The following is a 55,666-nucleotide window of genomic DNA, read 5'->3' on the forward strand; positions in this document are numbered from 1 at the left end:
GCCTCACGTGCGGACCGCAACTCGGCGGCCGAGTAGTCGACCACGCGAGCGGCGACGCCGGACGGGGCGAGTTCGGCCGCGGTGGCCTCGTCGAGGACGTTGACGACGGGCTTTCCCGAGTCGTCGAGGTAGCCTCCCGCCTGCCGGTCGCCTAGCTGGTCGAGGGCGCCGTTCAGCGTCTCGACACTGTCGGACTGGACGCGCAGGACCTCCTCGGCCGCGGCAGGCGTGATGCCCTCCGTCGAGGCGATCTCGGCGACCGCGGCCTGCTGCACGTCACTGGAGTAGCCCTCAATACTCGTGGCGGAGGCGACGGTTGGGGTGAGCAGACCGAGCGCGAGCGCACTGGCCGCAAGGGTTATCGCGGATCTCGACACTGTTCTCATACGGCAACTCACTTTCGCAGGGGAAACCGGTTGGTCTCACCCGACAGAGTGATCTCCGTTACTCAGTGCCGGTAGCTACGATCGTTGGGATTTTTCCAACAGCATGGCCAGACACAACGAAGCCGCCCCCGATCATGGGGGCGGCTTCGTCGAACTCGTGGCGTCAGCGCGTCTCTTTGTGCACCCTGTGGGTTCCGCAGTTCGGGCAGAACTTCTTCATCTCCAGGCGATCCGGGTCGTTACGCTTGTTCTTCCTGGTGATGTAGTTGCGGTGCTTGCACTCCTCGCACGCCAGCGTGATCTTCGGTCGCACGTCGGTGGCAGCCACAACGGCTCCTTACTCTCTCATCGAAACAGCGTAGCGGTGGCCGGACTCGAACCGGCGACACAGCGATTATGAGCCGCTTGCTCTACCGACTGAGCTACACCGCCTCATACAGACACCGAGCCCCTTTACGGAATCGAACCGTAGACCTTCTCCTTACCATGGAGATGCTCTGCCGACTGAGCTAAAGGGGCCTGCTCAACGAGCCTGGAAAAAGAGTACATGAGCCGCCTTCGTGCCCGACAGCCGGGGGTCGTGGCCGGGCGAACGTCAGGTGAGCAGTGTCAGCACCGTTTCCGACTGCCGGTCGAAAGACCGCGCCGTCCGCGCCTGCAACCACGCCTCCAGCCGCTCCTCCGACAACGGTCGCGAGATCAGGTACCCCTGTGCCACGTCGCAACCCATCGCCTCGAGCTGGTCTCGCGCGACGTCCTCCTCCACGCCCTCTGCCACCACTGTGAGGCCGAGGGAGTGGCCGAGTTCGACGATCGAACGCACCACCGCCAGGTCGGAGAGGTCGGTGCCCATGCCGAGCACGAAGCTTTTGTCGATCTTGACCTGGTCCACCGGAAGCTGCCGTAGGTAGGCGAGCGACGAGTAGCCCGTCCCGAAGTCGTCCACGGCGAGCTCGATGCCGAGTCCGTGCAACTCGCGCAGGATGGGTAGCGCGCGCTGCGGGTCGGCCATCACGCCGGACTCGGTCAGCTCGAAGGTCAGCAACTCGGCGGGCACGCCGAACCGCGCAAGCGCGTCGGCGACCTTGCCAGGGAACTCCGCGTCGGCGAGGTTTCGCACCGACAGGTTCACCGCGACCGAGATGCGTAGCCCCTCTTCCATCCAGCGACGCACCCTGTCCAGCGCCTTGTCCAGTACAAAGGAGGTCAGGGCACCGACGAGACCCGCAGCCTCCACAGCGGGAACGAACTCGTCGGGGTCCACCCTGCCGAACTCCGGGTGTTGCCAGCGCACCAGCGCCTCGACCCCGAGCACATGCTTGCCAGGCAGCGACACCTTCGGCTGGTAGTGAACGCTGACCTGGCCGTCTTCGAGCGCCTGCCGGAACTGGGTGACCATCTGGAACCGTCGCAGGAAGATCTGGCCCATGCTCGGAACGTAGGCCTTGACCTCCTCGCCACCCCGTGTCGCGCGCACGGCGACGTCGGCACGCTGCAGCAGCGCGTCCACGTCCACCGGCTGGCAGTTCTCCTCCACGGTGCTAGCCGCGTACCCGACCATCGCGTTGGCCTCGACCGTCAACCTGTCGACGGGGTACGGCATGGAGAGTTGCTCGCGCAGCCGCTGCGCGAAGTCGTGTGCCTCCTGCGGCCCGCACCCGACGAGCAGCGCGGCGAACGAGGCGCCCTCCAGCCTGGCAAGCGGCACGTCGGCTCCGAGCGCCTCGCGCATGCGCCTGCCCGCCGCTATGACCATCCGGTCGCCCCACGCGTAGCCGAGCGCGTCGCTGACCGTGGAGAACACGTCCAGGTCCACGCGCAGCATCACGGACTGGGTGTGTTCGCGCAGCGGTTCGCCCGCGACCTGCCGGAAGCCGGGCCGGTTGAGCAGCCCGGTCAGCGGGTCGTGGTAAGCGTCGTGCCGCAGGGTCGCCAGCAACCGGCGGTTGTCCAGCGCGGTGGCGAGGTGACTCGCCATGGTGCCGAGCAGTTGCACGTCGTACTTGCCGAAGCCCCGCCAGCGCGAAAGCCTGTCGTGCGCTTCGACGACCCCGAGCAACTGGTTGGCGCTGCGCAGCGGCACGACCAGCGCTTCCTGCGCACTGCGGTCGAGCAACGCGGACCGCACCTCGGTGTTGGCCTCCGTGATACGGAAATGGCGCACGTGCGCGCCGGGGAGCCGCAGCAGCGGATCGTCGCCGCGCACCGGCGTGGCGGGCAGTTCCTCTCCCGCCACCACCGTGTTCATCGGCTCGTCGGTCTCCAGCCGCAGCCGCAGGACGACCCTGGCCGCGGCGAGCTGGTCCTTGATCCGCTCCGCGATCGTCGACCAGTCACCGACGTCGACCTCGAGGCCGATCTCGTCAGCGCGGCCGGCAGGCCGGGAAGCCGCGAGCCTGCCGGACCTGGCCACCATGAGACTGACGTCGGAGAGCGCCTCCATGTCGCGCTGTTCACGAAGCAGATCCGAGTACGCCCAGTACAGCGCGGCGAGACCAACACTGACCGCCAGCACGATGGGCCACGCGCCAGGGGTCTTGGAGATCACCAGGTAGCCGGTGAGGCCGACCGAGGCGTTGACGAACCCGACCACCAGAATCCGGCCGGCGAGCCGGAGCACGGTGCCCACCCGCATCCGGCGGCGCAGCACCCGCACCGCGGCCATGGCGAGCAGCGTGCTCGCCAGCGGTGCGGCGAGGGTGCCTGCCAATGCTGCGATCCACGGCATCTGCTCCGGGTTGCCGAGGGCCTGCCTAACCAGCCCGGCGACCGCGAACGCGCTGGTGACCTCCAGCAGAAACGCGCCCGCGTTGTAGAGGACGCGGCCGGTGACCTTTCTGGCGACCAGCGTCGTGACGCCCGCGACGACGTGTGCGGCGAGCACCACTTCGAACGGCGCCACGAAGAAGCCGATGACGAGTGGTATCTCGGTGAAGGAGATGGTCCAGGAAATGCCGCTGCGGACGTCGACGTTGACGCCGAGTTGCTCGGCGCCGAGGAACGCGATCGCCAGCAGTGGTCCGATCCACCACAAATGGACCGAACCCTCGAAGGGCAGCCATGCGGAGACGGCAGCGGCAGCGGCGAGGCCGACCGTCAGCACCGCCGTCGTGTAGAGGCGGAACCTGCGCTCGTCCCTGCGGGCTTCGGCGGATGCGGGTGCGACACTGGGCTGGTTAGGGGTTTCGGCTGCAGCCGTACTGGGTCCGACGGGTTCGTCGTGTGCGCCCGCCATGCACCCTCCTTCCGTGACACGCACCCTTTCGGGATCGGCCCGCGAACGAGAGGATCACTGTACCCCGTAGGGCGTATCAAGGCCTCTTTTCGCGCCAATCACATCACCACAGGGTTAACGAGACAACACATAGCGATGCCCTAGCGGTGGCGGGGGTGGCACCATCGCCAACTCCTGTCGCGTTTCGTAATCGATCCTGAGTGACCTACCTCATACCATGTCCGGTTGGATGACGCCATGGACATCGAAGCCATCGTCACCGAGCACACGAAGCGGCTCAGCGCGGCCGACCCGCTGCTTCCTGTGCCGAGGCCGTGGGACGACTCGGAGGGGACGCGGTTGACCGTGGCCGAGGCAACCGCGCTGGCGACCTGCTCCCGTGTCGAACTCGCTTCCAGCGCGGCCCTGTGGCGGCCGCTGGCCGAGTACCGGCTCGACGTGCGCCTGGCGGGCCACTTCCCCGGGCAGGCGCTGGACTCACTGCTGGCCGCCTGGCAACGCCTGCTCGAGGAGGACACGGCCGCGAGCGATCCCGACACCGCCGCGGTCGTGACCCGGCCCAGCAGGGACAGCACGGGCTCGGCCGAACTGCTGCGGCACCGGTTCGCACCCGCACGGGTGCTGGCGGTACGGCCCGCCGACCGGCTCGGCGGCGGGCCGCCCGCCGTACCCGGCGTGCGCATCCGCGCGGCTGAACCAGGTGACCTGGAAACCGCGCTACGCCTGCAACTGGAGCTGCGTCGCTACGACGCCCAGTTCGGCCTCGTGCCACGGCGGCCAGGCGAGGAGGAAGCGCTGCGCGCACAGACCCGCGACCTGCTCGCCCGCGACGCCGCACAACCGACACTGTGGATCGCGGAGGTGTACGGCAAGCCGCTCGGCCTGTTGCACATCCAGCTGCCACCGGATTCCGACTGGATCAGCGGGCACGTCGCCGCCGAACGGGTGGGGTACCTGGCGTCACTCAACGTGGCGGAGGAAGCGCGCAGCACGGGCGTCGGTTCGGCGCTCACCGCCCACGCACACCAGGTGTTCGACGAGTCGGGCGTCGAGGTGGTGCTGCTGCATCACGCGCTGGCCAACCCCCGTTCAACGCCGTTCTGGTACGCCCACGGCTACCGGCCGCTGTGGACGTCGTGGTACCGGCTACCGGCTCGGTGATCGCTGCCGGCGAACGACTCGGGGAAACAAACCAGGGCTCCAGAAAGTTGAGTGAGAGGTACTCAACAAGACGGGAGCGAACTGATGACACGGACACAACTGCTGCCCGTTGTTCCCCTCGATGACGATGTGTTGTTGCCGGGCATGATCGTGCCGCTCGATCTCGCGAGCGAGCAGACGCGTGCCGCCGTGGAAGCCGCCAACGGGAGGAGCTCCGGCGCCGCGCTACCGGGTGTGAGGTCTACCCGGCCCGCGAAGGCCGAGGTCTTCGTGGTGCCGCGGGTGGAAGGCGAGCTGGCCGAGATCGGGACGGTCGCCACGGTGGAACGCCTCGGCAGGCTTCCCGGCGGCGGGTCGGCGGCGCTGCTGCGCGGAACGCACCGGGCCTACCACCGCGAGGTCTCGGCCGACGAGGTACCGGCGTCCTCCGGCGCGGCGGTGAGCTGGGCCCGAGCCGAGCCTGCCGTAGAGCCCGCCGCCGACGAGCGCGCCCGTGAGCTGGCCGCGGAGTTCAAGTCGATCGTGGTGTCGATGCTGCAGCAGCGGGGAGTCTGGCAGATGCTGGACGCCGTCCAGCAGGTCGACGACCCCTCGGCTGTCGCGGACCTCGCTGGCAACGCGCCCTACCTCAACACCGCCCAGAAACTGGACCTGCTGCGCACCCTCGACGTCTCGGCGCGGCTGGAGCTGGCGCTGGAAGGCGGCCGGACCTATCTGGCCGAGCTGAAGGTCAGCGACACCATCCGCAAGGACGTCGAGGCCGACATGGAGAAGCAGCAGAAGGAGTTCCTGCTCAGGCGGCAACTGGAGGCCATCCGCAAGGAACTCGGCGAGCTCGGCAACCCCAACGACTCCGACGACTACCGCACCAAGGTGGAATCCGCTGACCTACCCGAGCACGTCCGCGAGGCGGCACTGGCCGAGGTGGAGAAGCTGGAGCGCACCTCCGAGCAGTCACCGGAGAGCGGCTGGATCCGCACCTGGCTCGACACGGTGCTCGACCTGCCGTGGAACACACGGACCACCGACGTGCACGACATCGCGAGCGCTCGCCGGGTGCTCGACGCCGACCACGCCGGACTCGACGACGTGAAGGAACGCATCATCGAGTACCTGGCCGTCCGGCAGCGCCGTGCCGAATCGACCGTGGCAGGCAGGCACTCGGGTGCCGTGCTCGCGCTGGCAGGCCCTCCAGGAGTCGGCAAGACCTCACTCGGCGAGTCGATCGCCAGGGCGATGGGCCGACAGTTCGTTCGCGTGGCGCTCGGTGGCGTCCGTGACGAGGCGGAGATCCGCGGGCACCGGCGCACGTATGTGGGCGCACTCCCCGGCCGCATCGTGCGGGCGATCCGGGACGCGGGCTCGATGAACCCGGTGGTGTTGCTGGACGAGGTGGACAAGGTGGGAGCCGACTACCGAGGCGACCCCACGGCCGCGCTGCTCGAGGTGTTGGACCCCGAGCAGAACCACACCTTCCGCGACCACTACCTGGAGGTCGAGCTCGACCTGTCCGATGTGGTGTTCCTCGCGACGGCCAACGCGCTGGAGACCATCCCAGGGCCACTGCTTGACCGCATGGAACTGGTGACCCTTGACGGCTACACCGAGCGCGAGAAGGTGACGATCGCAAGGGATCACCTGCTGCCGACGGAGTCGCGGCGCGCGGGTATGCGCGCGGGCGATGTCGTACTCACCGACGCAGCGCTGAGCCGCATGGCGGGCGAGTACACCCGGGAGGCGGGCGTTCGTGAGCTGAACCGCGCGATCGCGAAGGTACTGCGCAAGGTGGCCACGCGGGTGGCGCTGCAGCAGGCCCGGCTGCCGGTGACCATCGACGAGCAGGACCTGTCCGAGTACCTCGGTAGGCCGAGGCACCTGCCAGAGTCGTCGCTGCCCCCTGGCGAGCAGCGCACCTCGATGCCAGGGGTGGCCACCGGGCTTGCCGTCACCGGCGCGGGAGGCGACGTGCTCTACGTGGAAGCCTCGCTGGCGGACCCCGAGTCCGGCGGCACGGGGCTGACCCTGACCGGGCAGCTCGGCGACGTAATGAAGGAGTCGGCACAGATCGCGCTGTCCTACCTGCGTTCGCGTGGTGCCGAACTCGAGCTGGCGGTGGCCGACCTCAAGGAGCGTGGTGTGCACATCCACGTGCCAGCGGGTGCCGTACCCAAGGACGGACCGTCGGCGGGCGTCACCATGACGACGGCGCTGGCTTCGCTGCTGACCGGCAGGCTGGTGCGTGCCGACGTCGCGATGACCGGCGAGGTCTCGTTGACTGGCAGAGTGCTACCGATCGGCGGGGTCAAGCAGAAGCTGCTCGCGGCGCATCGGGCCGGGATCACCACGGTGATCATCCCGCAGCGCAACGAGCCTGACCTCGACGACGTGCCCGCCGACATCCTCGAGCAACTCGAGGTGCACCCGGTGAGCAGCGTTCGGGAAGTGCTCTCACTGGCCCTCGAACCTGCGACGGCACCGTTGACGCGGGCGGCCTGAACGCCGCCCGCGTCCGCGGGCGGAATCCCGCGGATTCTTTCGGCCAAATTCTTTCAGCCAATGAAAACAGGCGTGGTCAGCTCGTTGGCGTCGCTTCACAGTCGAGGCAACCGCACATCGCGTCCTACAAGCACGCGTCCCCACAAGAATCTGCCAAGGAGCGACGTCAATGACGACCTTTGCCCGCAACCAGTGGTACGTAGCGGCCTACAGCCGCGAGATCGGCCGCGAACTGTTCCCCCGCACCATCCTCGGAGAGCCGATCGTGTTCTACCGCACCGAGGCCGGTGAGGCCGTCGCGCTGGCTGACCGTTGCGTGCACCGCCGCTACCCGCTGTCGGAGAGCACGCTCGACGGCGACAAGATCGTGTGCGGCTACCACGGGTTCACCTACGACAAGGCGGGAAGCTGTGTGTTCGTTCCCGGCCAGACTCGGATTCCCCGCACCGCGCGTATTCCCAGTTACCCGCTGGTGGAGCAGGACTCCTTCGTTTGGGTGTGGATCGGCGACCACGACAAGGCCGACCCGGCACTGATCCCCAGGGCCCCGTGGCTGACCGACCCCGCCTACACGACGGTGTCGGGCATGGAGCCGCTCGCGGCGCGCTACGACCTGCTCGTGGACAACCTGATGGATCTGTCCCACGAGACGTACCTGCACGGCGGCTACATCGGTACGCCGGAGGTAGCCAACACCCCGATCACCACCGAGGTGGACGAGGAGAGGGAGGTCATCTACGTCAGCAGGCACATGGCTGACGCCGAGTGCCCCTCCTTCTACGCCAAGTCCACCGGTATCGAGGGCAGGATCACGCGCTGGCAGGACATCGAGTTCCACCCGCCGTGCCTTTACCTACTGCACAGCAGGGTCGCACCGGTCGGGGTGCTTCCCGCCGACGACGGCACCGACCCCGACGCCTTCCACGTCGAGGTGGTGTACGCGATCACCCCGGAAACCGAGCACAGCACGCACGACTTCTGGGCGGTGGCGAGGGACTTCGCGCTCGATGACGAGGAGGTGTCGAGGTTCCTCGCGGAGAGCAACCGCACCGTGGTGCTGCAGGACGTGCGGGCGCTGGACATCCTGGAGCAGGTCATCCAGACCGAGCCCGAGGGCTACCAGGAGCTCAGCATCAACATCGACACCGGTGGACTGGCCGCTCGGCGCTTCCTCAAGCGGATGATCGAGCGGGGTCAGCAGTCCGAGCAGCGGCAGGCCGCGGTGCGCTCATGAGTGCACGGGTGGCGATGTTGCACGGTGACACCGTGTTTCGCATTCACTGGGTGCTCAACACCGACCTGCTGCTCGGGGTGTGCCACTGCGGTGCCGAGCACACCAGCGAGGACCCTGTGGAGCTGTGGGACTGGCTGCTCGGCCATCCTCGGGGCCACCAGCCGCCCGAGCGGCAATCGGTGCCACCTTCGGTGCGGGAACTCGCGAGTGTGTGAGTGGAGGAACCGGTGACCGAGTTGGACCTCGTGCTGGCGCGCAAGGAGGCGGTAGCCGATGGCGTGGTGCGCCTGACGCTGCGTGATCCCCAGGATGGCGCGCTGCCGGAGTGGGAGCCGGGCGCCCACGTCGACCTGCTGCTGGACGAGGGTCTGGAACGGCAGTACTCGCTGTGCGGGGACCCGGCGGAACGCCGCGAGCTGGCCGTGGCCGTGCTGCGGGAGCCGAACGGCAGAGGTGGGTCCGTCTACGTGCACGATCGCCTCGCCGAGGGCGACCCCGTGCGGGTACGCGGGCCGCGAAACAACTTCGCGCTGGTGGACTCACCCAGGTACCTGTTCGTGGCAGGCGGCGTCGGGATCACTCCCATCCTGCCGATGGTGGCCGCCGCGAACGCCCGCGGGGCCGACTGGCGGCTCGTCTACGGCGGCAGGACTCGCGCTTCCATGGCCTTCGCCGATGCGCTCGTGGACGCCTACGGCGAGCGGGTGGAACTGCGCCCGCAGGACGAGACCGGGTTGTTGCCCCTGAACAGCCTGCTTGCGACCCCGGAACCGGACACGGCGGTGTACTGCTGTGGACCCGAACCGTTGCTCGCCGAGGTGGAGCGGCTCTGCGCGGCGTGGCCACCGGGGGCTCTGCACGTCGAGCGATTCTCACCGAAGGAGGGTGCGGACGCCGGGCCGAGGGAGGCCTTCGAGGTCGAACTCGCCCGCTCCGGCGTGACGTTGCTCGTGCCGCCGGAAAAGTCGATCCTTGAAGTGGTCGAGGACGCCGGCATCCCGGTGCTTTCCTCATGCCAGGAGGGCACGTGCGGAACGTGTGAGACCGAGGTACGCGAAGGTGTCGCCGACCACCGCGACTCGTTGCTGACCGACGAGGAACGCGAGGCTGGAGAGACGATGATGATCTGCGTGTCGCGCTCGTGCGGGCCGCGGCTGGTACTGGAGCTGTAGGAGCAGGGGTGGGCAACGCGGCTGGGCCGGACACCCGGTCGGTGACGGCGAAGGTACTCGCGATGCTCGAGGCTTTTACCCCGGCCACGCCCGACCTGTCGTTGAGCGAGTTGGCGAGGCGGGCCGGTGTGTCGTTGCCGACGGCACACCGGCGCGCTGCCGAACTGGTCAGGTGGGGCGCCCTGGAACGAGGCGCCGACGGGCGCTACCGCATCGGACTGCGGCTGTGGGAGGTCGCCTCGCTGGCGCCGCGTGGTCTGGCGTTGCGCGACGTGGCGATGCCGTTTCTGGAGGACCTTTACGAGGTCACCCACGAGAACGTCCAGCTCGCGGTCCGCGAGGGGCTGGAGCTGGTGTTCGTGGAGCGCATCGCGGGCAGGTACGCGGTGCCTGTGCTGACCCGGGTGGGTGGGCGGTTCGCGCTGCATGCCACGGGCGTGGGGCTTGTACTGCTCGCGCACGCCCCCGCCGAGCTCCAACAGCAGGCGTTGAGCTCGCCATTGCACGCCTACACCCCAAAGACGATCACCGATCCGGACCGCCTTCGCGAGGTGCTCGCGGCCGTGAGGCGGGGCGGTTACGCCGTCAGTGACGGCCAGGTGACGCTCGACGCGCTCTCCGTCGCCGCTCCGATCCGCGGCAGGAACGACGAGGTGGTGGCCGCCGTGTCCCTGGTCGTGCGGGCCGACACCGCCGAACCGATGAACCTCGTCCCCCTCGTGCAGGCCGCGGGCAGAGGAATCTCCCGCATGCTCCAACCACGTTTCGCGGGCTAACCGCGGTCAAGGCACCACTCCACACCACGTTTAGCGGGCTAACCGCGGTCGGTAGAGCACCCCGCCGCGCGTTTAGCGGGCTAACCGCGGGGGCAAGCGGCGGGGTGGAAGGGAGTGACCCATGGCTGAGCAAGACATCATCGCCCACATCGACGAGTTGATCGCAGAGGAGCACCAACTGCGGTCTCGCGCGACGGGTACCGGATTGGGTGACCACGACCGCAAGCGGTTGCGTGAGGTGGAGCAGCGGCTCGACCAGTGTTGGGATCTGTTGCGACAGCGGCGCGCACGGGCCGAGTTCGGTGATAACCCCGACCAGGCACACGAGCGCCCTGTCAGCGAGGTCGAGTCCTACCAGCAATAGCCGCGAGGTGGGACGCCCATTCGACAGGATGCGACCACCAAGCAGCGGGTCTAACGTTATTGCCGACCCCCTCGAGCGGCCCGTTCAAGCCGCTCGAGGACGCACCCTGCGCAGGCGAAAGGTGCATCCGTGGATACTCAGATCGGTCTTCGTCCGACCAGAATCCAGCAACCGGCACCCACGCCGGGTAAGCGCGGCCAAGGCCTTCTGAACCTGCTGCGCACCACCGATCACAAATTGATCGGAAAGCTCTATCTCGTCACGTCGATCGTCTTCTTCATGATCGGCGGCGTGATGGCGCTGCTCATCCGTGCCGAACTCGGCCAGCCCGGGCTGCACTTCCTGTCGCAGGAGCAGTACAACCAACTGTTCACCATTCACGGCACGATCATGCTGCTGCTGTACGCGACACCGGTCCTGTTCGCCTTCGCCAATCTGGTGTTGCCGATCCAGATCGGCTCGCCCGACGTCGCGTTCCCCCGGCTGAACGCCTTCTCGTACTGGTTGTTCCTGTTCGGCGGGCTGATGGTGCTCAGTTCGCTGCTCACGCCCGGCGGAGCCGCCGACTTCGGCTGGACGGCATACGCACCGCTGTCGACGACGACGTTCTCGCCAGGCATCGGCGGCAACATGTGGATCATGGGTCTGGCCGTCGGCGGTCTCGGCACGATCCTCGGCGCGGTCAACATGGTCACGACGGTTGTCTGCCTGCGCTGTCCCGGCATGACAATGTGGCGGATGCCGATCTTCACCTGGAACATCCTGTTCACCAGCGTGCTGATCCTGGCGGTGTTCCCCGTCCTCACCGCCGCGTTGCTCGGCCTCGCCGCCGACCGGATCATCGGCGCGCACGTGTTCGATCCGGCCAACGGTGGGGCCATTTTGTGGCAGCACCTGTTCTGGTTCTTCGGTCACCCAGAGGTCTATGTCGTCGCGTTGCCGTTCTTCGGGATCATCACCGAGATCGTCCCGGTGTTCGCCCGCAAACCGTTGTTCGGCTACCGGCTCATGGTGTTCGCGACCATGGGGATCACGGCGCTGTCGCTGGCGGTGTGGGCGCACCACATGTACGCCACCGGCGCGGTGTTGCTGCCGTTCTTCGCGTTCCTGACCTTCATGATCGCCGTGCCCACCGGCATCAAGTTCTTCAACTGGATCGGCACGATGTGGAAGGGTCAGCTGACCTTCGAAACACCGATGCTGTGGGCCATCGGGTTCATGGTGACGTTCCTGCTCGGCGGCCTCACCGGAGTCATCCTCGCGGCTCCCCCACTGGACTGGCACATCACCGACACCTATTTCGTGGTGGCGCACTTCCACTACGTGCTGTTCGGGACCATCGTGTTCGCCACGTTCGCGGGAATCTACTTCTGGTTCCCGAAGTTCACCGGCCGGATGCTCGACGAGTCGCTCGGCAAGCTGCACTTCTGGCTCACCTTCATCGGATTTCACACCACGTTCCTCGTGCAGCACTGGCTGGGCAACGAAGGGATGCCGCGGCGCTACGCCGACTACCTGCCCTCCGACGGGTTCACGACCCTGAACATGATTTCGACGGTCGGGGCTTTCATACTCGGTCTTTCGATGTTGCCGTTCCTGTGGAACGTGGTGCGCAGCTACCGCTTCGGCGACCCGGTCGAGGTGGACGACCCATGGGGCTACGGCAACTCGCTGGAGTGGGCCACCAGCTCCCCTCCGCCGAGGCACAACTTCACCGAACTGCCGAAGATCCGCTCCGAGCGGCCCGCGTTCGAGTTGCACTACCCGCACATGGTCGAGCGCATGTACCGGGAAGGCCACATCACCTTCACCGGCAAGACCATGCCGATCGACGAGGAACCGCAGCCGCCGGAGGTCAAGGCTTCGGACGCCACCAAGGGCGGACGGGGTTAGGTGATCCCTGCTCTACCTGATCACGTCGCCACAAGGGCGATCAGGTAGAGCAGGCCCAGCCCGGCGAAGAAGCTCACGGTGTGGCTCACCTTCTCGACGGGGCTCTCCTGGACCGTGACCCTCGGCAGCAGGTCCGCGGCGGCGATGTAGATGAAGTTGCCCGCCGCGAACGGCACCAGGAACGACACGTCGATGCTGCCCGCGAGGCCGTAGGCGATCACTCCACCCACGAGGAACGTCAACGCCGACAACCCGTTGTAACTCAGTGCCTGCCGCTTGCTCCATCCGCTGTGCACGAGGATGCCGAAGTCACCGAGTTCCTGCGGCACCTCGTGTGCCGCCGCCACCAGCCAGGTGACGATACCCAGTTCGATGTCGAGGATGAACGCGCTGCCGACCGCGAGGCCGCCGATGAGGTTGTGCAGACCGTCCGCGAGCAGGATCAGGTAGCCAACGTGCCCGTGCTCGCTCACCGGCCGGTGACAGTGATGCCAGTGCAGGTACTGCTCAAGCACGAAGAAGGTCACGATGCCCAGTGCCAGCCACCCGTAGACGGTCAGCTCGTTGCCGAGGGCGGCCACCGACTCCCGCAGCATGTGGAACAGCGCCCCACCCAGCAACGAGCCCGCCGCGAGCGCGACCAGCGGTAGCACCAGCCGGTTGAACGTTTTCGGGGGAAGCAGGAGGGTCAGGCTTCCGGTGAGCGCGATGGCACTCATCAGCAAGCCGGAGACGATGATCCAGGCGAGTGTCGACACGGTGTCGCTTTCACCTGCCGCGGGTCGCCACAGCGCGATCCATTCCGGGCCCCCTCCTACGGCCGAAGATCACTCCAAGTGCAGCAGGGCCGGAGGAGATGGGCAATCCGAGCCGTTGCCCGACCCGGTGGTGTGCGTGCCAGACTCGCTTCATGGGTGAGCGCGATCGCGACGAAGCAGGCCGTGCCCGCAACGCGCGACCACGGGACGGCCTTGGCAGGCCGTTGCCCTACGGCGCCGAGGGCGTCGAGCGGCAGCCGGAGGGCGTGGCACGTTTAGCGGGCGAAACGTTGCGGGAGGGGCAGCGGTTGCTGGATGCGGGGATGCCGTTTCACGCACACGAGGTGTTCGAAGACGCATGGAAGTCCGGCCCGGAATCCGAGCGTGACCTGTGGCGGGGGCTTGCCCAACTCGCGGTAGGAGTCACCCACGCCGCGCGGGGAAATCCGGCGGGCGCGGCCTCGCTGTTGCGGCGAGGCGCGGACGGCATCGCACACTACGCCGAGTCGCCTCCGCACGGCATCGACATCGCCGGGTTGTGCGACTGGGCCCGCGCCACGGCCGACAGCATGCCGACCCGTACCCAACCGCCGGAAGCCGCCTCGATCGCACCTCGCCTGCTGGGTGCCCGGTCGGAGACCGACGCGGGGTCGCGGCGGCCCTAACCGAAGCGGCGTTCGAGGTCGTGCACCTCGGGCAGCCCGATGAGGTCGGTGAACTCCTCGAACGACGGCAGCCCCGGTAGCGCGGAGGCGGGCGTTCCGTCAGTCCGCAACACCTCCAGCAGGGCACGCATCCCCGCCGTCGCCGCGAGCAGTGTGCCGATGGGGAACAGCACCAGCGAGAACCCCAGTTCGGTGATGCGCCCGGCCGGGATGGCTGGCGTGCGGCCACCCTCGGCCCAGTTGAACACCAGCGGCGCCACCCCGGACAACTCGGAAGCGATCCGCTCGATCGCTTCCTCGCTGGTGGGTGCCTCCACGAACAGCACGTCGGCACCCGCGTCGGCATAGGCTCGCCCACGGTCGACGGCGTCGTCGAGTCCGTGCACCGCGGCGGCGTCGGTTCTGGCGATGATCACGAAATCGGGGTCGTGCCGGGCGGCGACCGCCGCCCGCAGCTTGCCGACCATCTCCTCCTTCGAGATCACCGCCTTGCCGCTCATGTGCCCACACTTCTTGGGCATCACCTGGTCCTCCAGGTGGATAGCCGAAACTCCGGCCTGCTCGTAGGACCGCACCGTGCGCACCACGTTGATCGCGTTGCCGAACCCGGTATCGGCATCGGCGATCACCGGAACGTCCACGGCGGACACGATGCGCGCGGCGTTGTCGATCATCTCGGCCGAGGAGAGCAGCCCGACGTCCGGCCGACCGATCAGCGACGCCGTGGTGCCGAACCCGGTCATGTAGACGGCGTCGAAGCCCGCCTGCTCCACCAACCGCGCGGAGAGCGCGTCGTAGGCCCCGGGCGCGACAAGCGGTCGCTTCGCCGCCAGCAACTCGCGCAGGCGCGCCCTCGGCTGGTTCCGGTCACCGAGCAGATTTCCCACCGCACAACCTCCATGCATACAGACATCAGGAATTTACGCCGTATCGATTGCGTATGGAACGCCTTCGGGCATATGTTGCACACAATCCACACGAGAGGTGATGTGTGACACAAGCAGCGACCACCTCGGGACGGGCCGTGGACGCCCTGCGGGAACTCATCCTCAAAGGCGAGTTCCGCGCCGGTTCCCGACTTGGCGAGGTAGAACTGGCGGCCCGGCTCGGCGTAAGCCGCACCCCGGTGCGCGAGGCGCTGAGCAGGCTGGCCGCCGAAGGACTCGTGGAACTGGTGCCCAACAGGGGCGCACGCGTCAGCAGTTGGACCGTCGCGGAGCTGGAGGGCGTCTTCGACCTCCGCACCTCGCTCGAGCCCCGGCTCACCGCGTTGGCCGCCAAGAAGGCCAGCGACACCGACGTCGACGACCTCGCGGAACTCGCAACGGCGATGGTCGAGATCGGCAGCCCGGGACCGCGACAGGACCTGGACACCCTGGTACCGCTCAACCGGGAGTTTCACCAACGGCTGGCGACTCTGGCCAACCATCCCGCGTTGGCGAGCGCACTCGCCAACGCGGTGCACGTGCCGATCGTGTTGCGCAACTTCCACACCTACGACGACGCGTCGCTACGCCGCAGCCTCGCCCACCACGTCGAGATAGTCGACGCCGTCAGGGCGGGCGACCCGGAGTGGGCACAGGCCGTCATGACAGCCCATATCCGCAACGCCCGGGCCGTGATGGTCCGTGCCGCCATGGAGCAGGAGAGGACATGAGTTATCGCCTCGGTGTCGACGTCGGCGGCACCTTCACCGACGTTTTGCTCGTCGACGAGACCAGCGGCGCCACCTGGCGCGCGAAAACCCCTTCGACGCCGTCCGACCAGTCCGTCGGTGTGCTCAACGGGATCGGCAAGGTTTGCGCCGAGGCAGGGATCGCGCTCGGGCAGGTGGCGCAGGTGCTGCACGGCACCACCGTCGCCACCAACGCGATCCTCGAGGGCAAGGGCGCCAGGGTGGGCCTTGTCACCACCAACGGCTTCAGGCAGGTGCTGCAGATCGCCAGGTCCTACGTGCCGGGAGGACTGGCAGGCTGGATCATCTGGCCGAAGCCGGAACCGCTGGCGGCGCTGGAGAGCACCGTCGAGATCGAGGAACGCCTCGCCAGCGACGGCACGGTGATACGGCCGCTCGACGACAACGGCGTCCGCGCCAAGCTGCGGGCACTGCGGGGACGGCAGATCCAGGCACTCGCCGTCTCACTCATCAACTCCTTCGCCAACCCCGCACACGAGCGTCGGGTCGCCGAGCTCGCGGCGCAGGAGCTACCGGGCGTACCGGTGTCGCTTTCCTCCGACGTGCTGCCGGAGTTGCGCGAGTACGAGCGCACGGTCACGACCGTGGCCAACGGCTACGTCCAGCCTCAGGTCAAGAAATATGTCGACACGCTGGCGGGCAAGCTCGGCGAGGGCGGCGTCGCGGGCCAGCTGGCGATCCTGCGAAGCGACGGCGGGCTGTCCACGGCCGAGGCGGCCACGGCCGCGCCGGTGACCATGCTGCTGTCCGGCCCCGCCGGTGGCGTCACCGGCGCCGTGTGGGTAGCGCGGCAGTGCGGCTACCGCGACCTCATAACCTTCGACATGGGCGGCACGTCCACCGACGTGGCACTCGTGCAGGACCTCAGCCCCCGCATCGGACGCGAGACCAAGGTCGGCGACCTCACCGTTCGAGCGTCCAGTGTGGACGTTCGGACGGTTGGCGCGGGCGGCGGGTCGATCGCCCACGTGCCCGAACTCACCAAGGCACTGCGGGTCGGCCCGCAGTCGGCCGGGGCCGACCCCGGTCCAGCCGCCTACGGCAAGGGCGGAACGGAGCCGACCGTGACCGACGCCAACGTGGTGCTCGGTTACCTACCGCCCGCGCTCGCGGGCGGGGAGATCACACTGGACGTCGAGGCGGCACGGGCCGCGGTCGGCAAGGTCGCGGAGGCGATGGGGCTGCCGAGCACGGAGGCCGCCGCGGCGGGCATCGTGGACATCGTCAACGAGAACATGCTCGGCGGGCTGCGGCTGGTGTCGGTGCAGCAAGGGTTCGACCCGCGCGACTTCGCGCTGGTCGCGTTCGGTGGCGCCGGCCCGTTGCACGCCAACGCGCTCGGCAAGCTCACCGGAGCCTGGCCGGTGATCGTGCCCCCGTCTCCCGGCGTGTTGTGCGCGCTTGGCGACGCGACCACCGGCCTGCGCGACGTGGCCGCGAGAACGGTGCTGCGCCGCTTCGCCGACCTTACCGGCTCGGAACTGGCCACGATCCTGGGCGAGTTGGGCGACGAGGCCGGGCAGCGCCTTCGCGAACAGGGCATCGACCGTGCCGACCAGACCATCGCCTTCGAGGTGGACGTGCGCTACCACGGGCAGGGCTTCGAGATCCCGGTGGAACTCGACCCGGCCTGGCTCGACGATCCGGACACCGCGCTACGGACGTTGGCCCAGCGTTTCGACGCAGAGCACGACCGGCTGTTCTCGTTCCTGCTTTCGGTCGATCACGAGCTGGTCAACGCGCGGGCGACCGTCACGGGGCCACGCCCGTCGGTCGCGCCGGTACAGCTTCGGCAAACAACCGGCGACCCCTCGGGTGCGGTCATCGACACCCATCCCATCCACGTGACCGGAGAGCGGGTGGACGCGACCGTCTACGACCGGAGCAAGCTGCGCGCGGGCGATGTCGTCACCGGACCCGCGATCGTCACCGAGATGGATTCCACAACACTCGTGCTGCCCGGACACGCCGCCACGGTGCACCCCTCCGGCAGCCTGCTGATCAACCCGGTGGAGGCCTGAGCCATGGCACGCATCGTCGAGACCGCGACCGGAGAGCTACCCGAAGTCGATGTCGACCCGGTAACCCTCGACCTCATCGAGAACGGGCTGCGCAACGCCCGCTACGAGATGGACGAGGTGCTGTTCCGCACGGCGCTTTCCCCCGGAATCCGCGAGCAGCACGACGAGTTCCCGCTGATCGGCGACCCGAGCGGGAAGATGGTAGTAGGCCAGTTCGGACTGTCCGTTCCGGACTTCCTCGAAGGGTTCGACGACACCATCGAGGAGGGTGACATCCTGCTGACGTCGGACCCCTACGCTTGCGGTGCCGCGATCAGCCACGCCAACGACTGGCTGCTGGTGATGCCCATCTACCACGAGGGCAGGCTGGTGGGTTGGGCATCGATGTTCGGTCACATGTCCGACGTCGGTGGCAAGACCCCCAGTTCGATGCCAACCGACGCCCGCACCATCTACGAGGAGGGCGTGGTCATCCCACCGTTCAAGCTTTACCGCGCGGGCGAACTCAACAGCGACGCGTTGAAGATCATCCTGAACCAGGTGCGGATGCCGGACTGGAACCGGGCGGACCTCAACGGGCTCGTCGCGGCCTGCCGCACGGCGGGGCGCAGGGTTGTCGAGATGTGCGAACGCTTCGGCACCGCCACCTACCTCTCCGCGCTCGACGCGCTGCTACAACGCAACTACGACGCGATGAAGGTGTTGCTGCGTTCGGTGTTCGAGGATGGCAAGACCATCAGTTTCACCGACTACATCTGCGACGACGGGGTGGGCAACGGGCCGTACGAGCTGAAACTGTCGCTGACCCGCCACGGCGACAAGGTGCACCTTGACTTCGCCGGCAGCTCACCGCAGGCCGAGGGGCCGGTGAACTACTACATCAACGAGAACCTCACCCGGATGTTCTTCGGCATCTACATGATCACGGTGGCTGACCCGCAGATCCTGTGGAACGACGGGTTCTACCCGCTGGTGGATGTCACCATCCCGGACGGTTCCTACTGGAAGCCGAAGCACCCGGCATCCCTCAACGGCCGAAACCACGGCATTGGCCGGGTGTTCGACCTCTTCGGCGGGCTGCTGGGGCAGACGAACCCGGCGTTGCTCAACGCGGCCGGGTTCTCCTCAAGTCCGCACTTCATGTACTCGGGGCACTACACCTCGGGCGAGCGCAAGGGCGAGTGGTTCCAGCTGTACTCGATCGGGTTCGGCGGCATTCCCGGCAGGCCACTCGGTGACGGCCCGGACGGGCATTCGCTGTGGCCGAGCTTCGTCAACATCCCCTGCGAGTACCTGGAGTCCTACTATCCGCTGCGTATCGAGCGCTGGGAAACCGTCGCCGACACCGGTGGTGCGGGCCTGCACCGTGGCGGCAACGGCGTCGACGTGACCTACGTGTTCGAGGAGCCGGGCACGATCGCGATTCATGACGACCGGTGGCTGACCTACCCGTGGGGCGTCAACGGCGGAACGCCGGGAGCACGCGGCAGGAAATGGCTCGAGCGAGCCGACGGCACCGCCCAGATGCTGCCGAGCAAGTGTCACGACGTGCCGGTTCGTCCTGGCGACGTGCTGCACTTCGTCACCTGGGGTGGTGGCGGCTGGGGTGACCCGCTGCGGCGCGACCCGGAACTGGTGGCGCTCGAGGTGGCGCGTGGTCTGGTGACGGCCGAAGGGGCGCGCCGCTACGGCGTCGTGCTGGACGCCGACGGTGCCGTTGACCAGGCTGCGACCGACGCGCTGCGGGAGGAACTGCGAGCGGCCAGGCCCGCGGCGCTGCCGGTTTTCGACATGGGACCGCCGATCGAGGAGCTGCTGGCCCGCTGTGAGGAGGAGACCGGGTTGCCCGCACCGAAGCGCCCGCGGTGGTCGACGACATGAGTTCGGGGCCGCACGGTAAGGCGTTCTCCGGCAGGGTCGGCTGGGGCGGCAGCCCTGCGCTGGTAGTGATCGACATGGTGCGCGCCTACACCGAGCAGGGTGGACCGTTCCTGCTCCCAGAACCCGCACCCGCGATCGCGGCGACGGCTGAACTGGTGGAAGCTGCCCGCTCGGCGGGGCACCCGGTGTGCTGGACGGTGGTGAAGTACGCGGCCGGGATGGCGGACGGCGGCCTGTTCGCGCGCAAGGTGCCCGCACTGGCCGCCTTCGCGGAGGACGCAGAGGGCGACTGGGGCGCCATCGCGCCGCCGCTTCGGCCGCGCCGGGGTGAACCGGTGGTGGTCAAGCAGTACGCCTCGGCGTTCTTCGGCACCTCCCTGGCCTCCACGCTGCACGCGCTGGGTGTGGACACGGTCGTGCTCGCCGGGTTCTCCACGTCCGGGTGCGTGCGGGCCTCCGCCACCGACGCGCTGTGCCACGGGTTGCGCCCGCAGGTGGTCCGCCAGGCCTGCGCGGACCGCTCCCCTCAGCTGCACGAGGCCAACCTCGCTGACCTCGACGCCAAGTACGCCGACGTGGCCGAGTTGGAGGAGGCACTCACGCGGCTGGCCTGAGAGCGCTGACCGGCCCGAGATCTCGGCGGGTCACGAAAGGCGGCGTGCCTGCGCCACGCGCCGCGCCGCCTGTTCGACCAGGGCGGCGTTGCAGGCCGCGATGGAGCCGTCCGGCATTCGCAGCGTGTCCTCGAAACCGATCCGGGTCGCCAGCCGCCCGCTCACCGCATAGTCCAGCGCGGGCCAGGCCGTGTCGTCCTCGCCGTGCAGTAGCACCGCAACGGCAGGAGCGCGGTCCCGGATCGCGGTCAGCATCCGGGTAGCGAACTCGTGCACCCGCGCCTGGCTCAACCCGGCCGGCAACTCCAGCAGTACCCGCGCGCAGTTCTCACGCAACGGTGAGCGCAGCCAGGCCTCGACCGCGCCCTCGTGCCACAGCCCGGCCTCGATGGCGATGCCCCGTTCCAGCAGCGTCGAGGCCACCTCGTCGGCGCCGTCCTCATGCCAGTTCACCGACGCGAAGTCGGGCAGGTGAGTCCAGGAACGAACGGCCGAGAGACGTTGTCCCGGCTCGGGCAGTATCCAGGCGCCCGTCGTGAGACCTATTGGCAGTCCAGGGCACGCCGAGCGCACCCTGGCCACCGCCTCGTCCACGAATTCACGGTCGAGGGTGTCGAACCCGGAATGGTCCTTGCTGTGCAGGTGCACCGACTCGGCCCCGGCTGCGCGACACTCCCGCGCGTCGGCCGCGAGTGCGGCCGGAGTGCACGGCAGCCGAGGGTGGTCGACACGGCGGCGGGCACCGTTGAGGCAGACCTGGAGGAACATCGACCCCTCGGAGGCATTGCTCAGGCAACGGCGACCTTCACGATACCCGCGGCCGACTGCGCCGAAACCAGCGCGTGGCCCGCGGAAGGCCCGCGAGCGAGCACATATCCGATGCGGCTCCAGGAGTTCTTCAGCCCGCTGGTGGCATCTCCTGGACCTACCGTCACCCTCACCTCCAGCACGTCGCTGGCGGCGGCCGCGTCAGCGACACCGTCCACCGATGTGACAGCTCCCGGCTCGGCGCAAAGAAACCAGATCGCCGCCGCGGCCGTGCTGGCCTCGGGTAGCTGCGGCCGTTCGCCTCGCATGATCGACAACCAGGCTCGCACGAAGTCGAACCCCCATGCGTGGCTGATGAGGGCGGTGATGTTGTCGCCGGGAAGTCTGCCCGCGCACTCGATGAGGTGAGGCAGGCCGTCGGTGATGATCCACTCGGAGTGCAGCACCGCCGTGCGTACCCCGGCCAGGCGAGCCATCCGGGAAACCGCCGACAGCAGCCGTCGCCTCGGCGGGCCGTCCAGCCCGGCTGGCGCCGCGTGCCCCAGTTCCACCGGGTGTTCACCGGCCGCGACGGTCTTCGCCGTCACGTTGCAGAACACCACCTCCCCTTCGATCACGAACGACTCCACACTGAACTCCGGACCCGTCAGTCGTTGCTCGACCAGCAGGCGTGGCGGTGTGATCGACGACGCTCGAAGCGGGTCACCGGAGAAGTCGTCGAACTCGCCGCGGTAGCGCACGACGTCGCTCATGTTCGAACAGCGGAACACGCCCGCGCTCGCCTGACCGTTGGACGGCTTCAACACCACGGCACCACCGAACTGCTCCGCGAAGTCCAGCAGCTGCTGCTCCGACGATGGGCAGTTCCATCGGGGCTGCCGCACGTGGCCGTCCATGCGGGCACGCAGCACGTCCTTGTTCCGTAGCGTGTGGCCTGCCCTCGCCCCTGCCCCTGCGAGTCCCCACAGGTCGGCCAGCTCGGCGGTGGCGCGCACCGCGTATTCCGACCCGGGCAGCACCGCCCGCACGCCGCTGGGCCGTTCCACGGCGGCGCCGCCATGGCTGGGCCAGTCCTCCGACTGGTACGGCGCAGGCAGTACCTCCCGCAGGCAGGCGTGCTTCATGTGGGCGCGGTCCAACTGCCTGCGCTCGATGACCTCCGGCTCCTCGATGACGACTACCGAACGATCCGCGACCAGACCGGAAAGCAGATCCAGCAGGAACTCCGTGTATCCGACGACGACCGTCTCCGCCCCGTTCATCTAGCTCACCTCCCCTTCACGCGAACACCGGCTGGAAGCCGGGTGACACGGTGAGCCGCGAGGGCACCACGGGAATGGCCAGCGCGACAGAAGGCCTGGGACTCGCTCCTCGCTTGCGCTTGACCTCGTCCGCCGTCACCGAGAAGTCCAGTTCGCGGACACCGGTCTGGTAAGCCCACCGGATCACGGCGTGGTAGACCAGCCCGAAGTAGAGCGGCACCCCGGCGTGCTCGTCGCCGAGCCCGACCTGCCGCGCCCAGGCGCGCTCGCCGTGGCGGATCAGCGACACGAAGCCCGCCCGCTGCCCTCTGCCGTCGACAGCGAAGGCGATCCATGCGCGGTCACCAAGGACGGCGAGGTAGGCCTCGTGCAGCCTGCGCGCGGCCACGCTGCCGTAGTCGTGCCCGTGCTTGCGGTACTGCGCCAGCTCCAGCGGGACGATCCAGTCGATGTCGGTTTCCCGAAGCTCCCGCCACTCGAAGCCAAAGTCCGCCAGCTTGCGCATGGTGGCCTTCTCGTTGAACCGGACCTTGCGACCCAGCGAACCGAACCAGTCGTCGAACGAGTTGCCCGGCAACCGCAGCGACCACGACGGCGCCGAGGGGAAGCGCAGGCTCGGCAGGCCTGCGCCCCGGGCGAGATCCGTGGCGACGCTCTCGTCCACAAAGGACAGCAGCAGGCTGCTGTACCCTTCGCTCACGGCATGGTCGCGCACGGTGTTCATCAGTCGTTCGACGATTGCCTCGCGGTCGGCCCCTGCCGCGTTGACCACGATGGAGGAGTGGCCAGGGCGCCGCCCGCCCACCAGCACCGAGGGCAGCATGCCGCTCGCAGGCGCCTCGGTGACGGCCATCTCACGCAGGAACAGGTCGGCGCGGGCGTAGGGCCAGGCCGGGTCCGACGCGTGCGAGGTGCACAGGGTCGCGTACGCGACGCCGCCCGCCTCGGACGCTGCCCAGGCCAGCAGGGGTCGTGTCCCTGACGCGGTCTCCACCCGGAACCACTCGGGAGTGTCGTAGAGGTGTGCGGCCTGCTCGGCGCAACGCCGCACCGGCGCGGGCGCGTCGGCGAAACTAACGCTGATGCCCGATCGCGGTGTCATGGGATTCTCCTTTCTGGTGCGCGATGGTGAACAGTGCCGCCGCGAGGCAGACTGGGGCGAGCGTGGTCAGCAGCGCCGCGTCGACGCCGAGCCACGTGATGCCCAGCCCTGCGACGAGCGATCCGACGGGGAAGGCGCCGAACGCGATGAGCCGGTACGCGGCCGTCACCCGGCCAAGCAGGTGAGCGGGGACGACCGACTGCCGGTAGGAGACGGTGACGACGTTGACGAGCACGAGCCCGCCGGTCATGGCTGCGCCCACGCCGACGACCCAGCTGTTGTCGGTTATGCCGCCTGTCGAGAATCCCACTGCCAGGCCTGCCACCCCGGTCAGCAGCACCCGGCAGGCACCGAAGCGAGCGATCAGCCGCGCGGATACGCCACCGAGCAGCAGGCAGACCAGCCCCGACGCTCCCCAGTACAACCCGAGCGTCACCTCGCCGTCGTCGGGTCCGACCACCTTGAGCGGCAGCCCGCTCTGGAAGACGGCGTAGGCCAGGTTCAGCAACCCGACAGCCACCGCGAACAGCCGCAGCTTCGGCACGGCCAGCAGGTGCCGCAACCCGTCGGTGACCCGCAGCGGCCGGTCGCGGTCCCTGGGTACCGCCGATCGCGGCAGCGGCCAGGTGCCCAACGCGGCCGCCACGTAGAGCACCCCAACCACGACCAGACCCGCGGCAGGCGAAACGGCGGCGACGAAGCCTGCGCACGCGGGCCCGATGAGGAGGTTTGTGGACAGTTCGGTCGACTGCAGGGCACCGTTGGCGCGAACCAACTCCGTGCGCGGCACTACCGAGGGTGTCAAGCTGTGCGCGGTGGTGTCACCGATGGTTTCGGCCGAGCCGACACAAAGCGCACAAGCCACCGCCACCGGCACGAGTGGCCAGTCCAGCGTGACGGCGGCGGCGATCGTTGCCACGGCCCCGCCGCGCAGGCCGTAGGACAGCGCGAGCAGTCCACGCCGGTCGAACCGGTCGGCCAGCACACCGGCGTGCAGGGTCAGCACCGCCCACGGCAAGCGGGAGGCGCCGAGCACGAGGGGCACGCTCGTCAGCGGGGCGCCACTGACGATGAGCACGACGGGGAGCACCACCTGAAAGACCCCGTCGGCGAGGTTCGCGAGCCCCACCGCACCCCACAGCGACAAGAAGTCGCGGTTACGCCGCAGCGACGACCGCGCCGTACCCTCGGAGGTGCCGCCTGCCGCGAGCGTGGTCACGGCTTCCGCTCCCGCAGCGCCGCCACCATCCGGTCGCGCTTGACCACCGCGCGGGTGTGGCTTGCTCGGTAGACCACTCCCGCCGAGTCAACCGCGCGCACGTCGAACGTGGCCTTGCCACGGTCGGCGCCGGTGAGTTCGGCGGTGACCCGTACGGTTTCGCCCAGTCCGGTCGGGGCCAGGTGCTGGACACCCTCGTGCCCGGCACCCACCGTGAGCTCCCCTACGGCCAGTGCGGGGGCCATCAGGTTCATAGCGACCAACTCGGTCCACCACAGCACGATCGGGGTCGCCAGTACCGGGAGGTCATTGGCCCAGCTGGTGGCCAGATGCTCGTCCCGTACCTGGAATTCCTCGACTCGGGTGTCTCCGACCGCCCAGCAAGCCATCTCACGACACCGCCTCGAGATAGCGGTTCAACACGTTCTTGCGCTGCATCTCCGAGGTGCCGCCCGCGATGACCGTACCGAGTGCGTCCCGCACCGCCCGGGAGGCCGCCGATTCCTCGAACCCCGCGTGCCCGTAGACCCGCATGAGGTCCTGTGTGGTCTTGACCATCAGTTCGGTGCCGACGAACTTGGCCACCGAGCACAGTTCCTGCGCGTCGGCGGCCCGTTCGTCGAGCGCACGAAGCGCTCGCCGCGACACCGCCTCGGCCGTGCGCACTCCCATGATCGCGTCGGTGATCCGGCCCTGCACGTACTCGTACTCCAGGATCGGGCTGCCGAAAGCCACCCGCTGCCTTGCGAACTTGATGGCCTTGATGATCTGCGGCTCCAGCCACCTTGCCGCGATCAGACCGTAGGTGGCGCGGTCGAAACTGATGACGTCGTACAGCGTCGTGAGCCCGTTTCCCGGTTCGCCGAGCACGCTCTGCCGCCGCACCGGGGTGTCGGTGAAGGTTAGGCCGCCGGTCGGGCTGGAACGCAGCCCCGCGAGATTCTCCGTCTCGCCCCGCGAGACGGAGGGGTGGGAGAGGTTGACGACGAACAGCGTGATGTCGCGACGGCCGAGTTCGGGCAGCCTGCCCAGGATCAGGCCACGGTCAGCGACGGGGCCGTTGGTGATGTGCCGCTTGCTGCCGGTGATCCGCCAACCATCCTCCGCGCTGACGCCGGAGAGCTGGCACCTGGACACGTCCGACCCGCCCTGTGCCTCGGTCAGCGCGGTCAGCCCGATGGAGCCCGACATCATCGAAGGCAACACCTTACGGTGCAGCCAGTCATTGCCGTGTTCCACAAGCGCTCGGAGGAATCCGCCGTGCGCGACCATCGAAAGCGCGAAGCCGAGATCCACCTTCACCGACGCGTCTGCGATGGCGTCGGCGAGGTCACCCCAGCAGCCGCCGTCACCACCGAGCCGTTCGGGTACGCCCCGCCGCCAGATTCCGGCCACGCTCAGCCTTCTCCAGGTGAGCCTGTCGAGGATGCCCAACTCGTTCGCGCACGCCGAGCGGGCGACATCGATCTTGTCGAAAAGCATGTCGAACCTTTCGTTGTTTGGTGGCCCGCGGATTCAGGCCGAGTACCAGCGCACGACGACGACACCGGCGGTCATGCCACCGCCGACACCGGCGAGCAGCACGATGTCGCCGTCCTTCAACCGTCCGCGCTCGACCGCCTGATGCAGGGTGATGGGGATCGAAGCCGCCGCGGTGTTGCCGAACGACTCGACAGTGGTCTCGGTACGGTCCTTGGCGATGCCGCAGCGGCGCAGTACCTCCTCGATCAGCCGCAGGTTCGCCTGATGCGTGATGACGAGATCTACATCGGATTCGTCGAGTCCGGTGGCGTACAGTGCCTCCTTGATCAGCGAGGGCAGTGTTTCCGTGGCGTAGTCCCAGACCTGCGGCCCGTGCATGTGGAAGTAATGCTCGCGGTTGGCTATCGCCTGTGGCGAAAGCGGTGTGGTGGTTCCGCCCGCTTCGATCCCGACCACGTCGCTGAGCTCGCCGTGCGCCGTGAGCCGTGTGCCGAGGACGCCGTACCCGTCCGGTACCCGGCCGAGCATTACCGCTCCGGCGCCGTCGCCGAAGAACACGGTCGCCGTGCGGTCCTCCGGGTCGAGGATTCGCGAGTAGCGCTCCGAGCCGACGACCAGCGCGGGAGCCAGGTCCGGGTGGGCCGCCGCAAGTGCCGCCGCGCTCGCGAGCGCGTAGACGAACCCCGAGCACACCGCGCCGACGTCGAACGCGGGCACACCGGGCAGCCCGAGCGCGCGCTGCACCAGGCATGCCGTCGGTGGCTGGATGTGGTCGGGAGACGAGGTCGCGACGACGATGAGGTTCGGAGCCGTTCCGCCTCGCAGCGCGCCACTGGCGGCCTTGGCGGCCATACCTGACGTCGACTCGTCGACAGACCAGCGCCTGGTCCTGATGCCGGTCCTCGCACGAATCCACTCGTCGGAGGTGTTCAGGGTTCGCTCGAGGTCACGGTTGGCCACCACAGTCGGTGGTGTGTACGCCGAGGTGCTGGTGATCCCGATGGCAGGCATGGCGTCACTCCCCCGCCGGTGCGCTGTGCTCGGCCGCCAGCGCGGCGTCGAGGCGCTTGACCATGTCGGTCAGGTCGTGCTCCTCGGTGGCCAACGGTGGGGCGAGGATGAGCGTGTCACCGATCGCGCGGACGATGACGCCCTGCTCCACGGCGCGGGCGGCCAGCCGCTTCCCCGCCACGCCTGGCTTGGTGGCAGCGGCCAGGTCGATCCCGGCGAGCAGACCGAGTGATCGCACTCCCAGAACGCCAGGCGCGTCGGCGAGCCGGGAGACAGCCTCGCCCAGCACCGGGCCGGTGACCTGCCTGACGCGTCCGGGAAGGTCACGTTCCACCACGATGCGCAGCGACTCCCGCGCCACAGCCGCGCAGACCGGGTGTCCGGAGTAGGTGAACCCGTGGCCGAGCGTGCCGAGCCGGCTCGACTGGTCGCCGAGCGCCCGCCACACGTGCTCGCCCAGCAGCACGGCCGAGATCGGCAGGTACGCCGAAGACAGTCCTTTCGCGACGGTCAGCAGGTCGGGTTCGACCGAGAAGTGTTGCGAGCCGAACATGCTTCCCGTCCTGCCGAACGCGGTGATGACCTCGTCGGCGATGAGCAGGATGCCGTGTTGCCGCAGTAGTTCCTTCAGCCTGCGCAGGTAACCGGGCGGCGGGACGACAAGTCCGCCCGCGCCGAGCACCGGTTCGGCGATGACGGCGGCGATCCGCTTCGGGCCGAGCCGCTGGATCGTCTCCTCGGCAACGGCCAGCAGCCGGTCCTCGAACTCCTCCGGCGAGCTTTCCCGTGCCAGCTCGCCCGCCGGGTCGGGGCAGGGCAACCGGTGGAACATGTCGAAAGGCAGCGGGCCGAAGCCGCCGTGCATATGAGCCAGGCCGGTAGCGCTGGCCGCGACCGCGGTGCTGCCGTGGTAGGCGCGTTCGTGGGACAGGATGACGGTCCGGTCGGCCTCGCCGCGCGCGGCGTGGTAGTACCAGGCGAACTTGATCGCGCTGTCGTTGGCCTCCGAGCCGGAGTTGGCGAAGAACACCTTGCACCGAGACATGGGGGCGACCGCGGCCAGTTCGTCGGCCAGCGCGAGCGCCACGTCGTTGGTCCGGTGGTTGAACGAGCCGTAGAACGGTAGCCGTTCGAGCTGCCGGGTCGCGGCGTCGATCAGCCTGCGCTCGCTGTATCCGAGGCTGACGCACCACAGGCCCGCCACCGCGTCCAGCAGTTCGGCGCCGGTGCTGTCCCAGACGCGACAGCCCTCACCTCGCACGATGATGTGGGGCTCGCTCGGTTGATGGGGGGTGTGGGGTTCCAGAATGGTCGGTTCAGCGCCCACCGCTTACCTCCAGTATGTGACCGGTGATGTAGGAGGCCTCCTCGGAGGCCAGGAATGCCACCGCGTCGGCGATCTCAGCGGGCTCGCCGACCCGGCCGACCGGCACGGTCGAGCCGAGCCGGTCTGGCCGTTCCCGGTCGCCGTTGCGCTCGTGCAACGGCGACCGCACGAGCCCAGGTGCGACGGCGTTCACCCGGATTCCTCGGTCGGCGAGTTCGGTCGCCGCACCACGGGTGAACGTGTTGACGGCTGCCTTGACCGCGGCGTAGTGCACCCACTCGCCCGCCCCGGTGGTCCTGGCCGCCGTTGAGGAGATGTTGATGACGCAGCCGCCTCGGGAGGCGGTCATGCGGGTGACCGCCTCCCTGGTGCACAGGGCGGTTGAGCGAAGGCAGCTGCGGAAGGTGCTGTCGAGTTGCTCCGCCCGCAACTCGTCGACGCGGGCGAAGCCGCCGGTGTCGCCCGCGTTGTTCACCAGCAGCTCCAGCGGTTCGCCCGCCTCGTCCACCGCCGTGAACAGCGCGCCGACCCCTGCTTCCTCGGAGACGTCGGCCGCGACCGGTAACGCGGCGCCGCCGTGTGCCCTGATCCGTTCGGCGACCCGCTCGGCCGCTGCCCGGCTGCTGCGGTAGTTGACGACGAGGAGCCGGTAGCGTTCGGCCAGCCTGATCGCCGTCGCGGCCCCGATTCCGTCGGCCGCGCCCGTCACGACGGCGGCGCCACGTTTCGCGGTCATCCGTTGACTACCCCTGGCCGGTCGTCGAGGAAGTACTCCTCGAAGTTGCCGAGGCTGAACACGTTGTGCGTCTTGAGCAGCCAGCGCCTGCTCAGCGATTCGGGGTCCCGGATCTGTTGCACCTCACGGCCGTGGATCACGTGATGGTTGGAGAACGTCACGGAGTCGCCGGGAACCGAGATGCGCAGTTGCTTGTTCGCGTGCAGCGCCTGTAGGAACCGGTCCAGCGATCGGGCGGCCTCGTCGTCTAGTGCGGCCGTGCGGCCCTCGAAGACCTTCACCCCGCCCTGCCCGTCGAGGATGATGGGATGGTCCTTGGCCTCTCCCAGTGTCAGTCGGGTGCTCGCGCGGGAGACGTCGTCGAACGGCGTGTGGAAGCGCGACTGTGACAGGATTTCCAGGTCGGCGTCCGACATGGTGCGCAGCACATGCTTGGTGATCGCGAAGGTGGAGTAGACCTCGTTCTCCGGGGTGTCCCTGAGGGTAAGCGTGTTGACGAAGTCGGGGCACACGAAGTGGTTGGTGAAGTCGCGGTGGAAGCGCAGGGTGCCGAGGGTTTTCTGGGACTGCGACTCGTGCATCGACCGCTTCGGGTAGATGTCGTGGAAGAAGTCGCCGTCGTTCACGGTGAGGTGCGCGATGATCTCGGTTCCGGTCAGCACGGCATAGGTGGAAAGGAATCCCTCCGCCACGAAGGTCTTCTTCTTCCGATACTTGTCCGCCACCGGGTCGGTCGGATCGAATACCGGGAGGTCGTCGTCTATCGGAGCGTTGCCAATGACCACGAACGGGTGCTCGGAGAAGTCACGCAGCACCGATTCGTGGCAGAAGTCCCGGAATCGGGAGGGGACCAACTCCGCCGCGGTCGCGATCGCCGCTTTGTAGTCCTCGTACCCGAAGTACGGGTTGCCGCCGACGTCGAGGAGCAGCTTCTTGTACTGCTCCACCTCGTCAGGAGTGAACACGAAGTCGTACCGGTCTATGAGCGCACTGGACATCTGGGTTTGCTCCTTCTGTTTGGTTAGAACGACGTCCGTGGGATCGGGATCGGAAAGCAGGCGGTTGCGGCGGTTGCTTCAGGACATGCGCAACGGCCGGTGTTCGGCGAGCACCTTCAGGTCGGCGAGCAGGCTTGTGTAGTCGGGGTTCCACACCACCGCGGCCGCCGCGAAGTCGCGCACGTCCGTGGAGCGGTGGATGTGCTCGCCCTCGCGGACGTTGGGAATCCACACCATCGAGGAGTCGATGTTCGGCGCGGCCAGGTCCGCCACGACGCCGGTGTGTTTGGGGTAGTAGATCCAGCCGGCGTACGGGCCCGGCGCGTCGGCGGGTGGCGAGATGCTCTCGCCGCGTTGCAGGCGGAAGTGTGCCTGTTCGATGTCCACGCCCCACCGGATGCGGCCGGTCTGCGGTATCAGCGCGGCAGGTGCGCGTGCCGCGATCTCGAGGAACACCAACTCGCCGTCGTCACGGGCGAACACCTCGTGGTGCAGCGCGCCGCTGGCGGGCTTTTCCGGGAAGGCGTCGATGACCTGGCGGTTGAACTCGACGAGCCTTGCGTAGATCGGCTCGTCTTCGTCGAGGGTGTAGGAGCCGCAAACCCGCCCGTCGGCGTAGTCCGCCATCGGGTACAGGTAGCGGTTGCAGCGCACGTAACGCACTTCCCCTGCTTCCAGGAGCGTGTCGACGTGGTAGAGCGTCCCGCTGACGAACTCGTCGATCTCGTAGCGGGTTGTGTTTCCGGTGGCCGCACGGCCCGCGCACCTGTCGGCCCAGGACCGCAGGTCCGACAACGAGTCCAGCCGCTGCGCGCCGACCGAACCCGACTCGCCAGTGGGTTTGACGAACGCCGGGAACCCGACGTGCTCCGCGATCTCGGCCAGGTAGTCGGCTTCGCCAGCCGCGTAGCGCTCAGGTGCGAACACCTCGAACCGAGGAATGCGGACGTCGGCTGCCGCGAGTATGCGTTTCATCACCGCCTTGTCGGTGAAGGCGGCCACCTCGGGTGGAAGCGGTCCCGGCAATCCCAGCTCCCGCCGGGTTTCGGCCACAACCCGCAGCGCGTATTCGTCGTGGCACAGCAGTGCCACATCGCGCCGCGGGATGTCACCCACCACGCGCCGTACCGCTTCGGTCAGCGTTGCGGCGTCGAAGTCGTCGTCGATGACGACGATCTCGTCGAACGCCGCACCGCTACCCGTGCGTGCCAGGTATTCCTGCTTGCCGTTCGTACTGATGAGGACGAGACGGTGGTTGTCACGGCGCAACGTCCGAGGATCGGTGCGAAACGATGCGATTCGGTGTACCACGATGTCAAGCAATTCAGACCTCCTTCACGATGTCGAGCCGATCCGCTTCGTCGCAGACTCGGCGGGCCAGCGATGCGCTTGGCATGTCGGCGGTCGACAGCTCGACCAGCAACATCCGTTCGGGCTCCCAGCGCAGGCCGGCCCCGGCGAACGCCTTGCGCAGGTCGTCGAAACACACCTGGTGGGCGACCGCGACCAGGTGTTTGGGAAGGTCACGACCACTGGAATTGACCACCACGGAGCCCTTCACGAAGCGGGCGACTTCGAGATCGAGCCGGGCGTCCAGGGCCACGACGACGAGGTTCGCCCCGAACACGGCTTCCTCGGCAGAGCTGGTCACGGAGTGTCCGATCCCGGCCAGATCCAACTCGTCGACGACCCGTTGCGTGACCGTCTCGCCTTCCCGCCCGTTCGGGGTGGCGACGGTGAGATGGCTGATTCCGGGGACGTAACGGCACAGCATGCTGACCTGCAACTCGGCCGGAAGGCCCGCGCCCACGACCGCGGCCGTGGTTGCGCCCGAAGTCACGAACGTCCTCGCGGCGACAGTGCCAAGGCAGGCGCTGCGCAGCGCGCGCAACGTGGTTACCCCTAGCAGGTACCGGTCACCGACAACCACCGAACCGTCCGACCTGCCTGCGTCCGGGGCCGGACATGCACCCGCGGGCTCGGACGTCTCGGTGAGCTCGCCCGCGAGGAGGTCGATCGGCGAAACATGTTCGACGACTCGCCATACCTCGTCGGTGCTGAGCTTCCTCGTCACGTCCATCGAAGATCTACCTCGCAGGTCACTCGGAAAACGCGAGGTCGATCGTGGGCGCGGTCGCTATCGGAACGCTTTCCGCTCGCCATCACCGCACGGACAGCGGCTGGAAATCGCGACGATGACGCACGGAAAGCCGACTGCCGTTTGCTGGGTTCAGCGCTTCAAGTGACACGAACCCAGGAGGAATCATGCCGACACACGTCAACAGGCTCCCCGCGACAACCGATTCGCCGCTCGTCGCTGCGTTGGTGGCGGTCAGATCATGCGAGGACACCCACTGGTGACCGGCGCGTGACTCGGACGGCGACCCCTGGATCGCGCAGGCGGTCGCCGTTTCGGTCGTCGCCTCAGGTGTACTCGACGGTCCGGTTGTCGGGACGCACCTCGGACAGCAGTGTCGCGGTTCGCGCGATCCACGTCGGAGAGCCGAGTTGGCCGAACATCTGCTCAGCGCGACCGAGATGGGTAGTCGCGGCCGCCGAGTTGCCCCTGGCCAACTCCACCTCCCCGAGCGTGTAGAGCGACTTCGCCTCCACCAGTCGCTCGCCCAGCTGTGACGCCAGTTCGCAGGCATGCAGCAGGGTTCGCTCGGCCCCTTCCAACCTGCCCTCGCGGTAGCGGACCCTGCCGAGTTCGCACAGCGCGTGCGCTTCCCCGATCCCGTCGCCGGAGGCCCGCACGATGCGCAGCACCCGATGCAACTCCTGGCGGGCCGCTTCCAGTTCGCCCAGCTGTAGGTGCAGTGCCGCGAAGCTGAACAGGACCTGCGCCTCCACCCGCACACACCGCCTTCGGCGTGCGATGTCGAGCGCCTGATCGAGGAGTTCACGGGCATGGTCGTGCTCGCCGACCTCGATCCAGTGGCCCGCTTGGCTTCGCATGACGTGCGCGACGCCGACCTCGTCCCCGACCTGGTTCAGCAGCCGCAGCGCCTCGTCGTACTTCGCCATCATCGCGGTGTCGTCACCGACCAGCCGATCGACGTATGCGGCGTTTCGCAGCACCAGCGCGATGCCGTGGTCGTGCCGCTGCGCCTCGAATATCGTCCTGGCGTCCCGAAAGCACTGTTGGGCGTCGCCGAGTTGCCCCTTGAACATGTGCATCGTGCCCATCGAGTACAGCGAGGCGGCCACACCCGTCCGGTTGCCTGCCCGCTCGGCGGCCTGGAGCGCGGCCGCAACCACCTCACGCCAGTCGTCGAAGTAGCCCTTCGTCTCGAACAGCACCACGCAGGTCAGCGCTAGGTCCCAGGCCAGTTCGGCGAGACCTTCGCGAGCCGCCTGCCGTACCGCCGCCACGAGTGCCGGTCGCTCGGTGTCCAGCCAGTGCATCGGGTCCGTGATCGAGGTGACCTCGAGGTCGTCGTGCGCAGGCCACCTCGTTCCGCTGCCGTGGATGGTCGTGTAGTCGCCGCCGTACAGTTCGCGGTGCGCGGTTTCCGCGAGTTTGAGCCAGCCGCCGGTGGCGCGTTCCAGCGCCGCCAGCCGTTCGGCGGGTTCTTCGGTGTCGTGTAGTACCTCGCCTGCGTAAACCCGAACGAGTTCGTGGAGCCGATAGCGGGTTCCGCGCGCGTCGCGGTACTCGATGACGTCCAGCACCTGCGCGTCGACCAGGTTCTCCAGCAGTCGCTCCGCCACCGTGGGGCGCACGTCGAGCAGCGCCGCGGCGATCCACGTCGGCAGGTCGGGCGTGTCGACGAGCGCGAGCAGGCGGAACAACCGTTTGGTCTGCTCGTCGAGGCTGCCGTAGGTCAGCGCGATATTCGACCGCACCTCCGCACCCCGGTGTTCCAGTTCGTCCAGTCGGCCGCGCTCGTCACGCAGTCTGGAAACCAGCCGAGCGATCGGCCAGTTCTCGCGGGACGCCAGCCGCCCACCCGCGATCCGAATGGCGAGGGGTAGGCCGTCACAGGCACTGGCCAACTCGGCGGCGGCGTCGCTGTCCTCGTGCACGCGCCGGGTGCCGATGATGCCCGCGAGCATTTCGACCGACTCGCTGGGATCGAGCGGTCCGAGTGGCACGTGCCGAGCGCCGTGCAACCCGCTCAGCATGCTTCGGCTGGTGACGATGACCGCGCACGTCGAACTGCCCGGGATGAGCGGTTTGAGCTGTTCCTCGGAAACCGCGTCGTCAAGGACGATGAGCACTCGGCGCTGTGCGAGAAAACTGCAGTAGAGATCGCGCCGGACCTGCGGGTCGTCAGGAAGCTCCCGGCCGTAGCCGCCCAGCGCGAAAAGAAAGTGTGACAGCGGTGACGGGTCACACCGAGGGGAGCGCATTCCTTGCAGGTCCGCGTAAAGCACCCCGTCAGGGAACTGATCGCTCAGTTCGTGCGCGACGCGCACCGCCAGACTCGACTTGCCGACACCGCCTCGGCCGTAGAGGGCGACGACAGGAACGGCGTTGCGCGCCTCAGTTCCCGCCGACGAGGTCAGGAAACCCACTATTCGTGCTGTCTCGCGGTGACGCCCCGTGAAGTCCGCGACACCACTGGGCAGCTGCTGCGGTACGGGCCAGCTCCGGCGACCGCCGTGGCCGGAGGTGTGGTTCAGCTGCGTCCTCGGCTGCGCGGACCAGGAACCCGCCGACTGCTCACCCAGCAGCACGGGATCACGGTTCAGAATCGCCGTCTCCAGTGACTGGAGTTCCGCGCACGGCTCCACACCGACGTCGCGGATCAGCACGGCTCGGGCGTCTCGATATGCCTCCAGGGCCTCGACCTGGCGGCCCGACCGGTACAGCGCGAGCATGAGGAAGCCGTACAGCCGTTCCCTGCTCGGGTGCTGGCCGATCAGCGTGTGGAGCTCGGCCACCAGCTCCGCATGGCGGCCCAGTTCGAGATCGAGCTGGATGCGCTCCTCGATCGCGCTCATCCGCTGCTCGTCGAGGCCGGTCGCGCCGCGCCGGACGACGTCGCTTTCCATGCCGCACAATGCGGGGCCGCGCCACAGGGAGAGCGCCGCGCGCAGGGCCGAAGCGCCGCTCTCCCGCTCACCCCGCGCGATAGTGGCGCGTGCCGTCTCAAGTTGAGCCAGGAAGGTGAGGCTGTCCACCTCTGCCACACCGAACTCGAGGCAGTAGCCGGCAGCGTGGGTCCGGATTGTGCCGACATGCCCGCTGCTGTCGAGCAGCTTCCGCAACCGGGAAACGCAGATCTGGATCTGGCTACGTGACGTAGCCGGTGGGTCGAGACTCCACACCGCCTCGATGAGTTGGTCGATGGAGGTCACCCTGTTGACGTTGAGGCCGAGGACGGCGAGAACGATTTGCTGTCGCGGACCGCCCAATCGAACCGGTTGGCCACCCTTGTCGGTCAATTCCATCGCGCCGAGAAGTCGTAGCACCCGGCCCCCTTTTGGCGCAAATTCCGGACCAGATTATCGCCGACGAGAATTTTTGCAGGAGAGTCGAACACAGTCCACGCACAATAACACCTGCTGTTGTGATGTATATCACATAGTAGACTGTTCGGCCGATAGCCACCCTCCGGCTCGCCGATGCCCGCCGAGCCAAGAAGACGCAGGAGCACGGCAAGGTCGGACGTCCCTGCCCCGCCCGAGCAGACGGAAGCAACGCAGGCGACGCCGGATGTTCACTCCAATGAAGCGTCTGCCGTGCCCGCCACGCCGATATCGTCCGGCACAGCCCTTTCGGCAACACAAACCATCGCCGCCGAGTGGGCAAATAATCACTCGGGAAAATCAATTATCTGAGCGCGCCCCATGGAGATTGAGATTGTCGCGGGGCACGACAATCCTCGATGATCCGGTTACCAGTGATCCAGTCCCGTGGCACCGGCCCTCACGGCAGCGACGGCGGGGCAGGCCGAGGCGTCGCCGAAGTTCATTCGGGCGGGGTGTCGTGTTCGGCGGCCTTCGTTCGACGCACTGGTGACAGCAACCGCGAGCAAGCAAGGAGCAACCCATGCGCACCCTGATCACCACCGCGTTCGTCTCGCTCGACGGCGTCATCGAGGGGCCCGGCGGCGAACCTGGCTACCGCAACTCAGGCTGGACCTTCAACGACATCGAGTTCGACGAGGCGGCCTACGGGCTGAAGGGTCGCGAGCAGAACGAGGCCACGGCCATGCTGCTGGGGCGAGTCAGCTACGAGGCGTTCTCCCCGGTGTGGCCCAACATGACCGAGGAGTTCCCCGGCTACAACGCGATGCCGAAGTACGTGGTTTCCACCACGCTGGGCGAGCAGGACCTGGTGTCCAACTGGGGCGAGATCAGCATCCTGCGTTCGCTGGACGACGTCGCCGCGCTCAAGCGAACCGAGGGCGGGCCGATCATCGTCCACGGCAGCGCCACCTTGAACCGGAACCTGTCCGACGCCGGCCTGATCGACCGCTACCACCTGCTGGTCTTCCCTGTCCTGCTCGGTGCGGGCAAGCGGCTGTTCAGCGACGCCGACAGGGACAAGCAGAACCTCAAGCTCGTCGAGAGCGAGTCCTACGGCAACGGAATCCAGAAGCTGGTCTACGACGTCCGCTGACCGGTCCGGTGGGGCCGGCTCCGTGACTACTCGAGCTGGACTACTCGAGCTGGTCACGGGGCCGAATGGACATGGCGGGTGAGCCGTGCGATTCCAGGGAAGACCTGGTGCCCACGTACTACGGTTCATCCCCATGCTGGAAGCCATCCTGGGTGTCGCCGGGACCATTGTCGCGGCTGTTATCGGCGGCTTCGTGGTCATCCGCACCCGAGGGCCCCGGTTCGTGAAACCGGAACTGGTGGATGTCGCCTTCGCTCCCTCGTCGGTCGCGGACACCGCCGCGACCGACGAGGTCGAAGTACGTGGCGAAACACCCGGCCACGGCTACTGCGTCCTCGACGTCAAGCTCAGGAATCCCGGCGAACAACCCGTCTTCGTCGTTCGCGCCGCCCTCGAGATTCTGAATGCGCGCGTGGTCCCGCGGTGGAAGGTGCCCGACATCGCCCACTACATCACGGCGACGGAGATGGTCTCCGCGAACTATGACGTGCGCCTGCCAATTCCCGGACGGCAGTTCAACCCCTCGGTAAGACACGACCTGTCCCAGGTCGTCCCGCCCACCGGGGTCGATCGTTTCCAGATCCGGCTCGGCCTCGCAGGCTACGAGAAGCGATACCGAGAGGCAGGGGTGCACTTCAATGTGCTCTACCGCTTGGTGCTTCGCCTCAGCTACGGCGGAGGCCATGCAGATCTCGTCTCACGGCCGATTGTCGTCGGCGTTCCCCTACCGCCGCACGTCGCTTCCGCCGAAGAGGTGCGGGCGCGGTTGACCAGGTACGCCGAACAGATCGCCGAGTTCAACCGCCTGCCGTACCTCCAGAAACTGGACAGAGTGCCGACCAAATGGGGCGACAACTACCAAGCCTGGGCGCCACGAGAATCACTGGCGATGTATTTCGAGCGCGAGGAATACCGGCTGCGCAGCCTCATCGAGTTCGGGCAACTGCCCGGGGTCCGCGACCCAGCGCTGGAACACGCGCTCGAAACCGCGAGCACGCTGCTGCAGGAACTACCTCGGCTGCGCGCTGAGTTCCTGCCACGATTCGGCAGGGAAACCCGGTAGCACGAAGCGTGCGCACTGCGACCACTGCGGCAGGTCGCCCCGTAGCGGACACAGCCACTACATCCCGCATCCGCTACGCATGCAGCGGAGTCCCGAAAACCCCGACAACCGCATTCGACGCCTCGATAGCGTACGTCCGCTGCGCGAGAGCACGTCCGGCAGATCGGCCACGAGCTGAGCGCCTCGGTGAGGTCCCGACCAGTTACTACCCGTTCGTGTATCCGCCAGCAGGGCGGGTACGCCATTGAGATGACTCAGTTTCACGGCGTTGGGTGGGCGTCCTCAGAGCACCACAACTTGCGCGTGCGCGGGCCAACGATACGAGAATCTCGAAGAGGAGCAGGACTGTGACTCACAGTGAGCACGAGGCCGAGCACTCGGCACAACACTTCCCAAGTGACCCATCACCTCCCCAGGACAAATTCGATCACGCCGATCTTATTCAAAGCGCCGTCCGGATCGATCGAGCAATCAAGCAACGACGGGACACCGACGTTCAACTGGTCAACTGGTGGTTGTACTTTCTATTACTCTCCTGGATTACCCTCGGTATTTACTCGATCTACCTGTTCTTTGTGCGAATATCCAGGATCGACAATTTCAGCCAGCGCAAACATGCCTACTACAGCGCGCTGCTCGAATGGACCGGAAGGGAAGCCGCCGCAAGAAACAGGCAGGACATTGCGCGCCAGGAGTTGGCCGACCTGGGCCAACACGTTTCACTCGCGTACCAGCGCGAGCTCCGCCCGATCAAGGCCGGCCTCTCGTTCGTACTGACGCTTCTGACCGTCGGAATCTACTACTTCTTCGTGCTCTACCGACTGAACCGGTACTGGTGGGATGCCCAGCTGGTGGAACAAGACTTCGACGACAAGCTCAGTCAAGTCTGGACGAAGCTCGGAATAATAAATTATCCGCTGAATTTCGAAGTCGACCAACACAAGCGACGGAGTTACCCTCTCTATCTTATCCTCTCACTATTGACTGGCGGCATATGGGGAGCCGTATGGGACTACCAGATTCACACGGACCCGGACAACCTTTTCAACGAGTACCATCAGGTGGAAGACAGCGTGCTGCAGACCGTTCGATCGCATTGAGCCGAGTTGTTGGCGGCCTGCACCCGTCCAAACGGACCGTGCAGTGAGACCTTCACCAGTTGGCTTCGTACCGGGACTCAGCCGGACCACACAAGATCGGCCCCGTGACCTGTTTGCACTGGTCACGGGGCCGATTTGCCAGGTGTGGCGGGTGAGGGATTCGAACCCCCGAAGGCAGAGCCGTCTGATTTACAGAGTGCCGCGCGGAAGTCGCCTGACCTGCGAGGATTTGCCCCCCACATCAACTCTCGGGGTGCATTCGGGGTGAGTCCAGTGGCCAACACGTAGTCGGCAGCAAGAACACGCCTTCAAGCCGTATGCCGTTGACCGGCAACACGACGGCCGAGTCTGACGATCCTCGATACGCTCGGCTGCGGTGGTGTGAAGTCGCTGCCTGAGATGGTCGTGACCTCGTTGACGTCGAACGTCCCCCGCAGACGATCGAAGTCCGTGCGCTGCCCGGCTGCGAGCACTGCGGTACGGAAGGGCAACTCCGGGAGCACGTCGACCAGTTCTTCTGTGACGACGTTGGGCAGGTTGCCGATCAGCACGTCATACGGCAGTTCCCGTACCAACCGCAGGGCGTCGCCCTGGATAACCGTTGCATGGGGAACCTCGCGGCGAAGTGTCTCGATCAACCGCGGGTCAAGCTCGACCACGGTCAGGCTCTTGCAGGGCGGCATGTTGCGAGCGACCGTTCCGGCCCCGGCACCGACTTCGAGCACCGCGTCGTCGGGCCGGATTCCTGCCGCTTCGTAGAGCAGCGTCAACTTCTCCGGCGAGACAAGGAAGTACTGTTCGAACATCGGGTCCGCGAGCACGCTCAGTTCGTCGTTGTTCACCATGCCTCCGTCAGGTCCGCATCGTCCAACGCTATCCCGAGCTGCGCGATTCCGCTCTCGATGTTCGCTGGTACCTTCTGGTATGCCGCGACCTTGGCGATAGCCTCACGCAACAAAACCTTCGTTCGGGTCGATTCAACCTCGGGAATTAGCGGCAGTAGCGATTTGATGGTCGCCTCGGCATCTGCCCATGTTCCGAGGTCCACTTGCGCTTGAAGTAGGTAAGCCCGGTGCAGGTACTGGCTTCGGGTTTCGGTTGGTGCGGTGGCTTCTACGGAGCGTTCGAACTCGGCTATCGCAGTGCTGTCCCGCTGTAAGGATTGGGTGGCCATTGCCTTATGCCAGGCCAGTTCACGATCGTCAATCCACCATGCCCATTCCGGATCATCGTCGCGCACACCTTCGAGATACAGAGATTCGATCTCGTTGAACAGCGGGATCGCGGACTCGTCTCCTCCCTGTGCGAGTGCCCTTGCCTTCCTGGTCAAGAACAGGGCGCGGATACGGGGGGACAGTTCGTAGCCGCCTTCGAGCACGGACCTGGCGATTTGCAGGGCTTCGTGGGGACGGCCCAGCGCCCCCGCGTGCATGCTCGCATTCTGAAGGGTGAGTAGCTCGATGTTCCGGTCACCGGCGAGGCGGGTGTAGTAGAGCGATTCCTGATTCATTCGGCGAACCAGGTCGTGCTTTTCGGCATCGTATGCCAGCCAACCGGCCAACTCGGCTACCTCGCCAGTTAGTGCGTTGAGGTCTTGCTCAAGCGCCGGCTCGTATGCTCCCGTCCCGAGCAAGTTCTGCAGCGACTTGAAGAACCGCACCGACATCCGCACGATGTCGGCGGCACCGAAACGGTTGTCCAGCGCGACCAGGTGTTTGAGGTATGCGCGCGCCGACTCAAGATATGCGGTGTCGCCGTACTCGACGGCTGCGGGCGGAGCGGTCGGCACGATCAATGGTGATGGCGTCGGCTCCTCGACCAGCCCGAGTGCTTGCGGCGACATCTCGAAGACGTCGCACAGTTCCTCCTGCCACTCGGTAGCTTTCTTCTTTCCCTGCTCCCACCATCGGTACTGGCGAAGCACGCTCTCCGGCTTCGGCGGCATCTGGCCGCGCGCCCGCCGCGCACGCGCGAGCCGCGCACAAACCTCGTTCTGCGACCAACCCTTGGCCGCCCGTGCACGCCTGAGCCTCGTCTGCTCCGCGTCCCCCAAAGCATCCCCCAACGCCGCGTTTCTCCTGGTCAAACCGGGGGTGAGTCGACGCCGCGGCTATCGGCTCACCCCCGGCTCATCTACCTGGCCCGCCCGATTCCGACGACTCTTGATCTCGACAGCGATAACGGATCAACACGGGAGGAACCGATGGGGAAGAAAGACCCGCTGCAGGCCCTGGTGAACAACGGCGGCGGCACCGTTCGGAAGCTGGTCGGCATCGCGGCCGCGATCGCGGTAGCTGTGATCGTGGTGAAGTACCCGAATGACGCGGCCGACATGGTGACGTGGCTCGTAGGTGTAGGCACGGACATCGTGAACGGACTCGTCACCTTCATTCGGCAGGTGTCCTAACTCCGATGGCGCTTTCGACATCAGCCAACCGACGTTGTAGCTCAGTCACGGTCTCCTGCAGGCTCGCCACCGTCTCACGGAGGTCCGGCGAACCCTCGGGAATGGTGCTGTTGACGAACGCGCCAACGGTTGGCCGCACGACAAGCCAACCCTCATCCCGAAGGGTGCTCACGGCTCGCTGTGCGGTGTTCATGGCCACGTCGTGTTCCTTCGCCAGCTCCCGGCTGGACGGTAGCTGCTCCCCCGGCTTGAGTTTGCCGCTGCGGATGGCTCGACGGATGGACTCGGCTACCTGTTCGTAGCGCGCAAGGCCCGGCTCTTCGCTCATCACGAGCCCGAGCATAGCCGGGGATGACCTCAACTGACTTAGTTCACCCGGATAGAGTAGCGACATGATGACTTAGCTTGAGTTAAGTTAGATTGCGTCATCAACTCGAAAGGAAGTCATGAGAACCGCACGGATCGCGAGTTGGCAGGCCCGGCAGGCGCTGGACCTGGCTTTCGACCAGGACATCTTGGGTGTCGTGAAGGAGGAGGAGATGGCTACGGAGGTCGCGGAGATTGACGCGCTGATTGAGGAGGTGGATCGGGAGTTGGCGGCCGAGGCCGGTGCGGCTGGGTCGCGTGCGTTGCGTCCGTTCACGGATGTGGAGCGGGTGCGTCGGTCGCAGCGGCGGGCGGTTCGGGTGGCGCTGTCGCGTCTGGATGGTGGCGCGCTCGCAGCCGGTACCAGGTCGGAGGGGGAAGCAGCGTGAAGAAGTTCGACCAGGCCGTTTCCTACAACGCGGCGGATGAGGCGTCCACGGCGTCCGCGTTGCGGGACCGGGCCAATGAGCTGGAGGGCTCCGGCGATTACCGGCAGGCCAGCGTCTATCACAACGCTGCAGCCAAGGCCGAGGACCGGGCCGACCTGTGGCGCGGCCTGCTGGGGAGGGGGTCGCGATGACTGACACCCGTGACGAGGTGGCCCGGCTGACCGCCGATGTCGTGCTGTTCGCCCGAACCCCCGACACGGGGCCGCGGGTGTTGCTGATTCGGCGGGGCTGGCCACCGTTTGAGGGCCGGTGGGCGTTGCCGGGTGGGCACGTCGACCTCGGCGAAACCACCGAGGCCGCTGCGGTGCGGGAGTTGGCCGAGGAAACCGGTATCCGGATCGGCACACCCCTGGCCCTGTCCGGTGTGTACGCCGACCCGGGCCGCGACCCCAGGGGCCGGTACGTCACCTTCGCCTACACCTGCCAGGTCGGGCGCGTGATCCCTGCTGTGGCGGCTGATGACGCCACCGCGGCCCGCTGGTTCCCCGTGACCGACGTCCTCGCCGAACCGGGCCTGCTGGCGTTCGACCACCACACGATCGTCACCGACGCACTGCAGCGGGGGGTGTGGTGATGGCCAAGAAGGAGTTGGTGCACATCACCGCGAAGAGATCGTGGTGGTCGGGCCGGATCTGGGCACTGTGCGGGGCGACACAGGAGGCAGGCCGCTACCAGACCGACACCTGGCGCCTGCTCGCCCTACCAGGCCCCGCATGCCCCGCCTGCGAGCGGATCGAGCGGGACCGCAAGAGCGGAGGCCGGTCATGACCGTACGACTGAGCGATGTCCCCGGCCCGGCGCACTCCGCCAAGAACGCCGCCGGGCCGGGACTCCCCAACCAGACACGAAGCGACTCGAAGGGAAGGAATCCGATGGTAGGCGAGCACGACACGGGCGACACGGGCCCACGTCCGGTGTTCCCGCTGCCGCAGCCGGAGAACGATCCTCGGTTCACGATCGGCCTGTTGCTGGACGTGCGGGACGTACTGGCCCGGCACGGCTACCCGATGGACCGCGCCACCAGCTGGGACGTGGTGGAGCTGCGCCAGGCGCTGTTCCGATTCCTCTACGCCTCCTCCGAGGCCGAGGGGGACCGGCAGTGATGTCCACATTCGACGTGCTTTCGCGGTACGGGACGGCGGCGTTGTTGCGGTTCGCCGGTGCGGTGGCGCTGTTCTTGGCGCTGCACCTGGCCCGCATCCCGTTGGTGCTGACCGCCCGGGTGTTGGAGGTGGCGATGCGCCGCCTGGATGGCTACGCCACGCGGCAGGCCAGCCGCCCGCCGCGTGGCCCGATCAACCACTACTTCACCACCGACCTGGGTAAGGAGGTACCGGCGTGACCGAGCAGGAAAGCCGTGTGGTGAACGGCCAGAGCACGCGGACGGATCGGGTTGTGTCCTGGATCGGCTGGCATATCGGCGAGCTTGTCGCGGTGGGAGTGCCGCTGCTGCTGGCCGCGACGGTGACGGTGTGGCTGGCCACGCTGTCGCTGCTGGCCGGTACCGCCTGGGCCATCCACGAGACACGCCAGGCGCGTGCTCAGCGGGCGATCCGCGCCGAGGCCGAACAGCGACGCCTGCAAGCAGCAGACCAGGGCAGCGTCAAGGAGCAGGCCGACCCGGCCGGTACGTCGGGTGCGGGTGGGAAGGGGGCGAGCGCGTGAGTAGCTTCCGTGAGGAGCGCCGCAAGGACCGGGCAGCCGAGGCCGAGGCCAAACGCGCTGACCAGATCGCGGCGGCCGAGGCCGAGGCCGTGCGCCTGGCCGCGATGAGCCAGGCGCGGCGCGCGGCGACCGAACAGCAGCACGCCCACGAGCAGGCCCGGGCCGAGGCGAAGCAGGCCGCCAAGGACAAGCGAGCGGACCGCCGGCGGGCGGCCGTGGCCGGGCTGCGGGCCTGGGCCGCTGGGCATGTGGTTGACCTGCTGATCTACCCGCTGGCGGTCGTAAGCGCGATCATGGCGGTTCCGGCGATGGCCGCCTACGGCGCCCAGGTCTACGGCACCGCCACCGGCTACGCGTTGCCGGTGATCTCCGAGCTGGGCATGTGGGCCTTCGCCCTGGCAGTCCAAGCCTCCCGCACCCGCGACCCGCAGCGGCCGGTGTGGGCGCTGCAGATGGGGGTGTGGGCCTTCGCGGCTGTCGCGTTCGGACTGAACACCCTGCACGGCCTGCACCGAGGCCCCTCGGCCGGTGTCGTCATGGGCGTGGCGTCGGTAGCCGGAGTCCTGGCCCACCAGTTGGTGACGGCCGCGCCGCGCCGCTCCCGCACCCAGCGGCAGGAGGCGCGGATCACGCGGCTGGCCGAACGCAAAACCAAGCGGATACGCCAAGCGGCCGTGCGCCAAGCCGTCGCCGAGATCGACACCACCGGCAACGCGCGGCTGGTGTACGCACCCGGCCGCTACGTCCTGGCCGGGCGGGGCAAGCGTCGCCTGCAGGCCGCGATCGTGCCCGGCCTGCCCGTCGAGGCCGCGATTGACGACGACCTGGTGAACCTGGCCGGTTGGGATCGGGAGTTGAGCGATCTGCTCGCCACCGATCGGCCCTCAATCGAGCCGGACGCCTCGGGGGTCGATCCGGGTGCGGTGGCGACCCTCGACGGCGAGGGTGAGCAGCAAAAATCGAGCCCCGATCGAGGGGTGATCGGCGGCCGTGTCGGGCGCTCGATCGAGCAGTTGCGCGCCGAGCTACGGGCCGCGATCGAGGACGACCCCACGGGGATCGATCCGACATCGGCGGAGTCGATCCGCAAGGCCCTGCGCTGCGCACCCAAGTACGCCCGCCAACTGCGCGACGAATACCGGCAGGGAGGCCGCCCATGAGCGAGCACGGCACCGAGTACGGCACCGAGTGCGACCCGAGGACCGGGGAGGAGTTGGCACGGGTGCATTACCTGCCCGCGCACCGCGACGGCACCGACACCACGACCGCTGGCCCGGTGGTGGAGGGTGAGTTGGTCTCGGAGGAGGAGTACGCCCACCTCACTTCGCAGAAAGCGCAGGCGATCGCCCGGTATCAGGGTTACCGGCGTGATGTGGTGACGGTGTATCGGGGTGTGAAGACCGCCGCGACGCATGAGCGCACCAAGGCGGTACTTCGCCACACGTTCGGCTATCCGCTGGCCGGGGCCGGGGTGGTGGTCAAGCGGTGGCGCGACACCCACGGCGCGGGCCGCTACGAGCGGCGGATGCGGGCGGCCGAAGCCGCGGGGGATGAGGAGAAGCTGCGGTACTGGCAGGAAGCCGACGTCGCGGAGAAGCAGCGCCGCCACGAGCGGGTGATGGACTGGATCAAAGCCCCGGGCCAGTGGATCAAAGCCGGTGTGCTCGCTCTGGCCGGGCTGGCGGGGTTCCTGCTGGTGTTGGGAGTGATCCTGGCGGTCAACTCCGGCAACCTCGCCGACGTGATCGGGCCGATCGCGGCGGTGGTGAACGCGGTGGCGTTCGCGGTGTGGTTCGCCACCGCCTACGGGGCGTTCCTGCTGGCCGCGGGCACCGTGCTGGGGGTGTTCTACCTGTATCAGCAAGGTCGGCACGCACAGCTGCCCTCGTGGCTGGCCACGCCCGCCCGTGGGGGCGATGTGATGGATGGCCTGCCCGATGAGGGCACGATCCTCAACGCGCTGCGCAACCTCAACATCCGTGGCTTCAACCAGGCCATCAAGGAAGGCTGGCGCATCAAGTTCCTCATGCCGCCCACGATCGACGGCAAGGGCTGGCGCACCCAGCTCGCCCTGCCCCCGGCATGCCCGGTGGAGGAGATCGTCAAGCGCAAGACCACCCTGGCGCACAACCTCGTGCGCTACCCGATCGAGGTGTGGCCCACCGAACCCAAACCCGCCGTGCTGGATCTGTGGGTGGCCAAATCGGGGGCGCTGTCCGGGCCAGTCGAACCGTGGCCGCTGCTGGAAGACCTCGACCACGCCCACACCGACTACTTCGCCGGTGTCCCGGCCGGGATCACCATCAAGGGCGACGTGGTACGCGGCCGCTTGTTCGAAGCCAACTACGTCTTCGGCGGCATGATGGGCTCGGGCAAGTCCACGCTGGCAATCACGCTCACGTTGGGGGCGATGCTCGACCCGCTGGTCGACATCGACGTGGTCGTCATGGCCGAGAACGCCGACTTCGAACCCATGAAACCCCGCCTGCGCAGCCTCAAAACCGGTGCCGGAGAGGAGACCGTAGACGCCTGCATGAACCTGCTCACCTCCCTGTATGAAGACCTCTCCATACGGGGACAGGCGTTACGCGAGCACGACGAGCGCGCGGTCAACCGCCGCATCGCCGCCAAGGATGCCCGGTTGCGGCCGCGTGTGGTGGTGATCGATGAGTGCCAGAACCTCTTCCTGGGCAAGCACGGCAAAGCCGCGATCGAGGTCGCTTCCAAACTCATGTCCACCGCGCGCAAGTACGCCATCACGCTGATGTTCCTCACCCCCGAACCGTCCAAGGACGCCCTCCCACGCAAGATCATCACGATTGCCAGCAACAAGGCGTGCTTCGCCATCGGCGACCAAAACGGCAACGACGCCGTGCTCGGCACCGGCTCCTACAAGACCGGCATTTCGGCCGTGGGGCTGACACCCAAGACCGACGAAGGCCCCGGCGACATCGGCACCTGCATGCAACGCGGGTTCACCGCCACACCCGGCCTGCTGCGCAGCTTCTACCTCAACCAGGACGACGCGCACCGCATCACCCAGCGCGCGCTGCAGCTACGCCAGCAGGCCACCCTCGCCCAACCCGAACCCGAGGAACACGCCGACGAGGTCGATCCGCTGGCCGACATCGCCACCGTGCTCGATAACCAACCGCGCATGAAGACCCAGGAAGTCCTGCAGCGGCTCACCGAACGCAACCGCGCCACCTACGGCGACTGGACCCCGCAACGCCTGACCGCGTTCCTCGCCGACCACGACGCCGCCCCCTACAAATCCCACGGCGTCATGCAAGTCAGCGCCGCCCGCGTCCGCGAAGCAATCACCGAACGTGATGAACTCGCCGACCTCCACGGAGACGACGAAGACCACACATAGCCGGGGAAGCAGCCGGGGAGGCCCCGAATCCGGGGGAGAACTCCCCCGGCACCTCCCCAACCCGACTCCCCCGCCGCGACCAGCACAAACCCCCACACCGGGGAGGCAAGGGACCCCAGGGAGCCCAGCCCGACACAGCCCGCAAACCCGCCACAACCACACCCCAGCATCCCCCGGCGCCGCTCCCTCCCCAGCACGGCGCCCCGGCACCCCCTACCCACAAGCCACTACACACCGTAACCAACGCGAGTCGAGTTGAGGTGATCGCCATGACCGCTCACGCCCACACCACACCCCCGCTGGACGTGAAAGGAACCCCATGCACACCCCCACCACCCGCAGGCGCCGCACCCTGCGTCGCCTCCTCGCCCGGTTCATCGCCACCTGCGCCACCTGTGGCGCACCCATCCCCGATGACCAGGTCATGTGCTCCATCTGCGCCAACAAGTAACCGAGCTGCTGTCGGGCCGGTGACCGGACCCCGAGTGCCTCACCGGCCCGGCAGCCACCACCACAGCCACCTCTTTGTCCGGAAAGGACACCAGCAGCATGCACAGCCACACCACCACCCCAACACCACCCGTCGTGTCCGCTGCCGTGTTGGCGGGCCACGTGCATGGGGGTGGGCGTTGATGGGCCTGTTCGGACCCCGCCGCGACCCCGGCGACCTCCGCCAACTCCAGATCGCCGTCCACGAACTCGGCCACGCCTGGGTGTGGAAGGCACACGGGCTGATCATTCGCGGGATCGAGCACACCGGCAGCGACGGCACCTGCCACGTACGCCACTACAGCGACACCGAATCCCTACGCGCCTACGCCATCGGCCTGTGGGCCGGATTCGAAGCCGAAGACCAGTGGCTGCGCGCCAACGGTCTCGGGCGAGCCCGTCGAAGCACCAGCTCCTACGACATCCGCCAATTCCGCCGCACCAACCGCGAACTCGGCCCCCACAGCCTCTCCGAAGCCAAAGCCCGATCCCTGGCCCGCAGAACCGTGCACCGCCACTGGAACGCGATCGAGGCCGCCGCCCCACGCCTGATCACCAAGGGGCGCCTGTCCCTGTGACCCGCTGCCACCAGGAAGGACCACACGATATGTGCCGCTCATCCGCTGACGGGGGCCGCCGCTGCCCAAGTGGCAGCGCAGCCCGCACCCGCGCCCTCGGTACCGCCCGCAAGCAGGTCGAACGTGCCCGCAAACACCTCGACACCGCCCGCGCCCACGGCGATACGGCCGCGATCGAACAGGCGCAACACCGGCTGCGGCAGGCCAAGCAGCACCTGGCCGCCACCCACGCTGCCCATCCCCGCGAGAACACCGCAGGTCAACAAGGGGGACACGACACCACCGCGAACGAAACCCCGCGCGAGTCCGACACGAGCAGCATGGTCGGGGGCACCGCGACGGTGGGCGTGCGGGCCGCAGGCGACGTCTCCGGCGCCACCGTGGTCATGACCAACGGCCACACCACGGTCACCGGCGGCACCGGCACCGCAGGGCAGGCCGAGGAAGTCAAGCGCCGTGCCCGTGAGCAGGCACGGCAGGCACGGCAACAAGCGCAGCAGGCGCGACAGCAGGCCCGCGCCCAAGCCGTGGCCACCGCACCCGACAGCGGTGCCCACGCCAGCACCGTTCACCACCGGGGCGGCTCGATCACCAACGTCACGGCCGGGACAGTCGGCATCCAAGCCGCCCGCCAACACGGCAACACCGTCCACACCGACTAAGAACCCCTGCACACGCCAGGGACACGACAACCCCGGAAGGTTCACAATGGACACCACGGCCACGACCGTGAACGACAACCCACTCATGCAGTGGGCGTTGTATCTGGCCGCGATGGGCTGGCCGGTGTTCCCGCTGCGGCCGGGCACCAAGCGCCAGCCCGCGGTGAAGGACTGGGAAAACCGCGCCACCCGCGATCCCGGCCGTATCCGCCGATGCTGGAGTGCTGACCGCTACAACATCGGCGTGGCGACCGGCCCGGCGCGGCTCGTGGTCGTCGACCTGGACGCCCCCAAGGACGGCCAGGACGGCCCCGACGGGGCGGACGCGCTGGCCGAGTTGGCCGCCGAGCGTGGCGGGCCGCTGCCGGCGACGTTCACCGTGGCCACGCCCTCGGGTGGACGGCACTGGTACTACCGCTGCCCACCCGGTGTGCGGCTGCGCAACACCCAAGGCCACATCCGCGCCCGCGTGGACACCCGCGCCGGAGGCGGATATGTGGTCGGGCCGGGCTCGACCACGCCCGAGGGCGGCTACGAACTGCTCGACGAGCGCGACCCGGTCGACCTCCCGGCCTGGTTGGTCCAAGCCTGTGCTGTTCGTCCCGCAGCGACGCTCTCAACGCCCGTTCAGATCCGCTCTGGCGACACCAGCGCCTACGCGACAGCCGCGCTGCGGGGCGAGTGCCAACGGGTGCGAGACGCGCAACCAGGCCGCCACAACGAGGTGCTGTCCTCAGCGGCCTACACCATCGGCCGCAAAGTCGGGGCCGGGCTCATCGACCACCACACCGCCCGCGCCGACCTCATCACCGCCGGAAACACCCTCATCGGCCCCGAGCACTGGCCGCCGAATGCCCGCGAGGTCGCCCGCGTCGTGGACGCCGGGCTGGTCAAGGGCGCCACCAACCCCGTGCCTGGCAAGGGGGTGGCGTGATGCCCATGCCGCGACGCTGGAGCCAGCCACGCACCCTGCCAGGCGCCACCCCCGGAGGGCATGTGCCGGTGGCGTGGTCCACCTACCACCCCACAGCACACGAAGAGGCATGGCGGGCCCGCGCCGCCTGCGCCGCTCCCGACATCGATCCGGAGGTGTTCTTCCCCGAACCCGGCCCCGGCATGGCCGACCGGATCGCGGCGGCCCAGCGGGTGTGCGCCGGGTGCCCGGTGCGGAAGCAGTGCCGCGACTACGCCCAGCGGCAGGGGGAGCGGCACGGGATCTGGGGCGGGCACAGCACCCGCACCCTGCCCCGTTCCCGTGGGGGCGTGCACACGACCACACACCGCCGGGCGGCCGCGGTGGCCCGTTTGAGCCGCGCGGGACTGACCGTGGACCAGATCGCCGACCGACTGCAGGTGACCGTTCGCACGGTGGGTCGCTACCGCGCCCGACCCGAACTGCTCGACCACCCGGAGGCCGCTTGATGAGCACGACACCCAACACCGCCCCCGAGCACACGCCCGACACTGGTGAGGCCGCCGGGGCCGGGCGGGGCCGGTCGCGGTTGTGGTCGATCGGGGCGAGTGGCCGGGCCAGGCTGCGGGTGGGGGCGGCTCCGGAGACGATCCGGGTGCTGACCGCCGCGCTGGATTCCCGCATCATTCCCGACACCTACGTGGCCGACGGCGCCCCCGTGGTGGTGGAGGGCGTGTCCGGGGCGGCGGACCCCACCGCGGGCGATGAGGACGTGGCGCTGCCGCTGACGGCGTCGGTGCTCAAACCCCCGTTGCTGGCCAGCCTGCTGGCCCAGCACGCCGACGTGGTCCGCCCCCGCGTCGACGACAAGGGCGGCACGGTGGATGCGGAGGTCTCCCCACCGGGGCCGGTGCTGGCCGCCGTGCTGGCCCGCCGCTCCTGGCCCGGCCTGCCGGTGCTGCGCCGGATCATCTCCACCCCGGTGCTGCGCCCGGACGGCACCCTGCTGCAAACCCCCGGCTACGACGCCGCCACCGGCTACTACCTGACCGACAACACCCACCTACCCCGGGTGCCCGAACAACCCGGCCCCGAGCAAGTCGAGGCCGCCCGCGCGTTCCTGCTGGAACGGTTCCTGCGCGATTTCCCCTGGCGCAGCGCCGCCGACCGCGCCAACTACCTCGCGCTGCTGGTCACCCCGATCATCCGCCCGTTCACCCGCTCACTGTCCCCGTTCGGAGTCATCGACGCCTCCATGCCCGGCAGCGGCAAAACCATCCTCGCCGGGTGCGTGGGGCTGCTGGTGGGGCAGCGGGTGCTGACCTGGACCGACAGCGAGGACGAACTACGCAAGGCCATCACCACCGTGCTCGCCGACGAATGCGGGGCGGTGGTGTTCGACAACCTCACCGAAGGCACCGTCATCGACTCCGCCGTCCTGGCCCGCCTGGTCACCGAACGCACCTGGACCGACCGCCGATTGGGCACCAACGCCGCCGCCACCTTCCCCAACGATCGGCTATGGCTGGCCACCGGCAACAACCTGCGCACCGGCGGAGACATGGCCACCCGCACCGTGTGGGTGCGCCTGGACCCCGACTGCCCCCGCCCCGAAGCCCGCACCGGATTCACCATCCCCAACCTCGACACCTGGATCCTCGACCCCGTCAACCAGGCCACCGTGCTGTGGCACCTACTCGTGCTCATCCTGGACTGGACCAACGCAGGCGCCCCCACCGCGCACTCGGTGCCCTCCATGCGGCAGTTCACCCGCTGGGCCCAACACCTCGGCGGATTCCTGCAGCACCACCACATACCCGGATTCCTCGCCAACAACGAACACGCCCGCGACCTGGACGACGACGCCGCCGAATGGCGCGCGTTCCTGCTCACCTGGCACCAACTCCACCGCGACCAACCCCTCACCGCCCAACAACTACGCGCCAGCGCCGAAACCTACGCCGGGGCCGACCCCTGGGCCGGGACCTTCCCCACCACCGCCACCGGCAAACCCCTCACCGCCAAAGCCCTCGGCCGCCGCCTCACCGGACAACTCGACCGCTGGCGCGGCGACACCGTACTACGCAGCGTCATCGACCCCGCCCACAACTGCCGCGCCTACTGGGTCCAGCACAACCCCCACCACACCCAACCCCCCGAAACAAACCCGGAAACCCGGAAACCCGGCACCACCCCACCTGAACAGCAACAACACCCCTAAACGATCACCGGGTTTCAACCACAACACCCCGGCTCCAAACCCGGAAACCTCCGGGTTTCCGGGTTTGGCACACCCGACCACCACACCAAACCCGGCAGCAAAACCCCAGCACAACCCCCACACACCGGGTTTCCGGGTTCCCGGAAGCCACTCCCGGCCCCTACAACATTTCGCCCCCAACACCCCCTCCGTACCCGCCACCCAGCAACCACCCCACAACCCACCAGGCGAATACGGAGAGCAACCACCCACCCACCAACGAAAGGACACCCCCATGCCCACTCACACCACCAACAAGCCCCACCGCCCCACCGCCGCACCGAGGAGACCAACCCAGCATGGGCACCCAGCGCCAGTACCTCACGCTCAAAGCCTTCTGCGAAGAACTCGCGGTAGCCAAGTCCACCTTCTACGACTGGTGCGCCAAGGGCCGCGCACCGCGCCACATCAAGCTTCCGAACGGAGAGATACGCATTCGCCGCACCGACCTCGAAGCCTGGCTCGAATCCCGCGAGGTGGCCGCTTGAGCCAGACGAGTCACAACATCCGGTTCTGGAATATCGAGCGATACAAGGGCAAACGGAAGACCACCTACCGCGTGCGCTGGCTGGTCGAGAAACGAAAGTTCGGCAAGTACTTCGCCACGGCCGCCCTTGCCGACAGCTACCGCGCACGGCTCATGTCGGCAGCACGCGACGGTGAGGCATTCAACATGGAGACCGGCCTACCTGTCTCCATGTCGCGAGAGCGAACACCGATGACGTGGTACGCCTTCGCTTGCCGCTATATGGACATGAAGTGGCCCGATTCATCGCCGAAGTACCGCAAATCCATCGCGGAGTCACTGACGAGGATCACGGTCGCTCTGTTGCGTGAATCGTCTGCCCTGCCGGAAGGCCGAATACTCCGGAAAGCGCTGATGACCGCCTTCAACACCAAGGCCCGAGACAACCTCACGGCGGAGGTAAGCCAAACCCTGAAAGCCGTCGAGCGGGCAAGCCGCGACGTGGCAGACCTGGCGAAGCCCGAGGTGCTGCGCTCGGTTCTGCAAGCGCTGGATCTCAACGTCGACGGGTCACGAGCCGCGCCGAACACGGTTCGCATCCGACGTGTGGCGTTGGGGAACGCACTCGACTACGCGGTCGAAGGGAAACTCCTAGCGACGAATCCGCTTGGCGAGGTGAAGACCAAGAAACGTACGTACGCGCTCAAGGAGGTCGACCCGGAATGCGCCGTGAACCCGATGCAAGCCCGGATGCTGCTCGAAGCCGTCGGCACGGTCGGCAAGCAAGGCCCTCGCCTGGTCGCGTTCTTCGCCTGCATGTACTACGCCGGGCTCCGACCGGAGGAAGCCGCCAACCTGAAGAAACAGAGCCTCGCGATACCGGAGAGTGGCTGGGGTGACCTCAACCTCGACGGCGCGCGCCCGGAGATCGGCAAGGAATGGACCGATTCCGGCGAGGCGAGCGAAGAAGGGCCGCTCAAGCATCGGCAGGCAAGCATTGGTCGCACGGTGCCGTGCCCACCCGCCCTCACGGAGATCTTGCACAACCACCTCGCACGGTTCGGCACGGCGCGGGACGGGCGGCTATTCCGCGGTGCCCGCGACGGCGGACGCGTAGGCAGCACCGTGTACGGGCGGGTGTGGGCAGCCTCGCGCGAGCGAGTGTTCACGGCCGACGTGCTCTCTGGGCCGCTGGCGAAGCGCCCGTACGACCTGCGTCACGCGTGCGTCTCGACGTGGCTGAGCGCTGGCGTTGAGCCGACGAGGGTGGCGAAGTGGGCCGGGCACAGTGTGGCCGTACTGCTCAAGGTCTATGCGAAGTGCCTCGATGGTGGTGAAGCAACAGCCCGTGCGCGCGCGGAACGTGGCCTACAAGGCTGGTAGAAGCGGACGGGTGGCCGAGAATGTCGGGGCGTATTAGGGGCGGCCAGCCGTAGCGGGCCGGTCTGAGTCGGACTCAGCCGGACCACACAAGATCGGCCCCGTGACCTGTTTGCACTGGTCACGGGGCCGATTTGCCAGGTGTGGCGGGTGAGGGATTCGAACCCCCGAAGGCAGAGCCGTCTGATTTACAGTCAGATCCCTTTGGCCGCTCGGGCAACCCGCCATGGTCGGAGCTCCCCCGACCGAGATACAGACTACCCAATGCCCGTGTCAGCCGAGCAGCCGGGTTGCCAGTGGCTAGGGTGGAGCCATCCCAACGAGCCGACTACGAGGTGTGTGACGTGGCCGATCCGTCTTTCGACGTGGTGAGCAAGGTCGATCGCCAGGAGGTGGACAACGCGCTCAACCAGGCGAGCAAGGAGCTGTCCACCAGGTTCGACTTCCGGGGCACCGGCGCCAAGATCGAGTGGGCAGGCGAGCAGGCCGTCACCGTGGAGGCCGAGACCGAGGAGCGTGCCAAGGCGGCGGTCGAGGTGTTCAAGGAGAAGCTGGTGAAGCGGGGCGTGTCGCTCAAGGCGTTCGAGGCCGGTGAGCCCGCTGTCTCCGGCAAGATCTACCGGGTAAACGGCAAGATCCTCGAAGGGATCGAGTCCGACAAGGCCAAGCAGATCGCGAAGTTCATTCGCGACGAGGGCCCAAAGGGTGTACAGGCCCAGATACAGGGTGACCAGCTACGGGTGTCCGGTAAGAAGAAGGACCATCTGCAGGACGTCATCTCATTGCTGAAGAACAAGGACTTCGGCATCGCGTTGCAGTTCACCAACTACCGGTAGGGCGCGAACCGGCGCGGACGCTACCCGCCCTTGGGTGAGTAGGCCATCGCGCAGGAGACCGGGCCGATACCCTGGGCACTCGGCAGGCGACGAACCGGGAGCGAACGATGAAAGGCATCGTGCTGGCTGGCGGGAACGGCACCCGTCTCCACCCGATCACTCAGGTGGTGTCCAAGCAGTTGCTCCCCGTGTACGACAAGCCGATGATCTACTACCCGCTCTCGGTGCTGATGCTCGCCGGGATCAGGGAGATCCTGCTCATCTCCACACCGACCGACCTGCCGAACTTCCAGCGGTTACTCGGCGACGGTAGCCAGTGGGGGCTCGAACTCAGCTATGCCGAGCAGCCGAGCCCCAACGGGCTCGCCGAGGCCTTCGTCATCGGCGCCGACTTCATCGGCTCCGACGACGTGGCGCTGATCCTGGGTGACAACATCTTCTACGGCCGGGGCTTCTCCGCGTTGTTGCGGGAGGAGGTCGCCAACCTCGATGGTTGCGCGCTGTTCGGCTACGCGGTGAAGGACCCACAGCGCTACGGCGTCGGTGAGGTCGACCAGAACGGCAAGCTGGTCTCGATCGAGGAGAAGCCAGCCAACCCCCGCTCCAACCAGGCCATCACCGGGCTGTACCTCTACGACAGCGAGGTGGTGGACATCGCGCGCAACCTGACGCCGTCGCGGCGTGGCGAACTGGAGATCACCGACGTCAACCTGGCTTACCTGCGGCAGGGCCGCGCGCGTTTGGTGCAGCTCAGCCGCGGCTTCGCATGGCTGGACACCGGTACCCACGACTCGCTGCTGGAAGCGAGCCAGTTCGTGCACGTGA

Annotated in this window: 58 protein-coding genes and 3 tRNA genes (2 of these 61 running past the window's edge); 36 read left to right on the forward strand and 25 right to left on the reverse strand. The window is 67.6% G+C overall.

What is annotated here, in order from left to right; all coding sequences use genetic code 11:
- The 5 genes from FHU38_RS22870 to FHU38_RS22890 form a co-directional block, all read right to left on the reverse strand.
- Positions 1–386, reverse strand: the 5' end (the start) of a protein-coding gene (locus FHU38_RS22870) for a S1 family peptidase (RefSeq protein WP_167175027.1). 706 nt of this gene lie to the left of the window's left edge; 386 of the gene's 1,092 nt are visible here — the first part of the coding sequence; it begins with the start codon at positions 384–386; its stop codon lies beyond the left edge, outside the window.
- 163 nt (positions 387–549) lie between these two features.
- Complete coding sequence (rpmG, locus tag FHU38_RS22875) at positions 550–714, reverse strand: 50S ribosomal protein L33 (RefSeq protein WP_009152342.1); 165 nt, start codon at positions 712–714, stop codon at positions 550–552.
- A 31-nt stretch (positions 715–745) separates the two neighbouring features.
- Positions 746–818: transfer RNA gene (locus FHU38_RS22880), tRNA-Met, on the reverse strand.
- 14 nt (positions 819–832) lie between these two features.
- A tRNA-Thr gene (locus FHU38_RS22885) sits at positions 833–905 on the reverse strand.
- Between the two features lie 76 nt (positions 906–981).
- A complete protein-coding gene (locus tag FHU38_RS22890; RefSeq protein ID WP_167175030.1) occupies positions 982–3,621 on the reverse strand; it encodes a putative bifunctional diguanylate cyclase/phosphodiesterase in 2,640 nt (879 codons plus the stop codon).
- 237 nt (positions 3,622–3,858) lie between these two features.
- Between FHU38_RS22890 and FHU38_RS22895 the strand changes: the two genes are divergently transcribed.
- The 8 genes from FHU38_RS22895 (at position 3,859) to ctaD (ending at position 12,717) form a co-directional block, all read left to right on the forward strand.
- Positions 3,859–4,782, forward strand: a complete 924-nt coding sequence (locus FHU38_RS22895) for a GNAT family N-acetyltransferase (protein ID WP_167176430.1) — start codon at positions 3,859–3,861, stop codon at positions 4,780–4,782.
- Between the two features lie 84 nt (positions 4,783–4,866).
- Entirely contained in the window at positions 4,867–7,278 is a 2,412-nt protein-coding gene (gene lon / locus FHU38_RS22900) for an endopeptidase La (RefSeq protein WP_167175033.1), read from the forward strand.
- A gap of 169 nt (positions 7,279–7,447) precedes the next feature.
- A complete protein-coding gene (locus tag FHU38_RS22905; RefSeq protein ID WP_167175037.1) occupies positions 7,448–8,512 on the forward strand; it encodes an aromatic ring-hydroxylating dioxygenase subunit alpha in 1,065 nt (354 codons plus the stop codon).
- Entirely contained in the window at positions 8,509–8,727 is a 219-nt protein-coding gene (locus FHU38_RS22910; protein WP_167175041.1) for a hypothetical protein, read from the forward strand. Before FHU38_RS22905 ends, FHU38_RS22910 begins: the two co-directional genes overlap by 4 nt.
- Positions 8,728–8,739: 12 nt before the next feature.
- On the forward strand, positions 8,740–9,684 hold the full coding sequence (locus FHU38_RS22915) for a PDR/VanB family oxidoreductase (RefSeq protein ID WP_167175044.1): 945 nt from the start codon (positions 8,740–8,742) through the stop codon (positions 9,682–9,684).
- 8 nt (positions 9,685–9,692) lie between these two features.
- On the forward strand, positions 9,693–10,460 hold the full coding sequence (locus FHU38_RS22920; protein ID WP_313886862.1) for an IclR family transcriptional regulator: 768 nt from the start codon (positions 9,693–9,695) through the stop codon (positions 10,458–10,460).
- Positions 10,461–10,581: 121 nt separating this feature from the next.
- Positions 10,582–10,824, forward strand: a complete 243-nt coding sequence (locus FHU38_RS22925; RefSeq protein ID WP_167175047.1) for a DUF2630 family protein — start codon at positions 10,582–10,584, stop codon at positions 10,822–10,824.
- Positions 10,825–10,953: 129 nt separating this feature from the next.
- On the forward strand, positions 10,954–12,717 hold the full coding sequence (ctaD, locus tag FHU38_RS22930) for an aa3-type cytochrome oxidase subunit I (protein ID WP_167175050.1): 1,764 nt from the start codon (positions 10,954–10,956) through the stop codon (positions 12,715–12,717).
- A gap of 20 nt (positions 12,718–12,737) precedes the next feature.
- On the opposite strand, the gene FHU38_RS22935 is transcribed toward ctaD, so the two are convergent.
- Complete coding sequence (locus FHU38_RS22935) at positions 12,738–13,475, reverse strand: ZIP family metal transporter (RefSeq protein ID WP_313886863.1); 738 nt, start codon at positions 13,473–13,475, stop codon at positions 12,738–12,740.
- 152 nt (positions 13,476–13,627) lie between these two features.
- Between FHU38_RS22935 and FHU38_RS22940 the strand changes: the two genes are divergently transcribed.
- Positions 13,628–14,140 (forward strand): DUF309 domain-containing protein, encoded by a 513-nt coding sequence (locus FHU38_RS22940; protein ID WP_167175053.1) that lies wholly within the window; start codon positions 13,628–13,630, stop codon positions 14,138–14,140.
- Here the strand turns inward: FHU38_RS22940 and FHU38_RS22945 are convergent.
- A complete protein-coding gene (locus FHU38_RS22945; protein ID WP_313886864.1) occupies positions 14,137–15,027 on the reverse strand; it encodes an isocitrate lyase/PEP mutase family protein in 891 nt (296 codons plus the stop codon). The genes FHU38_RS22940 and FHU38_RS22945 overlap by 4 nt on opposite strands.
- A gap of 104 nt (positions 15,028–15,131) precedes the next feature.
- Between FHU38_RS22945 and FHU38_RS22950 the strand changes: the two genes are divergently transcribed.
- From FHU38_RS22950 to FHU38_RS22965, 4 genes are read left to right on the forward strand one after another with little or no spacing between them, the layout of a single operon-like run.
- Entirely contained in the window at positions 15,132–15,797 is a 666-nt protein-coding gene (locus FHU38_RS22950) for a GntR family transcriptional regulator (protein ID WP_167175059.1), read from the forward strand.
- Positions 15,794–17,857: a hydantoinase/oxoprolinase family protein gene (locus FHU38_RS22955; RefSeq protein ID WP_167175062.1), complete on the forward strand. Its 2,064-nt coding sequence runs from the start codon at positions 15,794–15,796 to the stop codon at positions 17,855–17,857. The genes FHU38_RS22950 and FHU38_RS22955 overlap by 4 nt, the downstream gene beginning before the upstream one ends.
- 3 nt (positions 17,858–17,860) lie before the next feature.
- Positions 17,861–19,738, forward strand: a complete 1,878-nt coding sequence (locus FHU38_RS22960; protein WP_167175065.1) for a hydantoinase B/oxoprolinase family protein — start codon at positions 17,861–17,863, stop codon at positions 19,736–19,738.
- Positions 19,735–20,352, forward strand: a complete 618-nt coding sequence (locus tag FHU38_RS22965) for an isochorismatase family protein (protein ID WP_167175068.1) — start codon at positions 19,735–19,737, stop codon at positions 20,350–20,352. Before FHU38_RS22960 ends, FHU38_RS22965 begins: the two co-directional genes overlap by 4 nt.
- A 30-nt stretch (positions 20,353–20,382) precedes the next feature.
- Here FHU38_RS22965 and FHU38_RS22970 read toward each other — a convergent pair whose 3' ends face one another.
- The 13 genes from FHU38_RS22970 to FHU38_RS23030 form a co-directional block, all read right to left on the reverse strand.
- Positions 20,383–21,120: a 3-keto-5-aminohexanoate cleavage protein gene (locus FHU38_RS22970; RefSeq protein WP_167175071.1), complete on the reverse strand. Its 738-nt coding sequence runs from the start codon at positions 21,118–21,120 to the stop codon at positions 20,383–20,385.
- Positions 21,121–21,140: 20 nt separating this feature from the next.
- Positions 21,141–22,382, reverse strand: coding sequence for an ATP-grasp domain-containing protein (locus FHU38_RS22975; RefSeq protein ID WP_167175074.1), 1,242 nt, complete (start codon positions 22,380–22,382; stop codon positions 21,141–21,143).
- Positions 22,383–22,398: 16 nt separating this feature from the next.
- Positions 22,399–23,484 (reverse strand): GNAT family N-acetyltransferase, encoded by a 1,086-nt coding sequence (locus tag FHU38_RS22980; RefSeq protein WP_167175078.1) that lies wholly within the window; start codon positions 23,482–23,484, stop codon positions 22,399–22,401.
- Entirely contained in the window at positions 23,456–24,703 is a 1,248-nt protein-coding gene (locus FHU38_RS22985) for an MFS transporter (RefSeq protein ID WP_167175081.1), read from the reverse strand. Before FHU38_RS22985 ends, FHU38_RS22980 begins: the two co-directional genes overlap by 29 nt.
- The gene (locus tag FHU38_RS22990; protein WP_167175084.1) at positions 24,700–25,092 is read right to left on the reverse strand and encodes a thioesterase family protein; all 393 of its coding nucleotides are present in this window, start codon (positions 25,090–25,092) and stop codon (positions 24,700–24,702) included. The genes FHU38_RS22985 and FHU38_RS22990 overlap by 4 nt, the downstream gene beginning before the upstream one ends.
- A gap of 1 nt (position 25,093) precedes the next feature.
- The gene (locus FHU38_RS22995; protein WP_167175087.1) at positions 25,094–26,185 is read right to left on the reverse strand and encodes an acyl-CoA dehydrogenase family protein; all 1,092 of its coding nucleotides are present in this window, start codon (positions 26,183–26,185) and stop codon (positions 25,094–25,096) included.
- 33 nt (positions 26,186–26,218) lie between these two features.
- Complete coding sequence (locus FHU38_RS23000) at positions 26,219–27,196, reverse strand: 3-oxoacyl-ACP synthase III family protein (RefSeq protein WP_167175090.1); 978 nt, start codon at positions 27,194–27,196, stop codon at positions 26,219–26,221.
- A 4-nt stretch (positions 27,197–27,200) separates the two neighbouring features.
- A complete protein-coding gene (locus tag FHU38_RS23005) occupies positions 27,201–28,523 on the reverse strand; it encodes an aminotransferase family protein (protein WP_167175093.1) in 1,323 nt (440 codons plus the stop codon).
- Positions 28,513–29,259: an SDR family NAD(P)-dependent oxidoreductase gene (locus FHU38_RS23010; RefSeq protein ID WP_167175097.1), complete on the reverse strand. Its 747-nt coding sequence runs from the start codon at positions 29,257–29,259 to the stop codon at positions 28,513–28,515. The genes FHU38_RS23005 and FHU38_RS23010 overlap by 11 nt, the downstream gene beginning before the upstream one ends.
- Complete coding sequence (locus tag FHU38_RS23015; protein WP_167175100.1) at positions 29,256–30,257, reverse strand: hypothetical protein; 1,002 nt, start codon at positions 30,255–30,257, stop codon at positions 29,256–29,258. Before FHU38_RS23015 ends, FHU38_RS23010 begins: the two co-directional genes overlap by 4 nt.
- Before the next feature lie 78 nt (positions 30,258–30,335).
- Entirely contained in the window at positions 30,336–31,580 is a 1,245-nt protein-coding gene (locus tag FHU38_RS23020) for an ATP-grasp domain-containing protein (protein ID WP_167175103.1), read from the reverse strand.
- A 1-nt stretch (position 31,581) separates the two neighbouring features.
- Positions 31,582–32,337, reverse strand: coding sequence for a hypothetical protein (locus FHU38_RS23025; RefSeq protein WP_167175106.1), 756 nt, complete (start codon positions 32,335–32,337; stop codon positions 31,582–31,584).
- 344 nt (positions 32,338–32,681) lie between these two features.
- Positions 32,682–35,657: an AfsR/SARP family transcriptional regulator gene (locus FHU38_RS23030; RefSeq protein ID WP_243852746.1), complete on the reverse strand. Its 2,976-nt coding sequence runs from the start codon at positions 35,655–35,657 to the stop codon at positions 32,682–32,684.
- A gap of 601 nt (positions 35,658–36,258) precedes the next feature.
- On the opposite strand from FHU38_RS23030, the gene FHU38_RS23035 reads away from it, so the two are divergent.
- From FHU38_RS23035 to FHU38_RS23045, 3 genes are all read left to right on the forward strand, one after another.
- Positions 36,259–36,831: a dihydrofolate reductase family protein gene (locus FHU38_RS23035; protein WP_167175112.1), complete on the forward strand. Its 573-nt coding sequence runs from the start codon at positions 36,259–36,261 to the stop codon at positions 36,829–36,831.
- A gap of 133 nt (positions 36,832–36,964) precedes the next feature.
- Entirely contained in the window at positions 36,965–37,894 is a 930-nt protein-coding gene (locus tag FHU38_RS23040; RefSeq protein WP_167175115.1) for a hypothetical protein, read from the forward strand.
- Between the two features lie 347 nt (positions 37,895–38,241).
- Positions 38,242–38,994, forward strand: a complete 753-nt coding sequence (locus FHU38_RS23045) for a DUF4234 domain-containing protein (protein ID WP_167175118.1) — start codon at positions 38,242–38,244, stop codon at positions 38,992–38,994.
- A gap of 308 nt (positions 38,995–39,302) precedes the next feature.
- On the opposite strand, the gene FHU38_RS23050 is transcribed toward FHU38_RS23045, so the two are convergent.
- Together FHU38_RS23050 and FHU38_RS23055 are read right to left on the reverse strand one after the other, a co-directional pair.
- A complete protein-coding gene (locus FHU38_RS23050; protein WP_167175120.1) occupies positions 39,303–39,839 on the reverse strand; it encodes an rRNA adenine N-6-methyltransferase family protein in 537 nt (178 codons plus the stop codon).
- Positions 39,833–41,059 carry an XRE family transcriptional regulator gene (locus FHU38_RS23055; RefSeq protein ID WP_167175123.1) on the reverse strand — a complete coding sequence of 409 codons (1,227 nt, stop codon included), beginning with the start codon at positions 41,057–41,059 and terminating at the stop codon, positions 39,833–39,835. The genes FHU38_RS23050 and FHU38_RS23055 overlap by 7 nt, the downstream gene beginning before the upstream one ends.
- Positions 41,060–41,197: 138 nt before the next feature.
- Between FHU38_RS23055 and FHU38_RS23060 the strand changes: the two genes are divergently transcribed.
- Positions 41,198–41,401 (forward strand): hypothetical protein, encoded by a 204-nt coding sequence (locus FHU38_RS23060; RefSeq protein WP_167165493.1) that lies wholly within the window; start codon positions 41,198–41,200, stop codon positions 41,399–41,401.
- On the opposite strand, the gene FHU38_RS23065 is transcribed toward FHU38_RS23060, so the two are convergent.
- The gene (locus FHU38_RS23065; protein ID WP_232285535.1) at positions 41,382–41,729 is read right to left on the reverse strand and encodes a GntR family transcriptional regulator; all 348 of its coding nucleotides are present in this window, start codon (positions 41,727–41,729) and stop codon (positions 41,382–41,384) included. The genes FHU38_RS23060 and FHU38_RS23065 overlap by 20 nt on opposite strands.
- A 118-nt stretch (positions 41,730–41,847) precedes the next feature.
- On the opposite strand from FHU38_RS23065, the gene FHU38_RS23070 reads away from it, so the two are divergent.
- The 11 genes from FHU38_RS23070 to FHU38_RS23115 all read left to right on the forward strand — a co-directional run bounded on the left by FHU38_RS23070 (position 41,848) and on the right by FHU38_RS23115 (position 48,324).
- Entirely contained in the window at positions 41,848–42,156 is a 309-nt protein-coding gene (locus tag FHU38_RS23070) for a hypothetical protein (protein ID WP_167175125.1), read from the forward strand.
- Positions 42,153–42,347 carry a hypothetical protein gene (locus FHU38_RS23075; RefSeq protein WP_167169138.1) on the forward strand — a complete coding sequence of 65 codons (195 nt, stop codon included), beginning with the start codon at positions 42,153–42,155 and terminating at the stop codon, positions 42,345–42,347. The genes FHU38_RS23070 and FHU38_RS23075 overlap by 4 nt, the downstream gene beginning before the upstream one ends.
- Complete coding sequence (locus FHU38_RS23080; protein ID WP_167175128.1) at positions 42,344–42,790, forward strand: NUDIX domain-containing protein; 447 nt, start codon at positions 42,344–42,346, stop codon at positions 42,788–42,790. Before FHU38_RS23075 ends, FHU38_RS23080 begins: the two co-directional genes overlap by 4 nt.
- The gene (locus tag FHU38_RS23085) at positions 42,790–42,984 is read left to right on the forward strand and encodes a hypothetical protein (RefSeq protein ID WP_167175131.1); all 195 of its coding nucleotides are present in this window, start codon (positions 42,790–42,792) and stop codon (positions 42,982–42,984) included. Before FHU38_RS23080 ends, FHU38_RS23085 begins: the two co-directional genes overlap by 1 nt.
- Positions 42,981–43,319 carry a hypothetical protein gene (locus FHU38_RS27545; protein WP_243852313.1) on the forward strand — a complete coding sequence of 113 codons (339 nt, stop codon included), beginning with the start codon at positions 42,981–42,983 and terminating at the stop codon, positions 43,317–43,319. The genes FHU38_RS23085 and FHU38_RS27545 overlap by 4 nt, the downstream gene beginning before the upstream one ends.
- Positions 43,319–43,558, forward strand: coding sequence for a hypothetical protein (locus tag FHU38_RS23095; protein WP_167175134.1), 240 nt, complete (start codon positions 43,319–43,321; stop codon positions 43,556–43,558). The genes FHU38_RS27545 and FHU38_RS23095 overlap by 1 nt, the downstream gene beginning before the upstream one ends.
- Positions 43,555–43,881 (forward strand): hypothetical protein, encoded by a 327-nt coding sequence (locus FHU38_RS23100; RefSeq protein ID WP_167175137.1) that lies wholly within the window; start codon positions 43,555–43,557, stop codon positions 43,879–43,881. The genes FHU38_RS23095 and FHU38_RS23100 overlap by 4 nt, the downstream gene beginning before the upstream one ends.
- Positions 43,878–45,041 (forward strand): hypothetical protein, encoded by a 1,164-nt coding sequence (locus tag FHU38_RS23105; RefSeq protein ID WP_167175140.1) that lies wholly within the window; start codon positions 43,878–43,880, stop codon positions 45,039–45,041. Before FHU38_RS23100 ends, FHU38_RS23105 begins: the two co-directional genes overlap by 4 nt.
- The gene (locus FHU38_RS23110; RefSeq protein WP_167175143.1) at positions 45,038–47,257 is read left to right on the forward strand and encodes a zonular occludens toxin domain-containing protein; all 2,220 of its coding nucleotides are present in this window, start codon (positions 45,038–45,040) and stop codon (positions 47,255–47,257) included. The genes FHU38_RS23105 and FHU38_RS23110 overlap by 4 nt, the downstream gene beginning before the upstream one ends.
- A 319-nt stretch (positions 47,258–47,576) precedes the next feature.
- A complete protein-coding gene (locus FHU38_RS27840) occupies positions 47,577–47,708 on the forward strand; it encodes a hypothetical protein (protein WP_279590191.1) in 132 nt (43 codons plus the stop codon).
- Positions 47,709–47,889: 181 nt separating this feature from the next.
- Entirely contained in the window at positions 47,890–48,324 is a 435-nt protein-coding gene (locus FHU38_RS23115) for a hypothetical protein (protein ID WP_167175146.1), read from the forward strand.
- A 38-nt stretch (positions 48,325–48,362) separates the two neighbouring features.
- Here FHU38_RS23115 and FHU38_RS23120 read toward each other — a convergent pair whose 3' ends face one another.
- Positions 48,363–48,599: a hypothetical protein gene (locus FHU38_RS23120; RefSeq protein WP_167175148.1), complete on the reverse strand. Its 237-nt coding sequence runs from the start codon at positions 48,597–48,599 to the stop codon at positions 48,363–48,365.
- Between the two features lie 45 nt (positions 48,600–48,644).
- On the opposite strand from FHU38_RS23120, the gene FHU38_RS23125 reads away from it, so the two are divergent.
- The 6 genes from FHU38_RS23125 (at position 48,645) to FHU38_RS23150 (ending at position 54,008) form a co-directional block, all read left to right on the forward strand.
- A complete protein-coding gene (locus FHU38_RS23125; RefSeq protein WP_167175151.1) occupies positions 48,645–48,986 on the forward strand; it encodes a hypothetical protein in 342 nt (113 codons plus the stop codon).
- Between the two features lie 46 nt (positions 48,987–49,032).
- Positions 49,033–49,920, forward strand: a complete 888-nt coding sequence (locus FHU38_RS23130) for a bifunctional DNA primase/polymerase (RefSeq protein ID WP_167175154.1) — start codon at positions 49,033–49,035, stop codon at positions 49,918–49,920.
- A complete protein-coding gene (locus FHU38_RS23135) occupies positions 49,920–50,408 on the forward strand; it encodes a WhiB family transcriptional regulator (protein ID WP_243852314.1) in 489 nt (162 codons plus the stop codon). The genes FHU38_RS23130 and FHU38_RS23135 overlap by 1 nt, the downstream gene beginning before the upstream one ends.
- Positions 50,408–52,120: a hypothetical protein gene (locus tag FHU38_RS23140; RefSeq protein WP_243852315.1), complete on the forward strand. Its 1,713-nt coding sequence runs from the start codon at positions 50,408–50,410 to the stop codon at positions 52,118–52,120. Before FHU38_RS23135 ends, FHU38_RS23140 begins: the two co-directional genes overlap by 1 nt.
- A 338-nt stretch (positions 52,121–52,458) precedes the next feature.
- The gene (locus FHU38_RS23145; protein WP_009152304.1) at positions 52,459–52,647 is read left to right on the forward strand and encodes a helix-turn-helix transcriptional regulator; all 189 of its coding nucleotides are present in this window, start codon (positions 52,459–52,461) and stop codon (positions 52,645–52,647) included.
- Positions 52,644–54,008, forward strand: a complete 1,365-nt coding sequence (locus FHU38_RS23150) for a tyrosine-type recombinase/integrase (protein ID WP_167175157.1) — start codon at positions 52,644–52,646, stop codon at positions 54,006–54,008. The genes FHU38_RS23145 and FHU38_RS23150 overlap by 4 nt, the downstream gene beginning before the upstream one ends.
- A 141-nt stretch (positions 54,009–54,149) precedes the next feature.
- On the opposite strand, the gene FHU38_RS23155 is transcribed toward FHU38_RS23150, so the two are convergent.
- Positions 54,150–54,231, reverse strand: a tRNA-Tyr gene (locus tag FHU38_RS23155).
- Positions 54,232–54,349: 118 nt separating this feature from the next.
- Here FHU38_RS23155 and FHU38_RS23160 point away from each other — a divergent pair.
- On the forward strand, positions 54,350–54,841 hold the full coding sequence (locus tag FHU38_RS23160; protein ID WP_167175160.1) for a YajQ family cyclic di-GMP-binding protein: 492 nt from the start codon (positions 54,350–54,352) through the stop codon (positions 54,839–54,841).
- A 107-nt stretch (positions 54,842–54,948) separates the two neighbouring features.
- Positions 54,949–55,666: the 5' portion of a glucose-1-phosphate thymidylyltransferase RfbA gene (gene rfbA / locus FHU38_RS23165; protein ID WP_167175163.1), read on the forward strand. The gene runs 164 nt beyond the window's last position; only the first 718 of its 882 coding nucleotides appear in the window; it begins with the start codon at positions 54,949–54,951; its stop codon lies beyond the right edge, outside the window.

This window comes from Saccharomonospora amisosensis (assembly GCF_011761185.1).
GTDB lineage: Bacteria > Actinomycetota > Actinomycetes > Mycobacteriales > Pseudonocardiaceae > Saccharomonospora_A > Saccharomonospora_A amisosensis.

Bases quoted from the DNA above. Each gene is read 5' to 3' on its own strand.
- FHU38_RS23095 (WP_167175134.1), top strand. From the start codon at position 43,319: ATGTCCACATTCGACGTGCTTTCGCGGTACGGGACGGCGGCGTTGTTG.
- FHU38_RS22940 (WP_167175053.1), top strand. From the start codon at position 13,628: ATGGGTGAGCGCGATCGCGACGAAGCAGGCCGTGCCCGCAACGCGCGA.
- lon (WP_167175033.1), top strand. From the start codon at position 4,867: ATGACACGGACACAACTGCTGCCCGTTGTTCCCCTCGATGACGATGTG.
- FHU38_RS22895 (WP_167176430.1), top strand. From the start codon at position 3,859: ATGGACATCGAAGCCATCGTCACCGAGCACACGAAGCGGCTCAGCGCG.
- FHU38_RS23115 (WP_167175146.1), top strand. From the start codon at position 47,890: ATGGGCCTGTTCGGACCCCGCCGCGACCCCGGCGACCTCCGCCAACTC.
- FHU38_RS23070 (WP_167175125.1), top strand. From the start codon at position 41,848: ATGAGAACCGCACGGATCGCGAGTTGGCAGGCCCGGCAGGCGCTGGAC.
- FHU38_RS22905 (WP_167175037.1), top strand. From the start codon at position 7,448: ATGACGACCTTTGCCCGCAACCAGTGGTACGTAGCGGCCTACAGCCGC.
- FHU38_RS22995 (WP_167175087.1), bottom strand. From the start codon at position 26,185: ATGCTTTTCGACAAGATCGATGTCGCCCGCTCGGCGTGCGCGAACGAG.
- FHU38_RS22890 (WP_167175030.1), bottom strand. From the start codon at position 3,621: ATGGCGGGCGCACACGACGAACCCGTCGGACCCAGTACGGCTGCAGCC.
- FHU38_RS23085 (WP_167175131.1), top strand. From the start codon at position 42,790: ATGGCCAAGAAGGAGTTGGTGCACATCACCGCGAAGAGATCGTGGTGG.
- FHU38_RS22925 (WP_167175047.1), top strand. From the start codon at position 10,582: ATGGCTGAGCAAGACATCATCGCCCACATCGACGAGTTGATCGCAGAG.
- FHU38_RS23140 (WP_243852315.1), top strand. From the start codon at position 50,408: ATGAGCACGACACCCAACACCGCCCCCGAGCACACGCCCGACACTGGT.
- FHU38_RS22965 (WP_167175068.1), top strand. From the start codon at position 19,735: ATGAGTTCGGGGCCGCACGGTAAGGCGTTCTCCGGCAGGGTCGGCTGG.
- FHU38_RS23065 (WP_232285535.1), bottom strand. From the start codon at position 41,729: ATGAGCGAAGAGCCGGGCCTTGCGCGCTACGAACAGGTAGCCGAGTCC.
- FHU38_RS23130 (WP_167175154.1), top strand. From the start codon at position 49,033: ATGGACACCACGGCCACGACCGTGAACGACAACCCACTCATGCAGTGG.
- FHU38_RS22910 (WP_167175041.1), top strand. From the start codon at position 8,509: ATGAGTGCACGGGTGGCGATGTTGCACGGTGACACCGTGTTTCGCATT.
- FHU38_RS22955 (WP_167175062.1), top strand. From the start codon at position 15,794: ATGAGTTATCGCCTCGGTGTCGACGTCGGCGGCACCTTCACCGACGTT.
- FHU38_RS23025 (WP_167175106.1), bottom strand. From the start codon at position 32,337: ATGGACGTGACGAGGAAGCTCAGCACCGACGAGGTATGGCGAGTCGTC.
- FHU38_RS23040 (WP_167175115.1), top strand. From the start codon at position 36,965: ATGCTGGAAGCCATCCTGGGTGTCGCCGGGACCATTGTCGCGGCTGTT.
- FHU38_RS27545 (WP_243852313.1), top strand. From the start codon at position 42,981: ATGACCGTACGACTGAGCGATGTCCCCGGCCCGGCGCACTCCGCCAAG.
- FHU38_RS23145 (WP_009152304.1), top strand. From the start codon at position 52,459: ATGGGCACCCAGCGCCAGTACCTCACGCTCAAAGCCTTCTGCGAAGAA.
- FHU38_RS23035 (WP_167175112.1), top strand. From the start codon at position 36,259: ATGCGCACCCTGATCACCACCGCGTTCGTCTCGCTCGACGGCGTCATC.
- FHU38_RS23010 (WP_167175097.1), bottom strand. From the start codon at position 29,259: ATGACCGCGAAACGTGGCGCCGCCGTCGTGACGGGCGCGGCCGACGGA.
- FHU38_RS23060 (WP_167165493.1), top strand. From the start codon at position 41,198: ATGGGGAAGAAAGACCCGCTGCAGGCCCTGGTGAACAACGGCGGCGGC.
- FHU38_RS22960 (WP_167175065.1), top strand. From the start codon at position 17,861: ATGGCACGCATCGTCGAGACCGCGACCGGAGAGCTACCCGAAGTCGAT.
- FHU38_RS22970 (WP_167175071.1), bottom strand. From the start codon at position 21,120: ATGTTCCTCCAGGTCTGCCTCAACGGTGCCCGCCGCCGTGTCGACCAC.
- FHU38_RS23015 (WP_167175100.1), bottom strand. From the start codon at position 30,257: ATGTCCAGTGCGCTCATAGACCGGTACGACTTCGTGTTCACTCCTGAC.
- FHU38_RS23050 (WP_167175120.1), bottom strand. From the start codon at position 39,839: ATGGTGAACAACGACGAACTGAGCGTGCTCGCGGACCCGATGTTCGAA.
- FHU38_RS22975 (WP_167175074.1), bottom strand. From the start codon at position 22,382: ATGAACGGGGCGGAGACGGTCGTCGTCGGATACACGGAGTTCCTGCTG.
- FHU38_RS23110 (WP_167175143.1), top strand. From the start codon at position 45,038: ATGAGCGAGCACGGCACCGAGTACGGCACCGAGTGCGACCCGAGGACC.
- FHU38_RS23000 (WP_167175090.1), bottom strand. From the start codon at position 27,196: ATGCCTGCCATCGGGATCACCAGCACCTCGGCGTACACACCACCGACT.
- FHU38_RS27840 (WP_279590191.1), top strand. From the start codon at position 47,577: ATGCACACCCCCACCACCCGCAGGCGCCGCACCCTGCGTCGCCTCCTC.
- FHU38_RS23125 (WP_167175151.1), top strand. From the start codon at position 48,645: ATGGTCGGGGGCACCGCGACGGTGGGCGTGCGGGCCGCAGGCGACGTC.
- FHU38_RS23030 (WP_243852746.1), bottom strand. From the start codon at position 35,657: ATGGAATTGACCGACAAGGGTGGCCAACCGGTTCGATTGGGCGGTCCG.
- FHU38_RS22980 (WP_167175078.1), bottom strand. From the start codon at position 23,484: ATGACACCGCGATCGGGCATCAGCGTTAGTTTCGCCGACGCGCCCGCG.
- FHU38_RS23080 (WP_167175128.1), top strand. From the start codon at position 42,344: ATGACTGACACCCGTGACGAGGTGGCCCGGCTGACCGCCGATGTCGTG.
- FHU38_RS23135 (WP_243852314.1), top strand. From the start codon at position 49,920: ATGCCCATGCCGCGACGCTGGAGCCAGCCACGCACCCTGCCAGGCGCC.
- FHU38_RS22990 (WP_167175084.1), bottom strand. From the start codon at position 25,092: ATGGCTTGCTGGGCGGTCGGAGACACCCGAGTCGAGGAATTCCAGGTA.